This is a genomic window from Pseudomonas sp. AC532 (assembly GCF_979258965.1).
This window is the reverse complement of record NZ_OZ409888.1, coordinates 4121483-4177533: the sequence shown is the minus strand read 5'-3', so window position 1 is coordinate 4177533 and position 56051 is coordinate 4121483. Positions and strand designations below refer to the sequence as shown.

General features: G+C 63.7%; 51 protein-coding genes and 2 pseudogenes (2 of these 53 running past the window's edge). 27 read left to right on the top strand and 26 right to left on the bottom strand.

Translation table 11 applies throughout. The annotated features are described in order from the left end of the window. The 13 genes from lpxA to rpsB form a co-directional block, all read right to left on the bottom strand. A protein-coding gene (gene lpxA, locus ACZ0AV_RS19405) for an acyl-ACP--UDP-N-acetylglucosamine O-acyltransferase (RefSeq protein WP_070882237.1) crosses the window boundary here: on the bottom strand, positions 1-429 show its 5' portion. 348 nt of this gene lie to the left of the window's left edge; only the first 429 of its 777 coding nucleotides appear in the window; it begins with the start codon at positions 427-429; its stop codon lies off the left edge, out of view. Then, a complete protein-coding gene (fabZ, locus tag ACZ0AV_RS19400; RefSeq protein ID WP_042555181.1) occupies positions 426-866 on the bottom strand; it encodes a 3-hydroxyacyl-ACP dehydratase FabZ in 441 nt (146 codons plus the stop codon). The genes lpxA and fabZ overlap by 4 nt, the downstream gene beginning before the upstream one ends. Before the next feature lie 49 nt (positions 867-915). After that, complete coding sequence (lpxD, locus tag ACZ0AV_RS19395) at positions 916-1977, bottom strand: UDP-3-O-(3-hydroxymyristoyl)glucosamine N-acyltransferase (protein ID WP_499152539.1); 1062 nt, start codon at positions 1975-1977, stop codon at positions 916-918. Continuing rightward, positions 1977-2480, bottom strand: a complete 504-nt coding sequence (locus ACZ0AV_RS19390; RefSeq protein WP_499152538.1) for an OmpH/Skp family outer membrane protein — start codon at positions 2478-2480, stop codon at positions 1977-1979. The genes lpxD and ACZ0AV_RS19390 overlap by 1 nt, the downstream gene beginning before the upstream one ends. A gap of 48 nt (positions 2481-2528) precedes the next feature. Continuing rightward, positions 2529-4889: an outer membrane protein assembly factor BamA gene (bamA, locus tag ACZ0AV_RS19385; RefSeq protein ID WP_499152537.1), complete on the bottom strand. Its 2361-nt coding sequence runs from the start codon at positions 4887-4889 to the stop codon at positions 2529-2531. Positions 4890-4962: 73 nt separating this feature from the next. Beyond that, positions 4963-6315: an RIP metalloprotease RseP gene (gene rseP, locus ACZ0AV_RS19380; protein WP_499152536.1), complete on the bottom strand. Its 1353-nt coding sequence runs from the start codon at positions 6313-6315 to the stop codon at positions 4963-4965. Continuing rightward, positions 6312-7505, bottom strand: coding sequence for a 1-deoxy-D-xylulose-5-phosphate reductoisomerase (ispC, locus tag ACZ0AV_RS19375; protein WP_499152535.1), 1194 nt, complete (start codon positions 7503-7505; stop codon positions 6312-6314). The genes rseP and ispC overlap by 4 nt, the downstream gene beginning before the upstream one ends. Then, on the bottom strand, positions 7502-8317 hold the full coding sequence (locus ACZ0AV_RS19370) for a phosphatidate cytidylyltransferase (protein ID WP_499152534.1): 816 nt from the start codon (positions 8315-8317) through the stop codon (positions 7502-7504). The genes ispC and ACZ0AV_RS19370 overlap by 4 nt, the downstream gene beginning before the upstream one ends. Beyond that, a complete protein-coding gene (uppS, locus tag ACZ0AV_RS19365; RefSeq protein ID WP_499152533.1) occupies positions 8317-9081 on the bottom strand; it encodes a polyprenyl diphosphate synthase in 765 nt (254 codons plus the stop codon). Before uppS ends, ACZ0AV_RS19370 begins: the two co-directional genes overlap by 1 nt. 16 nt (positions 9082-9097) lie before the next feature. After that, the gene (gene frr, locus ACZ0AV_RS19360) at positions 9098-9655 is read right to left on the bottom strand and encodes a ribosome recycling factor (RefSeq protein ID WP_499152532.1); all 558 of its coding nucleotides are present in this window, start codon (positions 9653-9655) and stop codon (positions 9098-9100) included. Then, positions 9652-10395 carry a UMP kinase gene (pyrH, locus tag ACZ0AV_RS19355; RefSeq protein WP_042555172.1) on the bottom strand — a complete coding sequence of 248 codons (744 nt, stop codon included), beginning with the start codon at positions 10393-10395 and terminating at the stop codon, positions 9652-9654. Before pyrH ends, frr begins: the two co-directional genes overlap by 4 nt. A 190-nt stretch (positions 10396-10585) precedes the next feature. Continuing rightward, the gene (tsf, locus tag ACZ0AV_RS19350; RefSeq protein ID WP_499152531.1) at positions 10586-11449 is read right to left on the bottom strand and encodes a translation elongation factor Ts; all 864 of its coding nucleotides are present in this window, start codon (positions 11447-11449) and stop codon (positions 10586-10588) included. A 129-nt stretch (positions 11450-11578) separates the two neighbouring features. Further along, positions 11579-12322 carry a 30S ribosomal protein S2 gene (rpsB, locus tag ACZ0AV_RS19345; protein ID WP_499152530.1) on the bottom strand — a complete coding sequence of 248 codons (744 nt, stop codon included), beginning with the start codon at positions 12320-12322 and terminating at the stop codon, positions 11579-11581. A 261-nt stretch (positions 12323-12583) separates the two neighbouring features. On the opposite strand from rpsB, the gene map reads away from it, so the two are divergent. Both map and ACZ0AV_RS19335 read left to right on the top strand, forming a co-directional pair. Further along, positions 12584-13384 (top strand): type I methionyl aminopeptidase, encoded by an 801-nt coding sequence (map, locus tag ACZ0AV_RS19340; protein ID WP_499152529.1) that lies wholly within the window; start codon positions 12584-12586, stop codon positions 13382-13384. A 37-nt stretch (positions 13385-13421) separates the two neighbouring features. Continuing rightward, entirely contained in the window at positions 13422-16118 is a 2697-nt protein-coding gene (locus tag ACZ0AV_RS19335) for a [protein-PII] uridylyltransferase (RefSeq protein WP_499152528.1), read from the top strand. An 887-nt stretch (positions 16119-17005) separates the two neighbouring features. Here the strand turns inward: ACZ0AV_RS19335 and ACZ0AV_RS19330 are convergent. Both ACZ0AV_RS19330 and ACZ0AV_RS19325 read right to left on the bottom strand, forming a co-directional pair. Further along, positions 17006-17770, bottom strand: a complete 765-nt coding sequence (locus tag ACZ0AV_RS19330; protein WP_499153405.1) for a methyl-accepting chemotaxis protein — start codon at positions 17768-17770, stop codon at positions 17006-17008. Positions 17771-17860: 90 nt separating this feature from the next. Further along, positions 17861-18868: pseudogene (locus ACZ0AV_RS19325) on the bottom strand (HAMP domain-containing protein); the annotation flags it as partial. A gap of 234 nt (positions 18869-19102) precedes the next feature. Here ACZ0AV_RS19325 and dapC point away from each other — a divergent pair. After that, a complete protein-coding gene (gene dapC / locus ACZ0AV_RS19320) occupies positions 19103-20299 on the top strand; it encodes a succinyldiaminopimelate transaminase (RefSeq protein ID WP_499152527.1) in 1197 nt (398 codons plus the stop codon). A gap of 50 nt (positions 20300-20349) precedes the next feature. On the opposite strand, the gene ACZ0AV_RS19315 is transcribed toward dapC, so the two are convergent. From ACZ0AV_RS19315 to ACZ0AV_RS19305, 3 genes are all read right to left on the bottom strand, one after another. Next, entirely contained in the window at positions 20350-21312 is a 963-nt protein-coding gene (locus ACZ0AV_RS19315) for a methyltransferase (RefSeq protein ID WP_499152526.1), read from the bottom strand. Positions 21313-21326: 14 nt separating this feature from the next. Then, positions 21327-22703: an iron-containing redox enzyme family protein gene (locus ACZ0AV_RS19310; RefSeq protein ID WP_499152525.1), complete on the bottom strand. Its 1377-nt coding sequence runs from the start codon at positions 22701-22703 to the stop codon at positions 21327-21329. A gap of 326 nt (positions 22704-23029) precedes the next feature. Beyond that, a complete protein-coding gene (locus tag ACZ0AV_RS19305; RefSeq protein ID WP_499152524.1) occupies positions 23030-23911 on the bottom strand; it encodes a manganese catalase family protein in 882 nt (293 codons plus the stop codon). Positions 23912-24163: 252 nt separating this feature from the next. On the opposite strand from ACZ0AV_RS19305, the gene ACZ0AV_RS19300 reads away from it, so the two are divergent. Further along, complete coding sequence (locus tag ACZ0AV_RS19300) at positions 24164-24673, top strand: ferritin-like domain-containing protein (RefSeq protein WP_499152523.1); 510 nt, start codon at positions 24164-24166, stop codon at positions 24671-24673. 44 nt (positions 24674-24717) lie between these two features. Here ACZ0AV_RS19300 and ACZ0AV_RS19295 read toward each other — a convergent pair whose 3' ends face one another. Continuing rightward, on the bottom strand, positions 24718-24930 hold the full coding sequence (locus ACZ0AV_RS19295; RefSeq protein ID WP_499152522.1) for a hypothetical protein: 213 nt from the start codon (positions 24928-24930) through the stop codon (positions 24718-24720). A 415-nt stretch (positions 24931-25345) separates the two neighbouring features. Here ACZ0AV_RS19295 and ACZ0AV_RS19290 point away from each other — a divergent pair. From ACZ0AV_RS19290 to ACZ0AV_RS19275, 4 genes and pseudogenes are all read left to right on the top strand, one after another. Then, positions 25346-25504 (top strand): annotated as a pseudogene (locus ACZ0AV_RS19290) (con-10 family general stress protein); the annotation flags it as partial. Between the two features lie 301 nt (positions 25505-25805). Continuing rightward, positions 25806-26321, top strand: a complete 516-nt coding sequence (locus ACZ0AV_RS19285; RefSeq protein ID WP_499152521.1) for a DUF4142 domain-containing protein — start codon at positions 25806-25808, stop codon at positions 26319-26321. Positions 26322-26396: 75 nt separating this feature from the next. Beyond that, positions 26397-27128, top strand: coding sequence for an OBAP family protein (locus ACZ0AV_RS19280; RefSeq protein ID WP_499153404.1), 732 nt, complete (start codon positions 26397-26399; stop codon positions 27126-27128). Positions 27129-27195: 67 nt separating this feature from the next. Continuing rightward, positions 27196-28014, top strand: coding sequence for an MBL fold metallo-hydrolase (locus ACZ0AV_RS19275; protein ID WP_499153403.1), 819 nt, complete (start codon positions 27196-27198; stop codon positions 28012-28014). Between the two features lie 7 nt (positions 28015-28021). Here the strand turns inward: ACZ0AV_RS19275 and ACZ0AV_RS19270 are convergent, their stop codons facing one another. After that, positions 28022-30433, bottom strand: coding sequence for a hybrid sensor histidine kinase/response regulator (locus ACZ0AV_RS19270; protein ID WP_499152520.1), 2412 nt, complete (start codon positions 30431-30433; stop codon positions 28022-28024). Positions 30434-30586: 153 nt separating this feature from the next. Beyond that, a complete protein-coding gene (locus ACZ0AV_RS19265) occupies positions 30587-31450 on the bottom strand; it encodes an ABC transporter substrate-binding protein (RefSeq protein ID WP_499152519.1) in 864 nt (287 codons plus the stop codon). 487 nt (positions 31451-31937) lie between these two features. Here ACZ0AV_RS19265 and ACZ0AV_RS19260 point away from each other — a divergent pair, with 487 nt between their 5' ends. The 4 genes from ACZ0AV_RS19260 to ACZ0AV_RS19245 all read left to right on the top strand — a co-directional run bounded on the left by ACZ0AV_RS19260 (position 31938) and on the right by ACZ0AV_RS19245 (position 35483). Further along, positions 31938-32771 (top strand): hydroxymethylpyrimidine/phosphomethylpyrimidine kinase, encoded by an 834-nt coding sequence (locus ACZ0AV_RS19260; RefSeq protein WP_499152518.1) that lies wholly within the window; start codon positions 31938-31940, stop codon positions 32769-32771. Then, positions 32771-33412, top strand: coding sequence for a thiamine phosphate synthase (thiE, locus tag ACZ0AV_RS19255; protein WP_499152517.1), 642 nt, complete (start codon positions 32771-32773; stop codon positions 33410-33412). The genes ACZ0AV_RS19260 and thiE overlap by 1 nt, the downstream gene beginning before the upstream one ends. A 27-nt stretch (positions 33413-33439) precedes the next feature. Beyond that, positions 33440-34729, top strand: coding sequence for a glutamate-1-semialdehyde 2,1-aminomutase (gene hemL / locus ACZ0AV_RS19250; protein WP_499152516.1), 1290 nt, complete (start codon positions 33440-33442; stop codon positions 34727-34729). 205 nt (positions 34730-34934) lie between these two features. Continuing rightward, complete coding sequence (locus tag ACZ0AV_RS19245) at positions 34935-35483, top strand: tetratricopeptide repeat protein (RefSeq protein WP_499152515.1); 549 nt, start codon at positions 34935-34937, stop codon at positions 35481-35483. Between the two features lie 59 nt (positions 35484-35542). On the opposite strand, the gene ACZ0AV_RS19240 is transcribed toward ACZ0AV_RS19245, so the two are convergent. Further along, on the bottom strand, positions 35543-35866 hold the full coding sequence (locus ACZ0AV_RS19240; protein WP_070882209.1) for a DUF1820 family protein: 324 nt from the start codon (positions 35864-35866) through the stop codon (positions 35543-35545). 223 nt (positions 35867-36089) lie between these two features. On the opposite strand from ACZ0AV_RS19240, the gene miaB reads away from it, so the two are divergent. The 5 genes from miaB (at position 36090) to lnt (ending at position 41467) form a co-directional block, all read left to right on the top strand. After that, the gene (gene miaB, locus ACZ0AV_RS19235; protein ID WP_499152514.1) at positions 36090-37424 is read left to right on the top strand and encodes a tRNA (N6-isopentenyl adenosine(37)-C2)-methylthiotransferase MiaB; all 1335 of its coding nucleotides are present in this window, start codon (positions 36090-36092) and stop codon (positions 37422-37424) included. Between the two features lie 130 nt (positions 37425-37554). Beyond that, complete coding sequence (locus ACZ0AV_RS19230; RefSeq protein ID WP_499152513.1) at positions 37555-38574, top strand: PhoH family protein; 1020 nt, start codon at positions 37555-37557, stop codon at positions 38572-38574. Beyond that, positions 38571-39029, top strand: coding sequence for an rRNA maturation RNase YbeY (gene ybeY, locus ACZ0AV_RS19225; protein WP_499152512.1), 459 nt, complete (start codon positions 38571-38573; stop codon positions 39027-39029). Before ACZ0AV_RS19230 ends, ybeY begins: the two co-directional genes overlap by 4 nt. A gap of 25 nt (positions 39030-39054) precedes the next feature. Further along, the gene (locus ACZ0AV_RS19220; RefSeq protein ID WP_499152511.1) at positions 39055-39891 is read left to right on the top strand and encodes a CorC family transporter; all 837 of its coding nucleotides are present in this window, start codon (positions 39055-39057) and stop codon (positions 39889-39891) included. Between the two features lie 58 nt (positions 39892-39949). Then, complete coding sequence (gene lnt / locus ACZ0AV_RS19215; RefSeq protein WP_499152510.1) at positions 39950-41467, top strand: apolipoprotein N-acyltransferase; 1518 nt, start codon at positions 39950-39952, stop codon at positions 41465-41467. Between the two features lie 116 nt (positions 41468-41583). On the opposite strand, the gene ACZ0AV_RS19210 is transcribed toward lnt, so the two are convergent. Beyond that, positions 41584-42348 (bottom strand): YdcF family protein, encoded by a 765-nt coding sequence (locus tag ACZ0AV_RS19210; RefSeq protein ID WP_499152509.1) that lies wholly within the window; start codon positions 42346-42348, stop codon positions 41584-41586. 65 nt (positions 42349-42413) lie between these two features. Further along, positions 42414-42707, bottom strand: a complete 294-nt coding sequence (locus tag ACZ0AV_RS19205; protein WP_499152508.1) for a hypothetical protein — start codon at positions 42705-42707, stop codon at positions 42414-42416. A 167-nt stretch (positions 42708-42874) separates the two neighbouring features. Here ACZ0AV_RS19205 and leuS point away from each other — a divergent pair, with 167 nt between their 5' ends. The 6 genes from leuS (at position 42875) to ACZ0AV_RS19175 (ending at position 50442) form a co-directional block, all read left to right on the top strand. Then, the gene (gene leuS, locus ACZ0AV_RS19200; protein ID WP_499152507.1) at positions 42875-45481 is read left to right on the top strand and encodes a leucine--tRNA ligase; all 2607 of its coding nucleotides are present in this window, start codon (positions 42875-42877) and stop codon (positions 45479-45481) included. A gap of 114 nt (positions 45482-45595) precedes the next feature. After that, positions 45596-46201 (top strand): LPS-assembly lipoprotein LptE, encoded by a 606-nt coding sequence (locus ACZ0AV_RS19195; RefSeq protein ID WP_499152506.1) that lies wholly within the window; start codon positions 45596-45598, stop codon positions 46199-46201. 273 nt (positions 46202-46474) lie between these two features. Further along, positions 46475-47509, top strand: coding sequence for a DNA polymerase III subunit delta (gene holA, locus ACZ0AV_RS19190; protein WP_499152505.1), 1035 nt, complete (start codon positions 46475-46477; stop codon positions 47507-47509). 86 nt (positions 47510-47595) lie between these two features. Continuing rightward, positions 47596-47763, top strand: a complete 168-nt coding sequence (gene arfA / locus ACZ0AV_RS19185; protein WP_499152504.1) for an alternative ribosome rescue factor ArfA — start codon at positions 47596-47598, stop codon at positions 47761-47763. 70 nt (positions 47764-47833) lie between these two features. Continuing rightward, positions 47834-49126, top strand: coding sequence for a lytic murein transglycosylase (locus ACZ0AV_RS19180; RefSeq protein ID WP_499153402.1), 1293 nt, complete (start codon positions 47834-47836; stop codon positions 49124-49126). A gap of 164 nt (positions 49127-49290) precedes the next feature. After that, positions 49291-50442 carry an acyl-CoA dehydrogenase family protein gene (locus ACZ0AV_RS19175; RefSeq protein ID WP_499152503.1) on the top strand — a complete coding sequence of 384 codons (1152 nt, stop codon included), beginning with the start codon at positions 49291-49293 and terminating at the stop codon, positions 50440-50442. Here the strand turns inward: ACZ0AV_RS19175 and ACZ0AV_RS19170 are convergent. Continuing rightward, entirely contained in the window at positions 50439-52079 is a 1641-nt protein-coding gene (locus tag ACZ0AV_RS19170; RefSeq protein WP_499152502.1) for a Na+/H+ antiporter, read from the bottom strand. The two genes, ACZ0AV_RS19175 and ACZ0AV_RS19170, sit on opposite strands and share 4 nt — an antisense overlap. 196 nt (positions 52080-52275) lie before the next feature. Between ACZ0AV_RS19170 and ACZ0AV_RS19165 the strand changes: the two genes are divergently transcribed. The 4 genes from ACZ0AV_RS19165 (at position 52276) to ACZ0AV_RS19150 (ending at position 55399) form a co-directional block, all read left to right on the top strand. Further along, entirely contained in the window at positions 52276-52623 is a 348-nt protein-coding gene (locus ACZ0AV_RS19165) for an ArsC family reductase (protein ID WP_499152501.1), read from the top strand. A gap of 42 nt (positions 52624-52665) precedes the next feature. Continuing rightward, positions 52666-53700, top strand: a complete 1035-nt coding sequence (gene dapD / locus ACZ0AV_RS19160) for a 2,3,4,5-tetrahydropyridine-2,6-dicarboxylate N-succinyltransferase (RefSeq protein WP_499152500.1) — start codon at positions 52666-52668, stop codon at positions 53698-53700. Positions 53701-53792: 92 nt separating this feature from the next. Beyond that, the gene (locus ACZ0AV_RS19155; protein ID WP_499152499.1) at positions 53793-54998 is read left to right on the top strand and encodes an aminotransferase class V-fold PLP-dependent enzyme; all 1206 of its coding nucleotides are present in this window, start codon (positions 53793-53795) and stop codon (positions 54996-54998) included. After that, positions 54995-55399: a SufE family protein gene (locus ACZ0AV_RS19150; protein ID WP_499152498.1), complete on the top strand. Its 405-nt coding sequence runs from the start codon at positions 54995-54997 to the stop codon at positions 55397-55399. Before ACZ0AV_RS19155 ends, ACZ0AV_RS19150 begins: the two co-directional genes overlap by 4 nt. Here ACZ0AV_RS19150 and tcdA read toward each other — a convergent pair. After that, positions 55396-56051: the 3' portion of a tRNA cyclic N6-threonylcarbamoyladenosine(37) synthase TcdA gene (gene tcdA, locus ACZ0AV_RS19145; RefSeq protein ID WP_499152497.1), read on the bottom strand. The gene runs 157 nt beyond the window's last position; 656 of the gene's 813 nt are visible here — the last part of the coding sequence; the start codon falls outside the window, past its right edge — the gene reads right to left on this strand; it ends in the stop codon at positions 55396-55398. The two genes, ACZ0AV_RS19150 and tcdA, sit on opposite strands and share 4 nt — an antisense overlap.

Genomic DNA, 56051 nt, shown 5'->3' with positions numbered 1-56051 from the left:
GATATGCACATGCCCGGCCAGCGCAACGTTGTTGACCAGAATGCAGTGGTTACCCACCACACTGTCGTGACCAATATGCGCGTAGGCCATGATCAGGTTGTGGTCACCAATGGTGGTTTCGTCACGATCCTGAACGGTGCCGCGGTGCATGGTCACGCCTTCACGGATGATGTTGTGATCACCGATGACCAGGCGCGTAGGTTCGCCCTTGTACTTGCGATCGGGGGTGTCTTCACCCAGGGAGGCGAACTGATAGATCTTGTTGTGCTTCCCGATGCGGGTTGGACCCTTGAGGATCACGTTGGGACCCAGCACGGTGCCCTCGCCTATTTCTACGTCGGGCCCAATAATCGACCAAGGGCCGACGACGACGTCGTCTGCCAGCTTGGCGCTGGGATCGATGATGGCGCGAGGGTCAATCAAACTCATAACTTGCGTTCCGCACAGATGATTTCGGCCGAGCATACTTCTTTGCCATCGACCGTGGCCTTGCATTCGAATTTCCAGATGCTGCGCTTGCTGCTGAGGAACTTGGCCTCGAGGATCAGCTGGTCGCCCGGCACCACCGGTTGACGAAAGCGTAGCTTATCGGAGCCGACAAAATAGTAGAGTGTGCCGTCGGCAGGCTTCACGTCCATCATCTTGAAGCCCAGAATACCGGCAGCTTGTGCCATGGCCTCGATGATCAAGACGCCAGGCATGATCGGGTGCTCGGGAAAGTGGCCGTTGAAGAATGGCTCGTTGACGCTGACATTCTTATAGGCACGCACGCTCTTGCCTTCAAGATCCAGATCCGTTACCCGGTCCACCAGCAGGAACGGGTAGCGGTGCGGCAAGTATTCGCGAATTTCGTTGATGTCCATCATTTCCAGAGAAGCCCGTAATAAAAAGAAGAGAGCACGGCATCAGCCGCGCTCAGGCATCAGATGAGGCATTCCCGCTCGAGGTCACGGCGCTCAGCTGTTTTTCCAACTGCTTCACACGCCGCGCCATGTCGTCCAGCTGGCGAATACGCGCCACGCTTTTCTTCCACTCGGCTGCAGGTTGCATAGCGGTACCCGAGGAATAGGCACCCGGTTCGGTGATCGAGCGGGTGACCATGGTCATGCCGGTCACGAATACGCCGTCACACACATCGATGTGTCCAACCATGCCGACGCCACCGGCGATCATGCAGTTCCTGCCGATCGAGGTGCTGCCGGAAATCCCCACGCAGGCGGCCATGGCCGTGTTGTCACCGACCTGCACGTTGTGCGCGATCATGATCTGGTTATCCAGTTTCACGCCATTGCCGATACGCGTGTCGGACAACGCGCCACGGTCCAGGGTGGTGTTGGCACCGATCTCGACATCGTCACCGATGCTTACCCCACCAATCTGGGCGATCTTCTGCCACACGCCTTTCTCGTTGGCGAAGCCGAAGCCTTCACCGCCGATGACCGCGCCGGACTGGATGACCACACGCTTGCCGATACGCACGTCGTGATAAAGCGTGACACGCGGTGCCAGCCAGCCGTCCTCACCGATCTCGGAACGCGCACCGACTACGCAGTGGGCGCCCAGTGACACACCGGCGCCGATCTTCGCGCCACTCTCGACCACCACATAGGGGCCGATGGCTGCGCTCGGATCGACCTGGGCATCCTCAGCCACCAGCGCGGTCGGGTGGACGCCCGCAGCCGCCCTGGGCTTGCGATCGAACAGGTGCGACAGCGAGGCGTAGGCCAGGTACGGATTGCCGACCACCAGTGCATTACCGGCAAACCCTTCGGCATCTGCCGCGGTCAACAGCACTGCAGCCGCTTTGCAGCTGCCAAGGTGCTTGCGGTACTGCGCATTGGCCAGGAACGTCAGCTGAGACGGGCCGGCATCCTGCAAGGTTGCCAGCCCGTCGACCGTCTGATCGGCAGCGCCACGCAAGGTGGCGCCCACCCGCTCAGCCATCTGACCGAGCGTGAAGACAGGTGTGGACATCATCAACGCATCTGATTCATGCGCTCGATGACCTGGCGAGTGATGTCGAACTGAGGTTTGACATCGATCACTGCGCCACGCTCGAGCACCAGGTCGAAGTTGCCGTTCTTGATGACGTCTTCAACCGCCTTGTCCAGGTTCGGCTTGAGCTTCTTGAGCATCTCGCGATCAGCGACGGCCTTGGATTCGTTCAGCTCCTTGGACTGGAACTGGAAGTCACGGGCCTTTTGCTTGAAGTCGAGCTCGAGACGCTCGCGCTCGGCGGTCTGCATCTTGTCGCCGTCCTTGACGATACGATCCTGAATGCGCTTGGCGTCGCTTTCCAGGGTCTTGAGCTTGTTCAGTTGCGGGCCGAACTTCTTCTCCGCATCCACCGCGTAGCGCTTGGCGGCGTCGGATTCGAGCAGGGCCATCTGATAATTGAGTACCGCGATCTTCATTTCCGCGAATGCCGGGGTCGCCAGCAGAGCAGCGCTTAACAGAACCAGTTGAGTCAACTTACGCACGGTGCAACTCCTGCAGAAAAACTGTCTTCGTGATTCATGAACAGACGCTTAGAACGTCTGACCGAGGGAGAACTGGAATACCTGGGTGTCGGCGTCGTCCGGCTTCTTGACCGGCATCGCCAGGCTGAAGCTGAGCGGGCCGAGGGCGGTGATCCAGGTCACGCCAACGCCGACCGAGCTGGCCAGATTACCGAAATCGATGTCGCAGCTGTCGCCACGGTTCTTCTGGCCGGAGCTGCAGTCGGTATCGAACACGTTACCCACGTCCCAGAACAGTGCGGTGCGCAGCGAACGCTGGTCCTTGACGAACGGCAGCGGGAACAGCAATTCAGCACCGCCCTGGATCAGCACGTTACCACCGAACGGCAGCGGGTCCTGGTCCGGATCGGCCAGCGTGCCTTCGTTACGCCCGGTACTCGGTGTACTGCGCGGGCCCAGGCTGCTGTCTTCGAAACCACGTACCGAGTTGAAGCCGCCGGCGTAGTAGTTCTCGTAGAACGGCAGCTTGCTGGTGGAGCCGAACGCCCCGCCGTAGCCCAGCTGGGTGTGGAAGCGCATGGTGTAGGTGTCGGTCAGCGGTTTGAATACCTGGCCGCGATAGTCGAGCTTGTAGAACGACAGGTCACTGCCCGGCACGGTGGTTTCGAACACCAGGCTCTGCGAGTGGCCACGGTTGGCCAGCACGCCGCGGTTCAGCGTCGACTCGGACCAACCGACCGAAGCCTTGAAGTTGACGTATTTCTCGCCTTCCTGACGGGTGAAGTCGAAGATCTCGTCGACGGTGTAGCGGCCGGTGTTGATCTCGTCCTGCTGCACGGTCAGGCCGTAGGTCAGGCGAGCGGTCTCGCTGATCGGGTAACCGATATTGACACCGGCGCCCAGGCTGTCGACCGAGTAGCTGGATACGTCGACATCGAGTTCGTCGTAGTCGGTGGTGCGGTAGAAGGCGTTGTAACCCAGGCTCACGCCATCTTCGGTCCAGTACGGATCGGTGAAGGAGAAGTTGTAGCGGCTCTGGTATTCGCTGCGGGTCAGGCCGAGGCTGACACGGTTACCACTACCCAGGAAGTTGTTCTGGGTGATCGAGCCACCAAGGATCAGGCCGGCGTTCTGGGCGAAACCCACGCTCGCCGTGATCGAACCCGAGGCCTGTTCTTCGACGCTGTAATTGACGTCGACCTGGTCATCGGTACCCGGCACCTGCGGGGTCTCGACGTTGACTTCCTTGAAGAAGCCGAGACGTTCCAGACGCGTCTTCGACTGGTCGATCAGGTAGGTCGATGCCCAGCCGCCTTCCATCTGGCGCATCTCGCGGCGCAGCACTTCGTCTTCGGTCTTGGTGTTGCCACGGAAGTTGACGCGGTTGACGTAGGCGCGCTTGCCCGGGTCGACGACAAAGGTGATCGACACCGAGTTGTCGTCATCATGCGGCTCGGGCACGCCGTTGACGTTGGCGAAGGTATAGCCCTCGTTACCCAGGCGACGGGTGATCAGCTCGCTGGTGGTCGTCATCACCTTGCGCGAGAACACCTGCCCTTCCTTGACCAGCAACAGGGCACGGACTTCTTCTTCCGGCACCTTGAGGTCGCCGGACAGTTTCACGTCACGGACGGTGTACTTCTCGCCTTCGTCGATGTTGACAGTGATGTAGACGTGCTTCTTGTCCGGGGTGATGGACACCTGGGTAGAGGTGATGTCCATGTTGATGTAGCCACGGTCCAGGTAATAGGAACGCAGGCGTTCCAGGTCACCGGAGAGCTTCTCACGGGCGTACTTGTCGTCGTTGCGGAAGAACGACAGCCAGTTGGTGGTCTTCAGCTCGAACAGGTCGCCCAGGTCTTCGTCGGAGAAGACGTTGTTGCCCACCACGTTGATGTGCTGGATGGCCGCAACGGTGCCTTCGTTGATGTTGATCTTCAGCGCCACGCGGTTACGCGGCTGGGGAATCACTTCGGCATCGATTTCCGCGGAGTAACGACCCTGGGCCACGTATTGGCGCTGCAGCTCGTTACGCACCCCCTCAAGGGTGGCGCGCTGGAAAATCTCGCCTTCGGCAAGGCCGGACTGGTTCAGCCCCTTCAACAGGTCATCGCTGCTGATGGCCTTGTTGCCTTCGATTTCGATGCTGGAGATGGACGGGCGTTCGACCACGGTGATCACCAGCACGTTGCCATCGCGGCCGAGCTGGATGTCCTGGAAGAAGCCGGTCTTGAACAGCTCGCGGGTCGCCTCGACCAGCGTGCGGTCGTCGGCCGCCTCGCCCACGTTCAGGGGCAGCGCACCGAACAGGCTGCCGGCGGAGACGCGCTGGAGGCCGTTGACGCGGATATCGGAGATGGTGAAGGACTCAGCGTGAACTTCGGCGATCATCAATGCGGCAAGCACCGCAGGTAGCAGCAGACGTTTCATGAAGTCCTTTCTTATTCCAACTAACGATAAGAAATCAGTCGTTCGAGACGAAAGATATGTAATACAGCAGAGGTCACAGGCGCCCCAGGTCGTTGACCAGAGCCAGCAGCATCACCCCGATCACCAGGCTGATGCCGATTTGCATCCCCCAACCCTGCACCCGTTCGGAGAGCGGACGACCGCGCACCCATTCGACCAGGTAATAAAGCAGATGCCCCCCATCCAGAACCGGAATCGGCAGCAAATTGAGAACGCCCAGACTGATGCTCAGGTAGGCGAGGAAATTCAAAAAATCCCCGAGGCCCGACTCGGCCGAAGCGCCCGCCACTTTAGCAATGGTTATCGGCCCGCTCAAGTTTTTTACCGAGAGCTCGCCGAAGAGCATTTTCTTCAGCGAATCCAAGGTCAGAACGCTCATCGTCCAAGTGCGTGATGCCGCTTCGCCTACGGCCTCGAGCGGGCCGTAGCTGACCTCGCGAAGCATGTTCGCCGGCCACTGCGCGGAGGCGACACCAGCCCCCAGGTAACCGCTGAGCGCTTCACCTTCCCCGCGACTGGCCAGGGTGACGGGCACGTCCAGGCGCTGGCCGTCACGTTCCACGGCAAGCGATACCGCCTGGCCCGGCAGGCCGCGAACGCGGTCGACCAGGTCCTGCCAATCAACCAGTGGCTGCTCGTTCAGCGCCAGCAGACGGTCACCCAGACGCAGGCCAGCGGCTTGCGCCGGGCCTTCAGGGTCGAACTCGGCCAGCACTGGCGCCAGGCTCGGCCGCCAGGGGCGGATACCCAGCGAGGCAATCGGATCCGGCTCGTTGGCGCCGCGCAACCAGTTGTCGAGCTGGACGCGATGAAGCGTATCGGCGCCACCATCGGTGTGACGCGTGGCGATCATCAGTTCGCCGCTCTCGCCAAGACGCCGCACCAGTTGCAGGTTCACCGCAGACCAGCCAGAGGTCGCCTTGCCGTTGATCGAGACGATCTCCTCACCAGGCTGCAGGCCGGCGACCTGTGCCAGGCTGCCGGACTCCACCGCACCGATCACCGGGCGCACCTGCTGGCTACCAAGCATGGCCACCAGCCAGAAAAACACCAGCGCCAGGGCGAAGTTGGCGGCCGGTCCCGCTGCCACGATGGCAATGCGCTGGCCGACGGTCTTGCGGTTGAACGATTGCTCGGCCAGGGAAGCAGGAACATCGCCTTCGCGCTCGTCGAGCATCTTCACATAGCCGCCAAGCGGAATGGCGGCGATCACGAATTCGGTACCCTGGCGGTCATGCCAGCGCACCAGTGGTGTGCCGAAGCCCACCGAAAAGCGCAGCACCTTGACGCCACAGCGCCGGGCTACCCAGAAATGACCGTACTCATGAAAGGTCACCAGCACCCCGAGCGCCACCAGGGTACCGACGATCATATACAGTGCGCTCATGCCACCTCTCCACGTTTCAACCACTGCCCGGCGAGCTCCCGCGCACGGCGGTCAGCGTCGAGCACGGCGTCGAGACACTCCACCGCAACGGTTGGCTCGGCCTCGAGAACGCCGCCAATGATACGCGCGATATCGGTGAAGCGAATCCGCCGTTCGAGAAAGGCCGCCACGGCCACCTCGTTCGCCGCGTTGAGCATGGCCGGCGCACTGCCGCCCGCCGCCGCCGCCTCACGCGCCAGCCGCAGACAGGGAAAGCGCACGTCATCAGGCGCCTGGAAATCCAGGCGCGCGATGCCAAGCAGGTCCAGCGGGGCAACACCGGAATCGATGCGTTGCGGCCAGGCCAGGGCATGGGCGATGGGCGTGCGCATGTCGGGATTGCCGAGTTGGGCGAGTACCGAGCCGTCGATATAATCGACCAGGGAATGAATCACGCTTTGCGGGTGGATCACCACCTCGACCTGATCCGCGCGCGCATCGAACAACCAGCAGGCCTCGATCAGCTCCAGGCCCTTGTTCATCATGCTGGCCGAGTCCACGGAAATCTTGCGCCCCATCGACCAGTTGGGGTGGGCACAGGCCTGCTCGGGGGTGACCGCATGCAACGCTTCAGGTGCGGTCTCGCGGAACGGGCCGCCGGACGCCGTCAGCAGGATGCGCCGCACGCCGACCGGCGCCAGGCCGCGGGCGTAATCATGGGGCAGGCACTGAAAAATCGCGTTGTGCTCGCTGTCGATCGGCAACAGCACGGCGCCGCTCTGGCGCACCGCGCGCATGAACAGCGCGCCCGACATCACCAGCGCTTCCTTGTTGGCGAGCAGAACTTTTTTGCCGGCCTCGACTGCCGCCAGCGTCGGCTTGAGGCCTGCGGCACCGACGATGGCTGCCATCACCGCGTCCACCTCGGCATGTGCCGAGACTTCACACAGCCCCGCCTCGCCGAACAGAACGCGGGTATCGAGCCCGGCAAGGCGCAGGCGCGCCTGCAGATCATTCGCCGCCTGCACGTCCGCGACCACGGCAAAGCTCGGTCGATGCGCGACGCACAGCGCCTCGAGTTCGGCCACCCGGCTGAACGCGGTCAGGGCAAACACCTGATAGCGGTCAGGGTGACGGGCGATGACGTCGAGGGTGCTGAGGCCGATGGAGCCAGTGGCGCCAAGCACGGTGATGCGTTGAATCTGACTCACAATGTGCCCCAGCCTGCCAGCAACAGCAGCACCGCAAATACCGGTACGGCCGCCGTCAGGCTATCGATTCGATCGAGTACGCCGCCATGCCCAGGCAGCAGGTTGCTGCTGTCCTTGATGCCCGACTGGCGCTTGAACATGCTTTCGGTCAGGTCGCCGACCACGGAAATCAGCACCACCAACGCGGCAGCCGGAAGCGCCAGCAGGAACTCGCCAGGGGTCCAGCCACGGTAGAGGCCGACGATCACGGTCAGCAGCAGGCTGAGCAGCAGACCACCGATCAGGCCTTCCCAACTCTTGCCGGGACTGACACGCGGCGCCAGCTTGCGCTTGCCGAAACGCTTGCCGGAGAAATAAGCGCCGACATCCGCCACCCAGACCAGCGCCATGACGGCCAGGATCAGCCAGTTGGCCAACGGCCACTGCTTGACCATCACCAACCCTTGCCAGGCCGGCACGAGAATCAACAGGCCGATCAGCAGGCAGCCTGGCAGGCCACCCCAGTAACGGCTGCTGTGCGGATAATTGAGCACCAGAAAGGTGGCGAATGCCCACCACACGAAGCCCATACCCAGAACCCAGGGCGCCAGCGCTGGCAGGCCGTGCAGCAGATACAGCAGCAACGCCACCAGCGTCGCGTAGGCGATGCGCAGCGGCTGGCTGGCGAAACCGGCCAGCCGCGCCCACTCCCAGGCCCCCAGCACGACCACCACAGCGATGAACAGAGCGAACGCGCCGCCGTCGAGGTAAAAGAACCCGGCAAGGGCGATCGGCAACAGGATCAGCGCCGTAATGATTCGTTGTTTGAGCATCAGGCGCGGGCCTCGGCTTCTATTTGTTCACTGGTTTTACCAAAACGCCGCTGCCGCTTGGCAAAGTCCAGCAGCGCCGCGCGCATGGCGTCGTGCTTGAAATCCGGCCACAGCAGGTCGGAGAAATACAGCTCGCTGTATGCCATCTGCCAGAGCAGGAAATTGCTCACCCGGTGTTCGCCGCCGGTGCGGATGCACAGGTCCGGCAGCGGCAGTTCGCCGGTGACCAGACAACCCTGCAGCAAGCGCGGCGTGATGTCCTCGGGCTGCAGGTGGCCGCCCTGAACTTCTCGCGCAAGCCGCTGAGCCGCCTGGGCGATGTCCCACTGGCCACCGTAGTTCGCTGCGATCTGCAGGATGAAGCGCTTTTCACCGGTGCCACCCGAGGTCCTGGCTTCGGCCTCACGCATGGCCGCCTGCAGCTCAGGATGGAAGCGCGAACGGTCACCGATGATGCGCAGGCTGATGCCGTTCTCGTCGAGCTTGCGGGTTTCCCGACGCAAGGCACTGAGAAACAGCTCCATCAGCGCGCCGACTTCTTCGGCAGGCCGTTGCCAGTTCTCGCTGGAGAACGCAAACAGGGTCAACACCTCGACACCCGATTCGGCGCACACCTCGATGACCGCGCGCACCGCATCGACACCCGCTTTGTGCCCGGCCACGCCGGGCAGCAGGCGCTTGCGCGCCCAGCGGTTATTACCGTCCATAATGATCGCCACGTGCCGTGGAACGGCCATCACGGCACTGACTTTGGGATTGTCCATGGCGACTTCCTGGCCGTCAGACGGCCATCAGGTCCGCTTCTTTCTGCTTCACGGCAGCGTCGATCTCGGCCACGAACTTGTCAGTCAGCTTCTGGATGTCGTCAGCGGCGCGGCGCTCTTCGTCTTCGCTGATTTCCTTTTCCTTGACCAGATCCTTGAACTGGCTCAGCGCATCGCGACGGATGTTGCGCACGGCAACGCGGGCGTCTTCGGCAGCGTCACGCGCCTGCTTGGTGAAGCCCTTGCGGGTTTCCTCGGTCAGGGCCGGCATGGAGATCAGCAGCAGTTCACCCAGGTTGGTCGGATTGAAACCGAGGCCGGAGCTCTGGATGGCCTTGTCCACGGCCGAGAGCATGTTGCGCTCGAAGGCCACGACCTGCAGGGTGCGCGCGTCCTTCACGGTCACGTTGGCGACCTGGTTCAGCGGCGTGTCCGCGCCGTAGTAAGGCACCATCACGCCACCAAGGATGCTCGGGTGAGCCTGACCAGTGCGAATGCGGCTGAATGCGTGGGCCAGCGATTCCAGGCTCTTCTGCATGCGAACCTGGGCGTCCTTCTTGATTTCGTTGATCATTCTTTACTTTCCTCGACCAGAGTACCTTCGGCGCCGCCCACCACGACATTGAGCAGGGCACCCGGCTTGTTCATATTGAAAACGCGCAGCGGCATATTGTGATCACGGCACAGGCAAATAGCCGTCAGGTCCATCACGCCCAGCTTGCGATCGAGCACTTCATCATAGGTGAGGCGGTCGAATTTCTCCGCATGCGGGTCCTTGAATGGATCGGCAGTGTACACACCATCCACCTTGGTTGCCTTCAACACCACGTCGGCGTCGATCTCGATGCCACGCAGGCAGGCAGCCGAATCGGTGGTGAAGAAGGGATTGCCAGTGCCAGCGGCGAAAATCACCACCTCACCGGTTTTCAGGTGGCGCATGGCCTTGCGACGGTCGTAATGGTCGGTAACGCCGACCATGGAGATCGCCGACATGACCAGCGCCGGGATGTTCGAACGTTCCAGCGCGTCGCGCATGGCCAGGGCGTTCATTACCGTGGCCAGCATGCCCATGTGGTCACCGGTGACGCGGTCCATGCCAGCGGCGCTTAGGGCGGCACCACGGAACAGGTTGCCACCGCCGATCACCACGCCGACCTGCACGCCGATGCCGACCAGTTGGCCGACTTCCAGCGCCATGCGATCCAGTACCTTGGGGTCGATACCGAAATCTTCCGACCCCATCAGGGCCTCGCCGCTGAGTTTGAGCAGAATGCGCTTGTAGCGCGGTTGACGACCACTCACCTGCTGAGCCATTACCAATCTCTCCTGCGGCGTAAGAAAGCGCGCGAGCCCGATGGCTCGCCCATATCGAGCGCTTCGACAGCACTCAAGACCGTTCGTGCCGTGGGCACCAACCGCCGTTCTGAAAAAAAACCCATTTGAAAAAGAGGCCGCGCGCGTGAGCGGGCAGCCTCTTCTGGGGCACTAGCTGAGCGGCATGCCGTTACTGCTTGCTGGCAGCAACCTGGGCAGCGACTTCGGCAGCGAAGTCGGTCTCGGCCTTCTCGATGCCCTCGCCCACTTCGTAGCGCACGAAGGAAACGATTTCAGCACCGGCTTTCTTGACCAGGTCACCGACTTTGACTTCCGGGTCCATGATGAACGCCTGCTCAACCAGACTGGCTTCGGCCAGGAACTTGTTGATGCGGCCCTTGATCATGTTTTCAACGATGTTTTCCGGCTTGCCGGCGATCTTGTCGGCATTGAGCTGCAGGAAGATTTCCTTTTCCTTGGCAACCAGCTCTTCGGAAACCTGGTCCGGGGAGACAACGGCCGGATTGGAGGCAGCGACGTGCATGGCCACGTGCTTGGCCAGTTCGTCGTTACCGCCTTTCAGGACAACCAGAACACCGATGCGGTGGCCGTGCAGGTAAGCACCAACGGTTTCGCCAGCGACTGCGGTCAGGCGACGAATGTTGACGTTCTCGCCGCACTTGGCAACCAGCGCCTCGCGAGCGGATTCGCGGGAAGCGATCAGCGGCGCGACGTCGGTCAGGTTCTGTGCGAAGGCTTCATCCAGGCTGTCTTTCACGAAGCCCTTGAAGTCGTCCTGCAGAGCCAGGAAGTCGGTCTGCGAGTTGACTTCGATGATCAGCCCGCGGCCACCTTCGACGCGCGCAGCGATAGCGCCTTCAGCGGCGATGTTGCCCGCTTTCTTGGCGGCCTTGATGGCGCCCGAAGCACGCATGTCATCAATGGCTTTCTCGATGTCGCCACCGGCGGCAACCAGGGCCTTCTTGCATTCCATCATGCCTTGGCCGGTACGCTCGCGCAGTTCTTTAACCAGGGCTGCAGTGATCTCTGCCATTTTGAAAATCCTCTGTGGTAGGTCTTCAACCATCGCCCGTCATGCAGGCGACCAAATCTGTGAGTGGCAAAAAGGGGGCCTAGCCCCCTTTTTGCGCAGCGCATAACACTAGATGCTCTGCGTTACCGCTTAGCCTTCGGCAGCTTCGGCAGCCGGTGCTTCTTCGACGAACTGCTCGGTGGCACCGCCAACGTTGCTGCGACCACGGACCACGGCGTCGGCCATGGCGCCCATGTACAGCTGGATGGCGCGAATGGCGTCGTCGTTGCCCGGGATGATGTAGTCAACGCCTTCCGGGCTGCTGTTGGTATCGACGATGCCGATGACCGGGATGCCCAGCTTGTTGGCTTCGGTGATCGCGATGCGCTCGTGATCAACGTCGATGACGAACAGAGCGTCCGGCAGACCGCCCATGTCCTTGATACCGCCCAGGCTGCGATCCAGTTTTTCCAGATCACGGGTGCGCATCAGCGCTTCTTTCTTGGTCAGCTTGGCGAAGGTGCCGTCCTGGGACTGCACTTCCAGATCACGCAGACGCTTGATCGAGGCACGGATGGTCTTGAAGTTGGTGAGCATGCCGCCCAACCAGCGGTGATCGACGAACGGCGAGCCGCAACGGGCAGCTTCTTCGCGGACGATCTTGCCAGCGGAACGCTTGGTGCCGACGAACAGGATCTTGTTCTTGCCAGCAGCCAGCTTTTCAACGAACGACAGGGCGTCGTTGAACATCGGCAGGGTTTTTTCGAGGTTGATGATGTGAATCTTGTTGCGCGCGCCGAAAATGTACTTGCCCATTTTCGGGTTCCAGTAACGGGTCTGGTGGCCGAAGTGCACACCGGCCTTCAGCATATCGCGCATGTTGACTTGGGACATGATAGTTCCTTGATAAGTCGGGTTAGGCCTCCACGCGTCCCAATTTCCAACCCTTGCGGGCACCCAGGAAACCGTGTCGACACGTGTGTGGGGTTAAGCTTTCGGGGTCTGCCCCGTAAAGCGGCGCGTTTTATACCACAGAAAGTTACTGCAAGCTATACGCCAACGCCTACCGTGGCCAAGCCAGTGTAGCCCTGGCGCTTCAAGCTTCCAGTCGCAAACTGTTACCATGGCGCACTTTATAGAGATACCGAGATCACCATGACCGTCACCCTCAAGACGCCCGATGAAATCGAGAAGATGCGCATCGCCGGCCGCCTGGCCGCCGAAGTGCTGGAGATGATCGCCGAGCATGTCAAACCTGGCGTCACCACCGATGAACTGAACACCCTCTGCCACGACCATATCGTCAACGTGCAGAAGGCTATCCCCGCGCCGCTCAACTACGGCGCCGCGCCGGGTCGTCCGGGGTTCCCGAAGTCCATCTGCACCTCGCTCAACCATGTGGTATGCCACGGCATTCCCAATGACAAGCCGCTCAAGGAAGGTGATGTGATGAACATCGACATCACCGTGATCAAGGACGGCTACTACGGCGACACCAGCCGCATGTTCCACGTCGGCCAGGTTCCCGAGTGGGCCGAGCGCCTGTCGCGGGTCACCCAGGAATGCCTCTACAAGGGCATCGAGGTGGTACGCCCTGGCGCGCGCCTCGGCGATATCGGCGAAGTGATCCAGAAGCATGCCGAGAAGCACGGCTTCTCGGTGGTGCGCGAGTTCTGCGGGCATGGCATCGGTTCGGTATTTCATGAGGAACCGCAGGTGCTGCACTACGGCCGCGCCGGCACCGGCATGGAGCTCAAGGAAGGCATGACCTTCACCATCGAGCCGATGATCAACCAGGGCCGCCCGGAAACCCGTGTGCTGGGCGACGGCTGGACCGCGATCACCAAGGACCGCAAATTGTCCGCGCAGTGGGAACACACCCTGCTGGTCACCGCCGACGGTTACGAGATCTTCACCCTGCGTGGCGACGACACCATCGCACGGGTGTCTGGCTGATCACCACGCTCGCCAAATACAGAAGGAAAGCCGCCGCATGCCGCAGGTAGATCCCGAGTTGTTCGATCGCGGCCAGTTCCAGGCGGAACTGGCGCTCAAGTCCAGCCCCATCGGCGCCTTCAAGAAAGCCATTCGCCGCGCACACGACGTGCTCGACGCGCGCTTTCGCGGCAGCCGCGATGTGCGCAGGCTGGTCGAGGATCGCGCCTGGTTCACCGACCAGATCCTGCTGGAAGCCTGGAATCGCTTCTCCTGGAGCGAGGATGCCGAGATCGCCCTGCTGGCGGTGGGCGGCTACGGCCGTGGCGAACTGCATCCGTATTCCGATATCGACCTGCTGATCCTGCTCGGCAGCGACGACCAGGAAACCTTTCGCGAGTCCATCGAAGGCTTCCTCACCCTGCTCTGGGACATCGGCCTGGAAGTTGGGCAAAGCGTGCGCTCGGTGGCCGAGTGCGCTGACGAGGCGCGCGCCGACCTGACGGTCATCACCAACCTGATGGAAAGCCGCACCATTGCCGGTCCGGAGCACTTGCGCGTGCGCATGCAGGAAGTCACCGCCAGCGCACACATGTGGCCCAGCCAGGCGTTCTTCCTGGCCAAGCGCGAAGAACAGAAAAACCGCCACGCCAAGTACAACGACACCGAATACAACCTCGAGCCCAACGTCAAGGGTTCGCCCGGCGGGCTGCGCGACATCCAGACCATCCTGTGGATCGCGCGCCGCCACTTCGCCACCCTCAACCTGCACGCCATGGTCGGCCAGGGCTTTCTGCTGGAAAGCGAATACACCCTGCTGGCCTCCTCCCAGGAGTTTCTCTGGAAGGTGCGCTATGCGCTGCACATGCTTGCCGGACGCGCTGAAGACCGGCTGCTGTTCGACCACCAGAGCAAGGTCGCCGTACTGCTCGGCTACGACGAAGGCGATACCAAGCGCACCATCGAGCGCTTCATGCAGAAGTACTACCGGGTGGTGATGGCGATCGCCGAGCTGAGCGACCTGATCATCCAGCACTTCGAGGAAGAAATCCTCAGGGCGGGCGAGAGCGGCGCGGCCACGCCGCTCAACAGTCGCTTCCAGGTACGCGACGGCTATATCGAGGTCACCCACCCGAACGTGTTCAAGCGCACGCCGTTCGCGATCATCGAGATCTTCGTGCTGATGGCCCAGCATCCGGACCTCAATGGCGTGTGCGCCGATACCATCCGCCTGCTGCGCGACCACCGGCACCTGATCGACGACGATTTTCGCAAGGACATCCGCAACACCAGCCTGTTCATCGAGCTGTTCAAATGCGAGCAGGGCATCCACCGCAACCTGCGACGCATGAACCGATACGGCATCCTCGGCCGCTACCTGCCGGAGTTCGGCCATATCGTCGGGCAGATGCAGCACGACCTGTTCCACATTTACACCGTCGATGCCCACACGCTCAACCTGATCAAGCACCTGCGCAAATTCAAATGGCCGGAGCTGGCCGAGAAATTCCCCCTCGCCAGCGAGTTGATCGACAAACTGCCCAAGCCCGAGCTGATCTATCTGGCGGGCCTGTACCACGATATCGGCAAGGGCCGTGGCGGCGATCACTCCGAACTGGGCGCCATCGATGCCGAAGCCTTCGGCCAGCGCCACCACCTGCCGGCGTGGGACACCGGGCTGATCGTGTGGCTGGTGCAGAACCACCTGGCGATGTCGACCACCGCGCAGCGCAAGGATTTATCCGACCCGCAGGTGATCCACGACTTCGCCGCGTTCGTCGGCGACCAGACCCACCTGGATTACCTCTATGTGCTCACCGTGGCCGACATCAACGCCACCAATCCGAGCCTGTGGAATTCCTGGCGGGCCAGCCTGATGCGCCAGCTGTATACGGAAACCAAGCGAGCCCTGCGCCGCGGCCTGGAAAACCCGGTGGAGCGTGAAGAGCAGATTCGCCTGACGCAGAACGCGGCCCTGGAAATCCTCGTGCGCAATGGCACCGACTCCGACGAGGTCGAACAGCTCTGGTCGCAACTGGGCGACGACTACTTCCTGCGTCACAGCGCCGATGACGTCGCCTGGCACACCGACGCGATCCTTCAGCACCCGAGCGACGGCGACCCGCTGGTGCTGATGAAGGAAACGACCCAGCGCGAATTCGAGGGCGGCACGCAGATCTTCATCTACGCGCCGGACCAGCATGACTTCTTCGCCGTGACGGTGGCGGCCATGGCGCAGCTGAACCTGAACATCCACGATGCACGGATTCTCACCTCGACCAGCCAGTTCACCCTCGATACCTACATCGTGCTCGAGGCGGAGGGCGGTTCTATCGGCGACAACCCGCAGCGCATCAAACAGATCCGCCAGAGCCTGGTCGACACGCTCAAGCACCCGGACGAGTACCCGAGCATCATCCAGCGCCGGGTACCGCGCCAGCTCAAGCATTTCGCCTTCGCACCGCAGGTGACCATCCACAACGATGCGCAGCGGCCGGTGACCGTGCTGGAGCTGACCGCGCCGGATCGCCCCGGCCTGCTGGCCAAGGTCGGGCGGATCTTCCTGGACTTCGACCTGTCGCTGCAGAACGCCAAGATCGCCACCCTGGGCGAGCGCGTCGAGGACGTATTCTTCGTCACCGACGCCAACAATCAGCCGCTGTCCGACCCCGAGCTGTGCGCCCGCCTGCAGCAGACCATCATCACCAAGCTGTCGGCGGCCAGCAGCCCTACCCCCTTGCAGATCAGCATCTGACGAACGCCTTGCAGGAGCACCCCGCCGCCGCGAAAAGGCGGCGGCCGTTCAGCAGGATCGGCGGCATGGCCACCATTCGCCGCGGGGCGCGACGCCTACGCGAGCGTGCCGCACCCTGGAAACATCGCCCGACATGGGATCGGCAGCCCGTAGCGTCGCCCTCGGCGCGAATCGAGGGCGGCCGTTCGACAGGATCGGCGGCATGGCCATCATTCGCCGCGGGGACGCGACGCCTACGCGAGCGTGCCGCACCCTGGAAACATCGCCCGACATGGGATCGGCAGCCCCGTGGGAGCGTCGCCCTCGGCGCGAATCGATGGCGGCCGTTCAGCAGGATTGGCGGCATGGCCACCATTCGCCGCGGGGGCGCGACACCTACGCGAGCGTGCAGCGCCCTGGAAACATCGACCGACATGGGATCGGCAGCCCCGTAGGAGTGTCGCCCTCGGCGCGAATCGATGGCGGCCGTTCAGCAGGATTGGCGGCATGGCCACCATTCGCCGCGGGGCGCGACGCCTACGCGAGCGTGCCGCACCCTGGAAACATCGCCCGACATGGGATCGGCAGCCCCGTGGGAGCGTCGCCCTCGGCGCGAATCGATGGCGGCCGTTCGACAGGACCGTCGGCATGGCCACCATTCGCCGCGGGGCGCGGCGCCTACGCGAGCGTGCAGCGCCCTGGAAACATCGCCCGAAATGGGATCGGCAGCCCCGTAGGAGCGTCGCCCTCGGCGCGAATCGATGGCGGCCGTTCAGCAGGATCGGCGGCATGGCCACCATTCGCCGCGGGGGCGCGACGCCTACGCGAGCGTGCAGCGCCCTGGAAACATCGCTCCACGAGAGTCCCTGTAGGAGCGTTGGCGCCTGCGCGAGCCCGGCGCCGTCGGATCAGATCCTGAAGCTGTCGACCAGTTGCTTGAGGCGCCCGACCTGCTGATCCAGTTCGGTACAGGCGCTGAGGCTGGACTGCAGGTTGCGCACGCCGTCCTGGTTGAGCGTGTTGATCTCGGTGATGTCCATGTTGAGGCTTTCGATCACCGACGTCTGCTCCTCGGTGGCGGTGGCCACGGACTGGTTCATGCCGTCGATTTCGCCGATGCGGCGGGTCACGCCACGCAGGTTTTCGCCCGCCTGCCCGCCGATGCGCACGCTGTCGTCGCTGAACCGACGGCTTTCGCTCATGGTGGTCACTGCGTCCCGGGCACCGGTCTGCAGCTGCTCGATCATCTGCTGGATTTCCTGTGCCGAGGTCTGCGTGCGCTGTGCCAGGTTACGCACCTCATCGGCGACCACCGCGAAACCGCGGCCGGCCTCACCGGCCCGCGCAGCTTCGATGGCCGCGTTGAGCGCCAGCAGGTTGGTCTGCTCGGAAATGCCCTTGATCACGTCAAGAATCTGCCCGATGTCGTTGCTCTTCTCACTCAGCAATTCGATGTGATTGCCCGAGGCCTGGATCTTGTCCGACAGATCGCCCATAGAGCCCAGCGTGCGTTCGACCATACCCTGCCCTTCCTCGGCATCGCGACGTGCTTCGCTGGCCTGAATGGACGCATCGGCGGCGTTGCGGGCGATTTCCTGGGCGGCAGCGCCAAGTTCGTTGATGGCCGCCGCAACGCTGTCGGTACGTGCGGCCTGTTCGCTGGAGTTGCCCATCGAGGCATTGGAGGCTTCCACCACCATACTCACTCGGGCATGCACTTCGCGGGTTGCCGAGGCCACTTCGCGAATCGACTCGTGGATACGCTCGACGAAACGGTTGAAGGCACCCGCGAGTTCGCCGAACTCGTCGCCGGAGTCGATCTTCAGACGCTGGGTCAGGTCGCCCTCGCCTTCGGCGATGCCGCCCATCGCGTGGCTCATCACGTGCAGCGGGCGCAGCAGGATGCGAATCAGCGCACCGAGCAGCAGCAAGATGGCCACCACGCCGATGATCGTCGACATCAGCGCGGAAAGGCGGAACTCACGCAACGCAGCGAAGGCCTTGCCCTCATCGACCGACAGGCCGACATACCAACGTACGCCGGCAAGGCCCTGCACCGGCAGGAAGGTGACGATGCGGGCGCTGCCATCGACCGCCGAGACATCCTGCAGGCCGCCCTCCAGGCGAGGCGCTCCGCTGGGGAACAGATCTGCCAGTTTCTTCAGCACCAGGCTCTTGTCCGGGTGGACCAATACCGTGCCCTTGTCGTCGACCAGGAAGGCGTAGCCCATGCCGCCCAGGTCGAAGGAGTTGAGAATGTCATCGATGGTCTGCAGCTTGAGGTCGCCGCCTACCACGCCCTGCAGGGTACCGCCGGCATTTACCGGCCGGGTGATGGTGATCAGCAGGCCATCGCGCGGATCGGCCGCCAGGTAGGGTTCGGTCAGGCCAGGCCCGTTGCTGGTGGCCGCGCTCTTGTACCAGGGTCGCTGGCGCGGGTCGTAGCCGGCGGGCAATTCGCTGGCTGGAAACTGCGTGTAGGTGCCATCGTTCTGGCCGTAATACGCGTACAGGAAAGCCGAGGCGATGCTGCGGTGCTGCAGGTTCCTGGCCAGCGGCGCAGGCGAAACGTCGTCCTGGACAGACTCGGCGAGGTTGTCCAGCAACTGCATGCGCCCGGAGAGCCAGTGCTGAATGTTGCCGGTGGACACCTGGCCCACATCGTTCAGGTAGTTCGCCAGATTGTCGCGAATCGAATTGCGTTGCAGGTAGTCGTTGTACAACGCGAAGGACGCGAAGGCCGCAATGACCACCAGGGACGCCGCCAACATGATCTTGTGGCTGAACTTGAGGGTGCGCATGAAAGAGGTCTCGCTGTAAAGAAGGACTGAGAAACGGCTTGCGCTCGATCTATCGGCCCGAAACGGTGCCTCTTTAGCGGCCGGCTATCGGCAGTGCGACCTGCACTGACGAATATCGGACAGATAAGCAATTTTCCTGAGACCGCCTCGCGTGCTAGTGTCCCCAGCTTTGTCGCCGCCCTACAAAGGACCCGTCGGATCGCCATGAACCACGCCCTCGCCCAGTTGCAGCCCTACCCGTTCGAGAAACTCCGCGCCCTGCTCGCCGGCGTGCAGCCTGCCGCCGACCGCTCGCCCATCGCCCTGTCGATCGGTGAACCCAAGCACCGTTCACCCGCGTTCGTCGCCCAGGCGCTGGCCGACAACCTCGACCAGATGGCGGTCTATCCGACCACGCTGGGTATCGCGGCGCTGCGCGAAGCCATCGCCCACTGGTGCGAGCGGCGCTTCACGGTACCGGCCGGCTGGCTGGATGCCGCACGCCACGTGCTGCCGGTCAACGGCACCCGCGAGGCGCTGTTCGCGTTCACCCAGACCGTCGCCCAGCGCGATGCAGGCGGCCTGGTGGTCAGCCCCAACCCGTTCTATCAGATCTACGAAGGCGCCGCGCTGTTGGCCGGCACCCAGCCGCACTACCTGCCGTGCCTGGAAGAGCACGGCTTCAACCCGGACTTCGATGCGGTCACGGCGGATGTCTGGCAACGCTGCCAGATCCTTTTCCTGTGTTCGCCAGGCAACCCGACCGGTGCGCTGATTCCGCTGGAAACCTTGAAGAAGCTGATCGCCCTGGCCGACCAATACGATTTCGTCATCGCCGCGGACGAATGCTACAGCGAGCTGTACTTCGACGAGCAGAACCCGCCCGCCGGCCTGCTTACCGCCTGCGCCGAATTGGGCCGCAACGACTTCAAACGCTGCGTGGTGTTCCACAGCCTGTCCAAGCGTTCCAACCTGCCTGGCCTGCGCTCCGGCTTCGTCGCCGGCGACGCCGATATCCTCAAGGCCTTCCTGCTGTACCGCACCTACCACGGTTGCGCCATGCCGGTACAAACCCAGCTGGCCAGCATCGCGGCCTGGCAGGACGAAGACCACGTGCGCGCCAACCGCGATCTGTACCGTGAGAAATTCGCTGCCGTGCTGGAGATCCTGCACGGCGTACTCGACGTGCAACGCCCGGACGGCGGCTTCTATCTATGGGCGAAAACTCCGGGCGATGACGCCGAATTCACCCGCGCGCTGTTCGCCAGGGAACATGTCACGGTGGTGCCGGGTTCATACCTGTCGCGCGAGGTGGACGGCTTCAACCCGGGCGCCGGGCGGGTACGCATGGCGCTGGTCGCACCACTGGCCGAGTGCGTGGAAGCGGCCCGGCGGATCCGCCACTTCGTCGAAAACGCCTGATCGCGGCGGGCATGCCGGACGCCCGGCGATTGCCGGCGTCCGGCGCCATGTCAACCCGCGCTGCGGGTGACGGTCAGTACCACCGCGGCGATGCGTTCCACCGCTTCGTAGCCTGGCTTGAGCAATTCCTCGCCAAACACGTCCGGGTCCATTTCCTCGTAACGCCAGGCCAGTGCCGATTCGCCCAGCGTAGTGCGCAGGTAGGCGAGGAACGGGTCACCCTCGGCGACCATTGCCACGCCGGTGTAAAGCAGCAGCGTTCCGCCAGGCGCCAGCCGCGCGACCGAGGCTTCGACAATCGCCCTGGACAGGCCCGTGCCGAGCTCCCCGCCGCCGTCGCGGTAGGCGCGACTTTCGCCGTCGAGCATGTAGGGCGGGTTGGCCACGATCAGGTCGAACTCGCCCTCGACACCCTTCAACAGGTCGCTGTGCCGGGCACTGATGTTGCCCGCGCCTGCCAGCGCCGCGTTGATACGGGTGAACTCGAGCGCTCGAGGATTGATATCCACAGCCAGCACCTCGGCCTGCGGGCGCGCCAGGGCGATGCTCAGTGCGCCCGGGCCGGACCCGCAACAGATATCCACCGCGCGCCCGATCGCCAGGGATGACGGCGCAGTGAGAAAGGCATCGATGGCGCGCACGAAGCGGTAGGTGTCCGGGCCGAAGAATACCGAGTCGGCCTGCAACGTCGGGTAGCGCGAATGCACGAACAGTTGATCGCCGAGGCTGGAGAAGCGCACGGCGCTGCGCAGGCACCCCGACTCTTCCTCGATGAGCACATGGGCCGCGCGCATCAGCTCCAGTAGCTCGGCATCCAGTAGCCCCTCATCAAAGGGCCGGCTCCAGCCAAACACACCGGCCAGGTCCATTGCCTGTGCATTGCCGGCGCGACCGTTGACCCGTTCGTGGGTGAGCGGCGTGGCCGTTGTGAAGCGATATCCACGCCTGTGCAGCGCGTGCCCCAGGCTCAGCAATGCCCAGTGTTGGTCGGTCTCTAACAGCTCTGTATGCATCGGTGCCCCGAGGACTAGTGGAGGTAGGTGTTGAACAGGCGAGTCGCCAGCAGCCCGGCCGGGGTGAAGTGATTGGCCGGTGACATCAGCTCGATCAGCTTCGCCAGCTGTTGCTGTGCTGGGAGCCCGCGCAGCGTCGCATGCAGCGCCTGAGCCTCGTCGTCGATCCCGGCAACCTGATCGGCGCCGGCAGCAGCCGGCCGCCGACGATGACGACCACGGCTACGCGGCGCAACCCAGTCCCCGCTGATCCAGTCGTGGAGCAATTGCTGTTCATAGGCGTTGAACACCCCGAACATGGCGGCGCGCTCGCCTTGCACCAGTTGCCAGAACCGGCTGTTCTGTGGATCTTCGTGGCGGCGTATCCAGCCCCGCTTCTCCAACGCGTCGAGAAAGGCGCGTACCTGCCCCGGCTGGCTCAGCCATTCATTCACGGTACGACCTTCGATGCGGCAGTAGTCGGAGTGCACCTGGGTGGCGACCTCACGCTTGCGTTCGAGCATGCCGCAGACTTCCTCTTCGAGGTCGAATGCGGCGATCACCGCGGTGGAACCCAGGCCGATATCATTGAGGCGGTAGCCACGAATCACGCGGCGATAGAACGCCTCGCGATCACCCACCACCGGCAGGTTTTCCAGTACCGCCTGCACGGCTTTCTGGGCGTGCCCGGTGCTGGCGTTGTCGATGGTCACGTGCAACTGGAAATAATAGGGGTCGATATCCAGTTCGGTCAGTTCGTAGCTGCTGATCAGCAGGTGCAGCGGCAGTTGCTCGTAGCCAAGGTTGTAGCCGATCACCTCGGGCAGGTAGTCGTCGGCCAGGTGCCCCAGGGCGAGTTGCTGTGCGCCTGGCAGAAAATGCGCATCGTCGAGTTCGGTGAGCTCATCGCAGCCATGCTGACTCAGCAGTTGCTTGTACAGCACTACATGATTCATCGCTGGCACACCATCACCCAGTTCCTCCAGGTAGGTGCGCACCAGCGGGCGCAGGCGCAGTTCCTGCCAGTGGCGCAACAGGCCATACAGCCAGGCGCCGTCCACCAACTTGGTCGGGGCGACGTGACGCAGGAAGTACAGGGCATGCGCGCGGTTGCCGAAATATCGCCTCGGTGCACCCTGACGACGTTCCTCCAGGTACTGGGCGTAGGCCTGCGTGGTGCGCTGCGCGGCTTCTCTCATCCAGTCCATCAGCGCTTCGGGTTGCGCCGGCATGTCGCAAGGCAACCGTTCGGCTGCCTCCAGCTGCGCATCGAGAAAGCTGCGAGCCTGCTGCAGGTCGTCATGGCCGAGTCGAGGCTGTAGGAGCTGCTCGTAAAGCGCGCGCGCCGGGCCTGGCTGGAGAAAGGAGCAACTTTCGCGGGGCGTGGTGAAAATCGGCATCAATGTGGTCATGGTCGAAGCCTTGCGTGGGCAGTTCAAGGCGCCATCGAGACGATTGGCTCGAACGCAGCGCTGGATTGTTCTCGGGAGGAGCCGCGGTATCGACATGCTGTAATCGACGTCAGCGCGGTCCTGGCCTCATGGAATTGGGAGAAGCGCTGGCCGTGAAAGATTCAATCTGAAAGATCGGCGGTAAGCAGCCGACAATCTGCCGCTGCGCGCCGCCTGGGCGCCTGCGCACAGCGGCTTGGGGCGGGCATAAAAAAACCAGGCGATCTGCTGATCGCCTGGCGGATGAAAACTCGCCCCGATGCCCGCTGGGCAACGGAGCGGCTGTCTCACTGCGGCTTCCTGGCCGCCCCGGAACCGAGATCGGCACCCGTGATCGAGTCCAGGGTTGGATCGGAAGCGGTGCGCTTGGCCATCTGCATCAGCACCTCCGCCTGCTTGGGCGGCAGCATCACCTCGGCCGTGCCGTCGCCGCCGTCGACCGCCGGCTGCGGATTGGCCACGAACTCCCACTGATCGCCTTCGTTCCATGGCCCTCGGCGGTCTTCCTCGCCCTGGGACATGTTGAAGTACACACTGGTGAACTCCGGCACGCCCGGCAGTTTGCCCTGCGGGAAGTTCGGCTGAATGGAATGCAGCGCCTTCTCGAAGGACTTCTGGTGAGCCAGCTCGCGGGTCATCAGGAACGCCAGGGCATCCTTCACGCCCGGGTCGTCGGTAACGTTGATCAGGCGCTCGTAGATGATCTTGGCGCGCGCTTCCGCGGCAATATTGGAGCGCAGGTCCGCGGTCGGCTCACCGATGGTGTCGATGTAGGCTGCCGTCCACGGCACACCAGCGGAGTTGGTGAGCGCCGGGCCACCGCCGTAAAGCAGCGAGGTAATGTGGGAGTCGTTACCGCCTTCCGTCAGGGAACGATACAGCGCCGCTTCCTCCTCGACCGCTTCGGCCAGATCACCCTTGGCACCCTTGTTCAGCATGCCGACGATCGAACCAATGATCTCCAGGTGGCTGAGCTCCTCGGTGGCGATATCCAGCAGCAGATCCTTGCGGCCCGCATCGTCTTCGGCCAGGCCCTGGGTGAAGTAACGCATGGCGGCGGCCAGTTCACCTTGCGGGCCGCCAAACTGTTCCAGGAGCAGATTCGCCAAGCCCGGATTCGGCCCGGCGACCCTGACGGTATATTGCAGTCGCTTGTTATGTACGAACATTAACGTGTTCTCCTCATCGGTTTGTTTCCCTGTACGCCTTACTCCTTGCCCGTGCGGGTCTTGTAAGTAACGAATAGCAAAAGCGCGATCCAGTTCAAACAATAATTAATGGTTTCATACAAGCGAAACGCTAACGCGCCGCAACTTCCTTGGTTGTGACGTTTCGCTTGCATACCGTTGACGAAAAACACGGAACCGGCGCAGCGGCCACTGGCTCGGAAAGCTGTCCCCTATATAAACGAGGCTGTCATCATGACCGACAAGAGCGAAAATCTGTTGAGCTGGCTGCGCGACGCGCACGCCATGGAACAGCAGGCCGAACAGATGCTGAGTGCACAAAAAGAGCGCCTGCAGAATTACCCGAAGTTACGCACTCGCATTGAAAAACACATCGAAGAAACCGTGGGTCAGCGCGAGCTGCTCGAACAGGCACTGGCGCGCCTGGGCAGCGAACCTTCCAGTCTGAAAGACATGAGCGGCAAGTTGATGGCGTTCGGTCAGGCGATGGGCGGCATGCTGATGAGCGACGAGGTGGTGAAGGGCGCCATGTCTGGCTATGTGTTCGAAACCCTCGAGATCGCCACCTACACGGTGTTGATCGCCGCAGCCAAGGCAGTTGGCGATGCGCAGACCCAGGCCGACTGTGAACGCATTCTCGAGCAGGAGATCGCCATGGCCGACTGGCTCCGTGACCACCTGCCGGAACTCAGCCAGGCGTTCCTCGATCGCTCGGCGACGCCCGGCCTGGAAGCCAAGCGCTAAGCGCTCTGCACGGGTGGATGTTATCCGCCCGTGCCCTGCAAGCATCAGGGCTGCTTGTAGTGACCCGGCGTCGTGCCGGGTTCATGGGTGCGGGTGATCTTGCTGACCTGCACATCGGTGATCCTTCCCTTCGCCCCCTGCTCCTCGACATGGGCCTGCGCCTGTTCGACGGTCATGGTGTCGGCATCGGACGGCACTTCCAAGTGCATGGGCTGGTTGTCGCAAATGTAGTTGATCAAGAAAATCTGTCCGCTCATGGTAATTCCTCATTTCATCATTTGAATAATTACGTGACCGCGGGCGCCCAGCTGTCGCTGCGCAACGATCACAACCTGATGACCGCACCGCGAAAAGTCCTGTTCACTCCGTTGACAAGGGCGCCGACAAGTGGACGCACGCATCGCTTTGCGACCCCGCGCATCATGCGAAGCGCAACGCCCGCGACTCATTACTTGGCAATAAAGTAAGCCGGCGTAACGTGACACTGTCATCACGTTACTATCAAAAACTTGTACACCTATTGAACACACTGATTGCACCCTGGTATCAAGTTACCGTTTATCGGCCGTCGTTAATTTTTAGTCGAACATTTATCACCGCCATCTTTCGAAAAATTTACCTGCCACTAACGGCAGGCACAACGTAAAGAGGATTAGAGAAATGGCTAATACCGGAAACAACAACCCAGGTAACTTCGCCAACGATCGTGAGAAAGCCAGCGAAGCAGGCAAGAAAGGCGGCCATAACTCGGGCGGCAACTTTGCCAATGACCGTGAGAAGGCCTCCGAAGCCGGCCGTAAAGGTGGTTCCAACAGCCATGGCGGACGTTAAGCCGCATGAACGGGAGGGGATTCACCCCTCCCTTCTTTATATAAAACGGAACGGCGAGTACGGCATCGCCGTTCCGTATGAAAGGGGTTCGTTTTGAACCCCTTTCAATGACGTGAACACCCGCGAACAGAACGACACGACAGTACTGCGCCGGTTCACGACAGCCACAGCTGTCAATGTCGATTCATCGCCAGCTCCGCAAGCCGATTCACGCGCTCTCTCATCGCCGGAGGCGATGCATTGAGGCACATGGATCCTGGCGCTTGCCGCCCTCTTCTTTGACAACCATGAGGTCTCCAACATGAAACGTTCAGGTGTATTGATCAGCGCCACGGCAGCTCTGCTATTCGGATTGGCGAGCCTTGCGCAGGCAGCCGAATCCGTCAGCGCCGCAGACTTCGCCGAGGAAGCGTCGGCCAAGGGCATCGCGGAAATCGAAACCGGCAAGCTGGCCCTGGAAAAAGGCACCCACGCCGAGGTGAAGAAATTCGCCCAGGCGATGATCGATGACCACACCCGGGCCAACGATGAACTCAAGGCGCTGGCCGAGAAAAAGAACCTGCCCGTCTCCGATGATGCCGAGTTACTGAACAAGGCCAAGGCGATGATCCTGCAGGTACGCGACGGCGAGAATTTCGACGAAGCCTATGCGAACAATCAGGTGGTCGCTCACGAGCAGACCATCGAGCTCTATCGCAAGGCAGCGGCCTCCGACGATGCCGAGGTAAGCGCCTGGGTGAAGGAAACCCTGCCCAAGCTGGAGCATCACCTGGAAATGGCCAAGGACCTGCAGGCCCAGACCCAGAAACGCCAATAACCGTAGCCCCGAGTCAGGCACTCGCCGGGCTCGGGCATGACCGGGAGGATCGAGATGATTGCGCGAACGGGCCTGATGTTGCTGCCCCTGCTTGCCACGCTGCAGATCAGCGGTTGTGTCGCCGCTGAAAGTGGGTCCAATGTCGGCGTGGAGGGCGCCCCGAAGAAAGCCGACACCCGGTTGCTCGATGCAGGCGCCGCCGCCCTGCAATCGCAGCCGCCGATCAGTGCGCTGAACGCCTACCTCGACGGGTTTCACTTCTATAACGGCCGGCAGCACGCACAGATGGAGGCCCACCATTACTGCTCGATCCTCAGCGAGGAGTTGATCCAGTGCGTGATCTACGACGGCAATGTGAAGGACGCGAAGCTGATGGGTGTCGAGTACATCATCAGTGAGCAGCTGTTCACCACCCTGCCCGAGGACGAAAAACCGCTGTGGCACAGCCACGTGCACGAGGTGAAATCGGGCCAGTTGGTAGCGCCCGGCATTCCTCAGGCCGCTGAGAACGCACTGATGCGCAAGCTGGTGCGCACCTACGGCAAGACCTGGCACACCTGGCACACGGATCAGAAGAAAAGCCTGCCGCTGGGTGTGCCGCAGTTGATGATGGGCTTTACCGCCGATGGCCAGGCTGACCCACGAATGGTCGAGGAGCGCGATCAACGGCTGGGCATAGACAGTGCGCAAAAGCGCCGCGCCCGCGAAGACATCGAAACGCCCACGGTTCAACCGGGCGCCGATGCCTGGCAGAAGGGCAAGGTGTTCCAGATCGAAGACCCGACCGGCGCCCACGTCCATCACTGACGGCCATGACGACTGGAGCGCAGGCTGACAGGTACGCGCTGCGGGCCGTCAAGCGGAGCACGCAATGATCAGAATCCATCACCTCGATTGTGGCTGCATGTGCCCGTTCGGTGGCGCGCTGTTCGACGGGTTCAGCAAAGGCCTCACCGCTCATCTGTGCTGCCATTGCCTGTTGATCGAAACCGAGCGCGACGGCCTGGTACTGGTCGACACCGGTTTCGGCGAACAGGACGTGCAGAACCCACGGCGCCTCAGCCGGATGTTCCGGCTGCTCAACAACATCCAGTTCGATCCCGCCCTCACAGCGGTCGGCCAGGTCCGTCGCCTGGGTTTTCAGCCCGCCGACGTGCGCCATATTCTGCTCACCCACCTCGATTTCGACCATGCAGGTGGGCTGGCCGATTTTCCTGAAGCCACCGTGCACCTCCTGCAGGACGAGCACGCCGCAGTTCAGCAGCTGCGCGGTTTCCTGCCACGTCGGCGCTTCGTGCCCGCGCAGTGGCGCAATGTGCGCCACTGGCAGTTCTACCGTGAGGACGGTGAGGAGTGGCTGGGCTTGCAGTCGATTCGCTGCGTACTCGACGACATTCTGCTCATTCCCCTGCGCGGCCACACGGCCGGGCACACCGGTGTGGCCATCCAGGGCGAGAACGGCTGGGTGCTGCACGCCGGGGATGCCTACTTCTTTCGCGGCGAGATCGGCCAGCCGTCTCGCCGCTGCACACCCGGGCTGCGCCTCTACCAGCGCCTGATGGACACCGACCACGACAGGCGCGTGCTCAATCAGCGCCGGCTGCAGGCACTGTCCCTGGCGCACCCGCAGATGCAGATCTTCTGCAGCCACGACGCCCGCGAGCTGGCGCGCTACCTGCCCGGCCCTCGTTAACCATCGATCACCGCGTGCGGCACAGTACCCAATCGTGCAACAACACCCGCAACTCGTCGAACTTGACCGGCTTGGCCAGGTAGTCGCTCATCCCCGCAGCCAGACAGCGCTCACGGTCGCCAGATTGGCTGTGAGCGGTCACCGCCAGCACCGGCAACTCGGCGCAGCCCGGCAGCAGGCGTAACGCCCGGCAGGTAGCGAAACCATCCATCACCGGCATCTGGCAATCGAGCAGCAAGGCATCGACCGACTCGCGTTGCAGGCATTCCAGCGCTTCGCTGCCGTTATCTGCAGTGCGCACCCGGTAGCCGAGTTTGAGCAGCATGCCGCGGATCACCAGCTGGTTGATGGCGTTGTCTTCGACCACCAGCACGGTGCATTGGTCCGGCGTGCGCAGCGGGCGACCACTGGCGCGGCGCACCGCCGGCTGGCTGCCGGCCACCTGCACCGGCAACGCCAGCGTCAGGCTGATACGGAAGATGCTGCCGCCGGCGCCGGCGCGGTTGGGCTCGTAGGCCAGCCGTCCGTCCAGCAGGTCGACCAGTTTTCGGCAGATACTCAGCCCGATGCCCAGCCCGCCATACTGGCGCGTCATCGAGGTATCGAGCTGATGAAAGCGACGATACAGGTCGGCCTCACGCATGTTCGCCAGGCCGATACCGGCATCGATCACCTCGAAGCTCAGCGGCAGCGCCTCGTGCGTCGGCTCGCCGTCAGCCAGCACGCGCAGGCTCACCTTGCCTGCAGCCGTGAACTTGACGGCGTTGTCGAGCAGATAACCGAGGCTCTGCGCCAGCTTGACCGCATCACCTTCCACGGTATCGGGCAGGCGCTCGTCCAGGTCCAGGGAAAAGGCCAGGCCCTTCTCGCGAGCACGGGTTTCGTATGGCGCACAGGCGCCATCGAGCAAGCCGCGCAGGCTGAAGGTCTGGCGCCGCGGATAGAGCCGGCCGGATTGCAGCTCGGTAAGCGTGAGAATGTCGTTGACCATCTGCATCATGTCGCGCGCCGAGCGCGTTGCGGTCTTCTGGTACTGCTCGACTTCCGGTTCCAGCTTGAGGGTCTGCATCAGCTCCAGGGAGCCGATCACGCCATTCATAGGGGTGCGCAATTCATGGGTCACGGTGGCCAGAAAATCGTCCTTGAGGCGGTTGCTGTCGGCCAGTTCTTGGTTGAGCGCCTCCAGCTTCGCGGAAGCATTCTGCAGGATGCGCGCCCGCTCCTCCTTCATGCCGTTGATCCGGTCGGCCAGCGCCAGTGACAACAGGGCGACCTCGATGGCACTGCCTATCTGGCTGGCGTACATGGTCAGGAACACGTTGGGCAGGTAGCCCAGGACCATCAGCGTGTTGACCACGCCACCCAGCAGAAAAGCAGCCCAGGCGATGATGAAATAGCGCGCCACCCGCATGCCACGCAGCCAGGCCAACACCCCGGCGAGCGAAATCACCAGGGTGAACACCAGCGCCAGCACAGTGGCCAGGCGCAGCGAGACGGCATAGCTGGCAGTCAATGCCAGCACCATCACCAGAGCGCCCCAGAGCATCAGCGCCAAAAGGCTGCGGTCGACCCAGGGGCTGTGCTCCGCGGTCTGCAGGAAACTGCGCGCGAACTGGCAACCGAACAGCGCCGTCGCGCCAATCAGGAACGGCGTGGCGACGTTCGCCCACCAGGGGTTGTCCGGCCAGAAGAACTCGATGCCGGCACCGTTCACCGACACCTGATAGAGGCCGAACGAAGCGATGTAGAGGATGTAGTAGAGGTAGCTGGTATCGCGCACGCTGAGGAAGATGAACAGGTTGTAGATCAGCATTACCAGCAGCACGCCGTAGATGATCCCCAACACATAGATGCGGGCCGGCTGCTCTTCCAGGTAGGCGCTAGGTGACCAGAGCGTCAGCGGCGCCTGGATCGACCCCTGGCTTTCCAGGCGCAGGTAGACGCGACGCACCTGATCGGGCTGCAAGTCGAGGGAAAACAGGTAATTGTTCTGGCGAATCTCGCGGCTGGAGAACGGCAGCGAATCGCCGGTACGCTGAACCAGGCGAAAGCGCCCATCCTCGCCGGCGTCATAGAGTTCGAGACGGTCCAGCGGCGGGTAGGCCAGTTCCAATAGCCACTGCTGATGCTCACGCGCACGGGCCGCAGAGCCGCGCGGCTGGTAGTGCAGGTCGACCCGTATCCAGAATGCCGAGCGCGAGTACCCGGCGTTCAGTACCGATTTGTCGTGTTCGCGAAAACTGCCTTGCAGCGCACTGGAGGTGACATCGTCGATGGTCTTGTCGCCGCGAACGTCCTCGAACACCGACATCCGCTGGCCGAGCGACAGGGCCCGGGTATGCTCGTCGAACACCGCCGGCCCGGCAGCACTTGCCCACAGCGGGCAGATAGCGAGAAGAACAATCAGGAAAAAACGCATGCAGCCCCGCAAATGGCCGAATCGAGCAGCATCGGCAGGCCCCACGCCCACCCTGTTGATACTGGCTCGCACGACTCGAAATAGGAATGCGGCAACTCTAGGTGCTGTCCGCGCCTCATCGCAAGCGCTACGGCGCCTAAATCGCCACGCCGATCAGCGCGCGGGCAGGCTTAGCAGCGCCTCGGTAATCGCCTCGGCCAGGTACTCGATGGAAAACACCCCGCCATACGTCCAGGTCGAACGCATGGCGCCGAAGCGGCCCTCGCGCACGAACGGCATGCCCTGCCAAGCCGGCGTATTGAACAACTGGTCCTGCTGGGCAAAGGGCTCGATGTGCAGGATTACCCCTTCATCGATGCGCCCCAGCGTGGTCACGGGCACCTGCACCACGCCCAGCGAGCTGCGTGGCAGCGGGTAGGCTGGCTGCAGGTCCAGCAACTGCATGGCATGCTCGGCCATGGAGTTGGCCCCATTGATAGACACCACGGTGGGCGAGGAAAAGCGGACCACGGCGACCTTGGGCAAACGCCCGCGGAAATGCTCGACCAGTTGCCGATGCAGCTCATCGACCCGCGCCTGCATGCCTGCCAGCTCCCGCAGCGCCTGCTCCTCACGGCCGAAGCGCTGGGCCAGCGCCAGGTAGTTGTCGCGGGCGCTCAGGTAATTGTCATGCTGCTGGTTGAAGCTGCTGTAGACGGCCACGGGGGCGATGCGCGCGAGCCTGTCGCGCAGGCCTTCGAGCAACGGCGGGATGACGATCAACTCCGGTTTCAACTGCGCCAGCACCTGCAGATTCGGCGCGGTACGTGAGCCGGCATCCGGCACCTCGTCCGGCAGGCCGGGCCGCACCACCCAGGTACGGTATTCGGCCGCATCGGCCACGGCGACAGGGGTAATGTCCAGCTTCAGCAGGTGCTCGGCCGCCTCCCAGCCCAGCGCCACCACCCGCGGCTGAGCCTGGGCCAGGCCGGCAATCAGGCCGAGCAACAACAGCGCACCGCGCAACAGATCCTTCATGCCAGGCGCCCTTTTGAGCAACGGGTAAACGAGAATGGCCGCCCCACCGCGGCAACCGGCAACTGCAGCGCAACGGGGAGATCGTCGCGGTGGCCAGGCGCCCTGTCGACGTCCCGGCGCCAGCCGCTGCACGCTCAGAATCGCAGCCCCTTGCCGTGTCGGCAAGCCCGCAAAGCGGCTTTGTAGCGAGTGATCACTGCTCCCCCACGCCCTTCAGCGCCGAGGATCAATGGCGCCAGCCCGCCCAGGCTGTCGCCCGACCCGGTAAAGCGTCGGGCATGCCAGGCCCCGCCGATGACCCGGCCTCATCATTGCGGATAAAATGTTAAGCTCGCGCCCCACGAAAATGCCGCCGGCCACCCGCTGGTGCGAGCCCCGATCAACAGGGCACGACGACTGTCGCCGCGCCCCAACAGGCTGTTGAAGAGCCCACCCGCCTCGCCGCCGGGCTTTCTCACGACCTGCCAAACCGGAACTCTCGACACAGATGATCGACTTCGGCCTTCCCGACTACGAGCGCAGTACCGCACGCCTCGCCCCTTCGCGCCCGGTGGTGCTGTGCCTGTCCGGCCATGACCCGAGTGGCGGCGCAGGCCTGCAGGCCGATATCGAGGCGCTCCTCGCCCAGGGCTGCCACGCGGCTCCGGTGGTGACCGCGTTGACCGTGCAGGACACCGTCGACGTCAGCGATTTCCGCGTGCTCGACCGCGCCTGGGTGCTTGCCCAGGCCCACGCGGTGATCGCCGACATGCCCATCGCCGCCGTCAAACTGGGCATGCTCGGCTCGGTGGAGATGGTCGAAACGGTGTTGATGATCATGGAGCAGCTACCCGGCGTGCCGCTGGTCTGCGATCCGGTACTGCGCGCCGGCGGCGGCGGCACGCTGGGCAAGGACGAAGTGGGCTTCGCGATGCGCGAGCGCCTGTTCGCGGCCTCCTCGATCGCCACGCCGAACCTGCCGGAAGCCCGAATCCTTGCCGAGCTGCCCGATGGCACGCCCGACGAGTGCGCCGAGAAACTGCTGCCACACATCCGCCACCTGCTGATCACCGGCGGCCACGGCGACGAGCGCGACGTGCACAACCGCCTCTACCTGCGCGACGGGCGCCAGCACACCTTCACCTGTGCACGCCTGCCGGGCAGTTATCACGGCTCGGGCTGCACCCTGGCCAGCACCCTCGCCGGGCGCCTGGCACTGGGCCAGGACCTGGTCGGTGCCGTCGAGAGCGCGCTGGACTACACCTGGCGCACCCTGCGCGATGCCGAGCAACCTGGCCGCGGGCAATTCGTGCCACGCCGCCTGCCGCTGGACCTCAGCTGATGGCCGCCGGCGACAAGCTCCGCGGCCTCTATGCCATCACCGACAGCCAGCTACTCGCCGGCGGCAAGCTGCTGCCCTACGTCGAAGCGGCCCTGGCTGGTGGCGCGCGCCTGCTGCAATACCGCGACAAATCCGCCGACGACGCGCGCCGCCTGCGCGACGCCGAAGCGCTGCGCAGCCTGTGCCAACGCTACGGTGCCACGCTGATCATCAACGATGACGCCGAACTGGCCGCCCGCCTGGGCGTCGGTCTGCACCTGGGCCAGGAAGATGGTTCGCTGGCCGCTGCCCGTGCCCTGCTCGGCCACCAGGCGATCATCGGCGGCACCTGCCATGCGCGCCTGGAACTCGCCGAGCAGGCGGCCCGGGAAGGGGCCAGCTATGTCGCCTTCGGCCGTTTTTTCACATCCCACACCAAACCCGGCGCACCATCTGCCAGCGCCGACCTGCTGGCCACCGCCAGGGCGCGCATGGCGCTGCCGATCGTCGCCATTGGTGGCATCGACCTGGACAACGCCGCCCCCTTGATCGAGAGGGGCGCCAGCATGGTCGCCGTGATCCATGCCCTGTTCGCCGCCGATTCCACTGCCGAAGTCGAACGCCGCGCGCGTGCCTTCAGCGCCCTGTTCGCATCGGCTTGACCCGCATCTTTTTTGAGAGAGTTCATCATGTCCCGCTCCGAAACCCTCTTCGCCAATGCCCAGAAACACATTCCCGGTGGTGTCAACTCGCCGGTTCGCGCCTTCAAGAGCGTCGGCGGCACGCCCTTGTTCTTCAAGCACGCCGAGGGCGCTTACGTGACCGATGAAGACGACAAGCGCTATGTCGACTATGTCGGCTCCTGGGGCCCGATGATCCTTGGCCACAGCCATCCGCAGGTGCTCGACGCGGTACGTCGCCAGCTCGACCACGGCTTGTCCTATGGCGCGCCTACGGCGATGGAAACCGAGATGGCCGATCTGGTCTGCTCGCTGGTGCCGTCGATGGAAATGGTCCGCATGGTCAGCTCCGGTACCGAGGCGACCATGAGCGCCATCCGCCTGGCCCGCGGCTTCACCGGCCGCGACAGCATCATCAAGTTCGAAGGCTGCTACCACGGCCACTCCGACAGTTTGCTGGTCAAGGCCGGCTCAGGCGCCCTGACCCAAGGTGTACCGAACTCCGCAGGCGTACCGGCGGCCTTCGCCAAGCACACCCTGACCCTGCCGTTCAACGACATCGAAGCGGTCGCCGAAATGCTCGGCAAGGTCGGCAGCGAGGTCGCCTGCATCATCGTCGAACCGGTGGCCGGCAACATGAATTGCGTACCACCGGCGCCGGGTTTCCTGGAGGGGCTGCGCAGCCTTTGCGATCAGCACGGCGTGGTACTGATCTTCGACGAAGTGATGACCGGCTTTCGCGTTGCCCTCGGCGGCGCCCAGGCGTATTACGGCGTGACGCCGGACCTGTCGACCTTCGGCAAGATCATCGGCGGCGGGATGCCGGTCGGCTGCTTTGGCGGCAAGCGCACGATCATGCAACACATTGCGCCACTGGGCCCGGTTTACCAGGCCGGCACGCTGTCGGGCAATCCGCTGGCCATGGCGGCCGGCCTGACCACCCTGAAGCTGATCAGCCGCCCAGGCTTCCACACGGAGCTGAGCGACTACACCAGCAAACTGTTGCAAGGGCTGCAGGATCGTGCCGATGCAGCGGGCATTCCGTTCGTCACGACCCAGGCCGGTGGCATGTTCGGGCTGTATTTCAGTGGCGCCGACGACATCGTCACCTTCGACGACGTGATGGCCAGCGATGCCGAGCGCTTCAAGCGCTTCTTCCACCTGATGCTCGACGGCGGCGTGTACCTCGCGCCCAGTGCCTTCGAGGCGGGCTTCACCTCCATCGCCCACGGAGAAGCCGAGCTGAAACTCACCCTCGATGCCGCGGAACGTGCGTTTGCCGCCCTCAAACAGGTATAAGCAAGGTACCCTGTCGCCTTTGCGTGATGAAAGCCGCATCGTTGAGCCGTCGCCGCGCCTGCCGGGCAGATGCCGGCACGGCGACGCGGCAGAAAAGCCGGCAAACACTTTGTAAGAACGGCGCGGCTTATTTCATAATGCGATGGTGGACGCACCTGCTCCGCCCGCCACCCACCTGTCAACACCTCGAGGTATTCGGATCGCCATGAAGCGCACCGGCCGCACCCTGTCCCTGGGCTGCCTGTTGCTCCTGCTGCCATTGCTTGCACTGGCGGACGGAAACTCATTGCTGATCCCGGCGACCGGCAGCTGTTCGCTGAACGTCGCCCCCGAAGACCTGCCCGGCGCCCTGCTGGCCTGCCAGCAGGGCGCCGAAGGCGGCGATCCCCAGGCGCAGTACGAACTGGGCGAGTTCTATTACCAGGGCCGCGGCACCGAGCGTGACCTCTCCCAGGCTCTGAGCTGGTTCGAGCGCGCCTCGTTGCAGGGCCATGCGCAGGCGCAATATCACCTGGGCATGATGTTCTTTCGTGGCGAGGGCGTGGCCGCGAACAACGTGCAGGCCTATATCGTGCTGAAGATGGCAGCCGTCAACGGCTCGGATGAAGCCATGGACAGCGCGGACGAAGTGTCGCTGCAGATGCCACGGGCCGAACTGGAAGTGGCCACCCAGGTGTTGGGGCAGATCTTCCGCAACTACCTGCAGGAACTGCAGGCCGCCGACGGCCTGTCGCCGTTCGCCCCTCTGAAGTAACCCAGCGGACCTGACGCCGTCGTCGCCATCATCCTGCCGGATGAACCTGCGGCGGCTGCCTACTTGTCGGGCATCGGCATGGGGAACGGCATGATGTTGCCACCGCCCTTGGCCTCGCTGATCTTGGGTGTGCCCAGACGCTCCACTTCATCGATGCGCACGATCGAGTGCATTGGCACGAAGCTGCGTACCACACCATCGAACTGCGCCTTGAGCTTTTCTTCACTGGGATCGACCACCACCTGGGTGCGCTCGCCAAAGACGAATTCCTCGATCTCCAGAAAGCCCCACAAATCGCTCTGGAAGATCTGCTTGGCATACATCTCGTACACCTGGCCCTGGTTGAGGAAAATCACCTTGTAGATCGGTTCACGCTTGCTCATGGGTAACGATTGGCTGGCAGTCAATGAAAGGGCGCGAATCTTAGCACGCCTGCCGGGCGCAACGTCGCCCCCTCTTGTCCATCGCTTGTGGCCTCGCCCGACCAAGCCCCCTATAATGCGCGGTCATTTTTCATGACCGGCTATCGGCAGGCGCCCTCTGCAGCCCGCGCCGATGCGAGCCGACGTTTTCCTGAAAAACCTTTCACTCATTCCAGGCAGTGCCATGACCAAGAAGCTCTATATCGAAACCCACGGTTGCCAGATGAACGAGTACGACAGCTCGCGCATGGTCGACCTGCTGGGCGAGCATCAGGCGCTGGAAGTGACCGACCGCCCGGAAGACGCCGACGTCATCCTGCTCAATACCTGCTCGATCCGCGAGAAGGCGCAGGACAAGGTGTTTTCCCAACTTGGCCGCTGGCGCGAGCTGAAACTGGAGAACCCGGACCTGGTGATCGGCGTCGGCGGCTGCGTGGCCAGCCAGGAAGGCGCGGCGATTCGTGACCGCGCACCTTACGTCGACGTGGTGTTCGGCCCGCAGACCCTGCACCGCCTGCCGGAAATGATCGACGCCGCGCGCAGCACCAAGGTCGCCCAGGTGGACATTTCCTTCCCCGAGATCGAGAAGTTCGACCGCCTGCCCGAACCACGGGTCGACGGCCCCAGCGCTTTCGTCTCGGTAATGGAAGGCTGCAGCAAATACTGCACCTTCTGCGTGGTGCCCTACACCCGCGGCGAGGAAGTCAGCCGCCCGCTCGACGACGTGCTGGCAGAGATCATCCACCTCGCCGAAAACGGCGTGCGTGAAGTCACCCTGCTCGGCCAGAACGTCAACGGCTACCGTGGTGCGACCCGTGAGGGCGGCATCGCCGATTTCGCCGAGCTGCTGTACCTGGTAGCAGCCGTCGACGGTATCGACCGCATTCGTTACATCACCAGCCACCCGCTGGAGTTTTCCGACGCGTTGATCAAGGCCCACGCCGAGATTCCCGAGCTGGTGAAATTCCTCCACCTGCCCGTGCAATCGGGCTCCGACCGCATTCTGGCGGCGATGAAGCGCAATCACACCGCACTGGAATACAAGTCGCGCATCCGCAAGCTGCGGGCTGCGGTGCCGGATATCGTCATCAGCTCGGACTTCATCATCGGCTTCCCAGGGGAAACCGAGAAGGATTTCCAGCAGACAATGAAGCTGGTGGAGGATGTCGGTTTCGACTTCTCCTACTCCTTCATGTACAGCTCGCGCCCCGGCACGCCGGCCGCAGACCTTACCGATGACACCCCCGAAGAAGTGAAGAAAGAACGCTTGCAGATGCTGCAGCACCGCCTCAATCAACAAGGCTTCGAAAATAGCCGGCGCATGGTCGGCAGCGTGCAGCGGATTCTGGTCAGCGACTTCTCGAAAAAGGACCCGGGCAAGCTGCAGGGCAAGACCGAGAACAACCGCTTCGTCAATTTCCCGTGCGACAACCCACACCTGATTGGCCAGTTCGTCGACGTGCATATCGACGAAGCGATGCCGCATTCCCTGCGCGGCACCCTGATCGAACGCCACTGAAGCGCTGCGCGGCAGACGAAACGCGCACCCAGCCACAAGCGCAGCGCGGTCGTCGGCCGCGCTTTCCCCCAGCGTCGGCTAGCGCTATTCTCTGCCTTCCACTTAGCCAACTGGCGGCCAAAAAACGACCTTGAATACTTCCCTAGCACCTCATCGCTTCACCCTCGAGCCCTTCGAAGCCAAGCGCTTCGCCAACCTCAGCGGCCAATTCGACGAGCACCTGCGCCTGATCGAATCGCGCCTGGGCATCGAAATTCGCAACCGCGGCAATCAGTTCGAGCTGCTTGGCGACCCGGGGCAGACCACCTCCGCCGAAAACCTGCTGCGCCGCCTGTACCGCGAAACCGACAGCACCGAGCTGTCGCCGGACATGGTGCACCTGTTCCTGCAGGAATCGGGTATCGAGGAACTGAACGCCCCCAGCGGCCACGCCAATATCGCCTTGCGCACGCGCAAGGGCATGATCCGCCCGCGCGGCGCCAACCAGCAGTTGTACGTCAAGGCGATTCTCGACCACGACATCAACTTCGGCATTGGCCCGGCCGGTACCGGCAAGACCTACCTGGCGGTCGCCGCGGCCGTGGACGCCCTGGAGCGCGAGCAAATCCGCCGCATCCTGCTGGTGCGCCCAGCGGTCGAAGCCGGTGAAAAGCTCGGTTTCCTGCCCGGCGACCTGTCGCAGAAGATCGACCCGTACCTGCGCCCGCTGTACGACGCGCTCTACGAGATGCTCGGTTTCGAACAGGTGGCCAAGCTGATCGAGAAACAGGTGATCGAGGTCGCGCCACTGGCCTACATGCGCGGCCGCACGCTGAACAACAGCTTCATCATTCTCGACGAAAGCCAGAACACCACGATGGAACAGATGAAGATGTTCCTGACCCGCATCGGCTTTGGCTCCACCGCGGTGATCACCGGTGACATCACCCAGGTCGACCTGCCACGCGGTACCAAGAGCGGCCTGACCCACGTGATCGACGTGCTCAAGGGCGTGCCGGGCATCAGCTTCACCCACTTCAAGCCCAAGGACGTGGTGCGCCATCCGCTGGTGCAGCGCATCGTCGAAGCCTATGAGCGCTTCGATGCCGAACGTCAGCCGTTCGACCGCCGCCCGGCGGACAACGATCCGGGAGCGCGCTCCGAGCCATGATCGAACTGGACCTGCAGGTCGCCAGCACGGCTGAGCACCTGCCCACCGAGGCCGACTTCCAGGCATGGTGCGCGGCCGGTCTGCGCCAGCGCAGCGCCGACTCGGAGCTGACCATTCGCCTGGTGGACGAAGAAGAGGGCCGCGAACTCAACCACACATGGCGCCACAAGGATTACGCGACCAACGTATTGTCCTTCCCCGCCGATGTGCCTGATGATTTGCTGGATATTCCGCTGCTTGGTGACCTGGTGATCTGCGTCCCGGTGGTCGAGCGTGAAGCTGTCGAACAAGGCAAGGCACTGGAGGCGCACTGGGCGCATCTGGTGATACACGGCTGTCTGCACCTGCTCGGCTACGACCACATCGATGATGAGGAAGCCGAGGAGATGGAAGCGCTGGAACGATTATTGCTCGCCGAGCTGGGTCATCCCGACCCGTATGCCGGCGACGAATAGAGCAAAGGATCCCGAGTAAAACCCCATGAGCGAAGACCGATCGAGCAACGAGCAAAAGTCCTGGCTGAACAAGCTGACCCAGGCTTTTGCTCATGAGCCGAAGAACCGCCAGGAACTGCTGGAAGTTCTGCGCGATGCGCACCAGAACAAACTGCTCGACAGCGAGGCCCTGGCCATCGTCGAAGGCGCCATCCAGGTCGCCGACCTGCAGGTTCGCGACATCATGGTGCCGCGTTCCCAGGTGGTGACCATCAAGGCCAACCAGTCTCCCAAGGAATTCCTCCCGGTGATCATCGAGGCCGCGCACTCGCGCTACCCGGTGATTGGCGAAACCCTCGACGACGTGCTCGGCATCCTGCTCGCCAAGGATCTGCTGCCGCTGCTGCTGGCCGACCAGCCCGACTTCAATATCCGCGACATGCTGCGCCCAGCCACGTTCGTGCCCGAGTCAAAGCGCCTCAACGTGCTGCTGCGCGAGTTCCGCGCCAACCACAACCACATGGCGGTGGTGATCGACGAGTACGGCGGCGTGGCCGGCCTGGTGACCATCGAGGACGTACTCGAGCAGATCGTCGGCGATATCGAGGACGAGCACGACGTCGAGGAAGACAGCTACGTCAAGCCACTGCCCAGCGGCGACTTCCTGGTCAAGGCGCTGACGCCCATCGATCACTTCAACGAAGCCTTCACCACCGATTTCTCGGACGATGAGTTCGATACGGTTGGCGGCCTGGTGATGAGTTCTTTCGGCCATTTGCCCAAGCGCAACGAAGTGACGGTGATTGGCGAATTCCGCTTTCGCGTGCTGAACGCCGACAGCCGACGCGTGCACCTGCTGCGCCTGACGCCGCTGGCCCGCTGACCTGCCGTAGCGCCCCGCCTGCGGGCGCGCCTGCCCACCTCATTTCCCGAGCATCGTGATGAATCGTCTGTTCTGCCCCGGCTGGCCCGGCCACCTGATCGCCCTGCTGGCAGGCGCGCTGACCACCCTGGCGCTGGCGCCGTACGGCATCTGGCCGCTACTGCTGCTGTCGATCGCCCTGCTCTACCGCGGCCTGCGCGAGCTGACCCCGCGCCAGGCAGCCTGGCGCGGGTGGTGGTATGGCTTTGGCCTGTTCGCCTCCGGCACCAGCTGGGTATACGTGAGCATCCACGATTACGGCGCCGCCTCCCCACCCCTGGCCGCCTTGCTGACCCTGGGCTTCGTCGCCGGGCTGGGCCTGTTCTTCGCCCTGGCGGCCTGGCTGTGGGCCCTGTGCTTGCGCCGTAACGCAGCGCCGGTCAGCGATGCGCTGGCATTCGCGGCCTTGTGGGTGGCCCAGGAAGCATTTCGCGGCTGGTTTCTCACCGGGTTTCCCTGGCTGTACGCAGGCTACAGCCAGCTGGACGGCCCCATGGCCGGCCTGGCGCCCGTCGGCGGCGTATGGCTGCTGTCGTTCGCCCTGGCATTGAGCGCCGCGCTACTGGTCAACCTGCCACGCCTGTACCGGCACAAGCCGCAACTGGCGGGCGCGCTGGTACTGCTGATCGCGCCCTGGCTACTCGGCGCCCTGCTCAAGGGCCACGCCTGGACCGCACCGGCCGGCGAGCCGCTGAGCGTCGCCGCAATCCAGGGCAACGTGGAGCAGAACCTCAAGTGGGACCCGGCGCAGCTCAACGCGCAACTGGCGCTGTACCGCGACATGAGCTTCAGCAGCAAACCGGCCGACTTGCTGATCTGGCCGGAAACCGCAGTGCCGGTGCTCAAGGAGCAGGCCATCGGCTACCTCGCCATGATGGACCGCTTCGCCAGTGACCGTCAGAGTGCGCTGATCACCGGTGTGCCGATTCGCCAGCCCAACGAGCACGGCGAGCAGCGCTACTACAATGCCGTCAGCGTGCTGGGCCAGGGCAGCGGCGATTACCTCAAGCAGCGCCTGGTACCGTTCGGCGAATACGTGCCGCTACAAGAGGTGCTGCGCGGCCTGATCGCGTTCTTCGACCTGCCGATGTCCGACTTCGCCCGTGGTGGCCACGACCAGCCGCTGCTGGAAGCCAAGGGGCATCGCATCGCCACCTTCATCTGCTACGAAGTGGTGTACCCGGAATTCGCCGCTGAAATGGCCGCGCGCAGCGATCTGCTGCTGACGGTGAGCAACGATACCTGGTTCGGCACCTCGATCGGTCCGCTGCAACACCTGCAGATGGCGCAGATGCGCGCCCTGGAAGCCGGTCGCTGGATGATCCGCGCCACCAACAACGGCGTGACGGTGCTGATCGACCCGTTCGGCCAGATCACCGAGCGCCTGCCGCAATTCCAGCAAGGCACGCTCTATGGCGAAGTGCAGCCCATGCAGCACCTGACGCCCTACCTGCAATGGCGCTCCTGGCCGCTGATTGCGGTGTGCAGCCTGCTGGCGGCCTGGGCGCTGATTCGCCGTCGCCGGGAGGCGGCGTGACGCCAAGGGCTGAATGCGTGGGCAGCAACGCTGGGAGGCCAGCGCGGCGATTCGCCTGAGCAACCCGTCAACGCCCATGGGCCAGTGCAAGAATGGGCTTGAGCCCACCAACGAGGCTAACGGCCGTAGGCCAGCGGGTAGGCCAGCGAGCCGATCAGTTCGTTGAGCAACTGGGTGCTCTGCCAGAAGGACTTGCCTTCCGGCAGCCAGCCGCCCAGCGGACGGTCGTTGGGCACGCCGATGAAGCCAACCGGCGCCGTCGTCACCTCGAACCCCGCCTGTTCGAAACTCCAGCGCGAGCGCGGCATGTGCCAGGCCTGGGTCACCAGCAGCACGCGGCGGATGCCTTCGGGCTGCAGCATGGCGGCGCTTTCCACGGCATTTTCCCAGGTGGTGCGGCTGCGTTCCTCCAGCCAGCGTACCGGCACGCCAAAGTCCTCTTGCATCACCTGCGCGGCCAGCGCCGCCTCACTCGGCGGCCGCCCGAAATGCAGGCCACCGGTAGCCAGTACCGGCAGCCCCGAAGCCTTTGCCAGGCGCGCCGCATAGCGAATGCGCTCCATTGCCAGGGCGCTGGGCTGATCGCCGCCCCAGGCCGGCTCGGCGGTTTCACGACCGGCGCCCAGCACCACGATGGCATCGGCGCGCTGCGCCAGCTGCGTCCACTGCTGATGTGCCAGCGCTGGCTCGCGCTCGATCTGCCGCGCCGCCCATTCCACCGTCACCGGCAGGCTCATCAGCCACAAGCCGCCGACGCCGACGGCGAAACAACCAGCGGCCAGGCGCGGAAAGCGCCGCCGCAGAAACCAGGCGAGCACCAGCAACAGCAGCAGGATGCCGGGCGGCATGAAGATTTGCTTGAGCAGATAACGAAGCGGCATCGAGCACCTCCGGGAAAGGGTCGAAGCCTAGGGGCAGTGGCACCGCGGCACAAGCGCGGCGCGCTTCATTCAGAGCGTCGCGGCGTCTGTGCAGCAGTGCCGATGATAACGCCGCGATGATGGGCGAATGGCGGTGCCCTGCCGTCGGCCGGCCCGCCGCTGGGGCAGCTCCGTTGGCTGGCCAGGTACGCCGTGATCAGCGCCAGGTCGGCGGCAGACAGGCCGCGCACTTCCATATCCACCGATGGCTGGTCGGCGAGCCGGGCCAGGCTGTCGGCCTCATGGAGGGCCGACACCAGCCGTTGCAGCAGCCGCCCGTAGGGGTCGGTCCGCGAATCGATACTTGCTGAAGAGCCCATCACACACCTCCCGGCCGCTCGCCCTCACCTGAGCTTAGCGCCCACCCCGAGGCCGGCCGGGTACCGCGACCAACGGCCAGGCGGAGCAATCAGCGTTTCCTCCGTCAAGGGGGGTCATGTATGCTACGGCGTTTCCTGAAAGCCCCTTTCCCTAGCGCAAAGTAGCCATGCACGAACAGTATCAGCCACGCGAAATCGAAGCCGCCGCGCAATCCCACTGGGATTCGCAGAACTCCTTTGTAGTCAGCGAACAGCCCGGCAAGGAGACGTTCTACTGCCTGTCGATGTTCCCCTACCCGAGCGGCAAGCTGCACATGGGGCACGTGCGCAACTACACCATTGGTGACGTGATTTCCCGTTACCAGCGCATGCTGGGCAAGAACGTGCTGCAGCCACTGGGCTGGGACGCTTTCGGCATGCCGGCGGAAAACGCGGCCATCGACAACAATGTCGCACCGGCCAAGTGGACCTACGAAAACATCGCTTACATGAAGACCCAGCTCAAGAGCCTGGGCCTGGCCATCGATTGGTCACGCGAAGTCACCACCTGCAAGCCGGACTACTATCGCTGGGAACAGTGGCTGTTCACTCGCCTGTTCGAAAAGGGTGTGATCTACCGCAAGAACGGTACCGTCAACTGGGACCCCATCGACCAGACCGTACTGGCCAACGAGCAGGTCATCGATGGCCGCGGCTGGCGTTCCGGCGCGGTGATCGAGAAGCGCGAAATCCCCATGTACTACTTCAAGATCACCGCCTACGCGGATGAACTCTTGAGCAGCCTGGACGAGCTAGATGGCTGGCCGGAACAGGTCAAGACCATGCAGCGCAACTGGATCGGCAAATCACGCGGCATGGAAGTGCAATTCCCCTACGACGTCGCGTCGATTGGCGAAGCCGGTACCCTCAAGGTATTCACCACACGTCCCGACACCCTGATGGGCGCGACCTATGTCGCCGTGGCCGCCGAGCACCCGCTGGCCGCCCTCGCTGCGCAGGGCAACCCAGAGCTGCGGGCTTTCATCGAAGAATGCAAAGGCGGCAGCGTCGCCGAAGCCGACGTCGCTACCCAGGAAAAGAAAGGGCTGCCGACCTCGTTGTTCGTCGAGCACCCGCTGACCGGCGAGAAGCTGCCGGTGTGGGTCGCCAACTACGTGCTCATGCACTATGGCGACGGCGCTGTCATGGCCGTGCCCGCTCACGACGAGCGTGATTTCGAATTTGCCCGCAAATATGGGCTGCCGATCAAAGCCGTTGTGCGCACCAGCGCCGGTGATGAGGTCGGCAGCGAATGGCAACCCGCGTACAACGAACATGGCCAACTGATTAACTCCGGTACGTTCGACGGCCTGGATTTCGAAGGTGCATTCGACGCCATTGAAGTGGCCCTGCTGGAGAAGAAGCTCGGTGCCTCGCGCACCCAGTTCCGCCTGCGCGACTGGGGCATCAGCCGCCAGCGCTACTGGGGCTGCCCGATTCCGATCATCCACTGCGAAACCTGCGGTGACGTGCCGGTGCCCGAAGACCAGTTGCCGGTCGTGTTGCCCGAAGACGTGGTGCCCGACGGTGCCGGCTCGCCCCTGGCGCGCATGCCCGAGTTCTACGCATGCAGCTGCCCGAAATGCGGCGCGCCGGCCAAGCGTGAAACCGACACCATGGACACCTTCGTCGAATCGTCCTGGTACTACGCGCGCTACGCCTCGCCGCATTATGAAGGTGGCCTGGTCGAGAAATCCGCGGCTGACCACTGGCTGCCCGTGGACCAGTACATCGGCGGCATCGAACACGCGATCCTGCACCTGCTCTACGCGCGCTTCTTCCACAAGCTGATGCGCGACGAAGGCCTGGTGACGTCCAACGAACCGTTCAAGAACCTGCTGACCCAGGGCATGGTCAACGCCGAAACCTATTTCCGCATGGAAGCCAACGGCAAGAAGACCTGGATCAACCCGGCTGACGTGACCCTCGAGCGCGACGCCAAGGCCAAGGTCATCGCCGCGACGCTGACCAGCGATGGCCTGCCGGTCGAGATCGGTGGCACCGAGAAAATGTCGAAGTCGAAGAAGAACGGCATCGACCCGCAGACCATGATCGACCAGTACGGTGCCGACACCTGCCGCCTGTTCATGATGTTCGCCTCGCCGCCGGACATGAGCCTGGAATGGTCGGACTCCGGCGTCGAAGGCGCCAGCCGCTTCCTGCGCCGCGTCTGGCGCCTGGCCCAGGCCCACGTCAATCAGGGCCTGCCGGGCGTGCTGGATGCCGGCAAGCTGGACGACGCCGGCAAGGACGTACGCCGCGCCATCCACCTGGCGATCAGGCAGGCGACCCAGGATGTTGGCCAGCACCACAAATTCAACACCGCCATCGCTCAGGTGATGACGCTGATGAACGTACTGGAAAAGGCCGCCCAGGACACCGACCAGCAGCGCGCGCTGCTCCAGGAAGGCCTGGAAACCGTCGCGTTGCTGCTTGCGCCGATCACCCCGCACATCTGCCACGAGCTGTGGCAGGAGCTGGGCCATGAGGAAGCGATCATCGACGCGGCCTGGCCGAGCGTCGATGAATCCGCTCTGGTGCAGGACAGCCTGCAGCTGGTGATTCAGGTCAACGGCAAGCTGCGCGGACAGATCGAGGTGCCGGCCGATGCCAGCCGCGAGGCGGTAGAAGCGGCAGCCCGCGACAATGAGAACGTACAACGCTTCACCGAAGGGCTGACGATCCGCAAGGTCATCGTGGTGCCCGGCAAGCTGGTCAATATCGTCGCCAACTGAGGCGACAAGTGAGGTGTCGGCGTACTGCCGACACTGGGTCAACGTATCGGCAACGCAGGCACCCGTGCCTGCCCATGCCGGCCAGCGGAGCCGGCAGGACAAGGGGATAACGAGATGATCAAGCGCAATATGTTGGTAATCGGCCTGGCTGCCCTGCTCGGTGCGTGCGGCTTCCAGCTGCGCGGCACCGGTGACGTGCAATTCGCGCTCAAGGAACTCGAGGTCGGCGCGCGCGACAGCTACGGCGAGACCGTTCGCGACGTTCGTGAGGTGCTGGAGAGCAATGGTGTGCGTGTATTCCCCGGCGCCGCCTACAAGCTTTACCTGGCCAACGAGCAGGAGAAACAGCGTTCCGCCAGCTACACCAGCGCGGCTCGCAGTGCGGAATACGAACGTACCTTGACGCTGAATTACGAGATTCGTGGCGCCAAGAACCTGCTGCTGCTCAGCAACCAGCTGGAAGTGCAGACCTACTACGTGCAGGACTCCAACAACCTGATCGGCAACGATCAGGAGGCCGCTCGCCTACGCACCGAAATGCGTCGCGACCTAGTGCAGCAACTGGCCCAGCGCCTGCAGCAGATCACCCCAGACCAGCTCGACGCCCTGCAGCAGACTGCCGAAGCCAAGGCCAAGGCCGAAGCCGATGCCATTGAGGCAGCTCGCCAGCGCGAAGCCGCACAGCCGCAGCAATCGCCCATCGAACTGCCGGTGCAATAAGCACCTGTTTACGATCTGCTGCGCGTCGGCCCTGCTGCGTTAAAAACAGGCTGGATTGCCAGCCCAGTCGGAAAGCCGCTTGCGGCTAACGCACTTTGGTGCGGCCCCGGAGGGGCGAGCGAAGCGAGTTATGCTCATGTACAAAAGTACAGTCGCCCGCGACTCCGACCGTTCCTCGCCTGTTTTTGCCTTGCATGACTCTGGCTCGCGAGATCCTAAATAGGTTCTAAGACGGACGGGGCCCCTTCTTCGGCCTCTCAGGTTTAGATACTCATGAAACTCGCCCCCGCCCAACTCGGTAAACACCTGCAAGGTCCCTTGGCGCCCGTCTACGTGGTGTGCGGCGACGAAGCGCTGCTTTGCCAGGAAGCCAGCGACGCCATCCGCAATGCCAGCCGCGTGCAGGGGTTCACCGAACGTGAAGTGTTCCACGCCGAAGCCAACTTCGATTGGGGCATGCTCTACGAGGCCGGCGCAAGCCTGTCGCTGTTCGCCGAAAAACGTGTCATCGAACTGCGCATCGCCAACGGCAAGCCCGGCGACAAGGGCGCTGCGGCGATCATCGAGTACCTTGGGCGACCGCCGGAGGACACCCTGCTGCTGATCAGCCTGCCCAAGCTCGACGGCAGCGCGCAGAAGACCAAGTGGGCCAAGGCGCTGATCGATGGGCCGCACTGCCAGTTCGTGCAGATTTGGCCGGTGGACGCCAACGGGCTGCCGCAATGGATTCGCCAGCGCCTGGCCCAGGCTGGCATGAACGCCACTGCCGATGCGGTCGATCTGATCGCTGCGCGGGTGGAAGGCAACCTGCTGGCCGCCGCGCAGGAAATCGAAAAGCTCAAGCTGCTCGCCGATGGCCAGCAGATCGACGCCGGCACCGTGCAGGCGGCGGTTGCAGACAGTGCCCGCTATGACGTGTTCGGCCTGATCGACGCCATTCTCAACGGCGAAGCCGCCCATGCCCTGCGCATGCTCGACGGCTTGCGCGGCGAAGGGCAAGAGTCGCTGTTCATCGTCGTCATGCTGGCCCGCGAATTGCGCCAGCTGGCGAACATTTCCTACCAGTTCAGCCAGGGCATGCCGTTGGACAAGGCGTTCGCCTCGGCCCGCCCGCCCGTCTGGGACAAGCGCCGCCCACTGGTCAGCAAAGCTCTGCAGCGCCATTCACCGGCTCGCTGGAACGCCCTGTTGATGGATGCCCAGCAGATCGATGCACAGGTGAAGGGACAGGCGCCCGGCGACCCCTGGGCCAGCCTCTCGCGGCTGGTGCTGATGATGGCCGGCCAGCGCCTCAAACTCGGCGCTTGAGCCTACCCCCAGCATGGACATCGCCCTGCGAGCGGCGCATCATTGGCGTCGCCCGCATTGGCGCGAGCACTGATCGAGGACCTGCCATGAGCAAGAAATCACGGCCGAACAAGGCCAAATCCATCGTCGCCCAGCCGCTGTTCCGCTCTCGTCAGGAACGACCCGGCAAAGGAAAAGGCAGCTACCGCCGCCAGGCCTCCCAGCAAAACTGGGAGGCTTTTTCGTTTATGGGGGCGATGAAAAAAACGGCTTGATCGCTCGCTCAGCCCGCATCCCTGCCCATCCGTGCTAAGGTGGTCGCCTGCAAAACGTGTTGAGATGACCATGCCCAACCTGTTCATTCGCGGCCTGCCTGCCACCGCTGCGGCCAGCTTCCTGCTCCTGCTCACGGCCTGTGCCGATGCTCCGGCTCAACCCCTGGCGGCGCCGAGTACCCCGCAGAGCACTGCCACTCCCAACCCCCTGTTCAGCCAGCCCGTCGAAGAGCAATTGAGCTTCGAACAGTGGCGCGACCTGCTGCGCAGCGACGCCATGGCCGCCGGCATCAGCCCCACCCTGTTCGACCGGGCCTTCGCCGGCGTGGTGCCGAACCCCGATGTGGTCAAGGCCGACAGCAGCCAGCCGGAGTTCAGCCGGCCGGTGTGGGAATACCTGAAAGGCGCCGTGTCTCCCAGCCGTGTCGCCCGTGGCCGCATTCTGCTGACCCAGAACAGCGCCATGCTCAACCAGATCGAACAGCGTTATGGCGTCGACGCGCAAACCCTGGTCGCCATCTGGGGCCTGGAAAGCAATTTCGGCAGCAACATCGGCAGCCACAACGTAGTGCGCTCCCTGGCCACCCTGGCCTATGAAGGTCGCCGTCAGGCCTTCTGGCGCAGCCAGTTGCTGGCCGTGCTGAAGATTCTGCAGCACGGCGATATCGCCCCGGAAAGCCTGGTGGGCTCCTGGGCCGGCGCCATGGGCCAGACCCAGTTCATGCCGACCACCTACAACGAACATGCCGTGGACTTCGACGGCGACGGCAAGCGCGATGTCTGGACCTCCCAGGCCGATGCCCTGGCTTCGGCGGCCCACTACCTGCAAGGCTCCAACTGGCAGTTGCGCCAGCCGTGGGGCTTTGAAGTACAGCTGCCGCAGAGCTTCGACTATGCCCTGGCCGACCCGGAAGTGCGCCGCAGCCTCAGCGAATGGCGCGCCCTCGGCGTCCATCCGATGGGCCAGCCGTTAAACACGCCGCGCGACGACGCCAGCGCCACGCTGTTGTTGCCCGCAGGGCATCGCGGCCCGGCATTCCTGCTGTTCAGCAATTTCCGCAGCATCCTGCGATACAACAATTCCACGTCCTACGCCCTGGCGATCGGCCTGCTGTCCGACGCCCTGCGTGGCGGCAACGGTGTGCAAGGCACCTGGCCGGAAGGCGATCGGCAGCTGGGCCGCAGCGAACGCGTCGAATTGCAGGAGCGCCTGAACGCCCGCGGCTTCGACTCCGGCCACCCAGACGGCATCATCGGTGCCAACACCCGCAAGGCGATTCGCGCCTTCCAGCTGCACTTGGGCTGGCCGGCCGATGGCTACCCGGACAGCAACCTGCTCGACCAGTTGCGCCAACCGAACTGAGTGCTGCCGGCGCGGTGACCACCGTCATCGCGCCCTTCCTTTCCTGCGTTGCGAATCGTCCATTCCTGAGCGACCCTGTAGTCGGGCTGCCACGTGATCCGTGGTAGCCGCACTGCCCCGTCTGCCGTGATCCGGCACGGGCCAACGACAACAGAGAGGTCGCTATGCACGACATCGAACTGGACGACGAACAACGCATGATCCGCGACTGCACCCGGCAGTTCGCTCGCCGCGCCATCGCCCCGCATGCCCAGGCCTGGGAACAGGCCGGCTGGATCGACGATGCGGTGGTGACGCAGATGGGCGAAATGGGCCTGCTAGGCATGATCGTCCCGGACACCTGGGGTGGTAGTTATCTCGACTACGTGGCCTATGCGCTCGCCGTGGAAGAAGTCTCGGCCGCAGATGCGGCGACCGGCACGCTGATGAGCGTACATAACTCGGTAGGCTGCGGCCCGCTGCTCAATTACGGCAGCGACGCGCAGAAGAATGCATGGCTACCGCGCCTGGCCAGCGGCGAAGTGATTGGCTGCTTCTGCCTGACCGAGCCCCAGGCCGGCTCTGAAGCCCATAACCTGCGCACCCGCGCCGAGCTGCGCGGCGAGCACTGGGTGCTCAACGGTTCCAAACAGTTCGTCAGCAACGGCCAGCGCGCCGGCCTGGCCATCGTCTTCGCGGTCACCGACGCCTCACTCGGCAAACAGGGCATCTCAGCCTTTCTGGTGCCGACCGATACCCCCGGCTTTCGCGTCGAGCGGCGCGAGCACAAGATGGGTATTCGCGCCTCGGACACCTGCGCCATCGCCCTCGAAAACTGCAGCGTTCCGCTGCAGAACCTGCTCGGTGAACGTGGCAAGGGCCTGGGTATCGCCTTGTCCAACCTCGAGGGTGGGCGCATTGGCATCGCCGCCCAGGCCGTCGGTATCGCCCGCGCCGCCTTCGAAGCGGCGCTGCTGTACTCGCGCGAACGGGTGCAGTTCGACAAGCCCATCGGCGAGCACCAGAGCATCGCCAACCTGCTCGCCGACATGCACACCCAGATCAATGCCGCCCGCCTGCTCACCCTGCATGCCGCGCGCCTGCGCAGCGCCGGGCAGCCCTGCCTCTCGGAAGCCTCCCAGGCCAAGCTGTTCGCCTCGGAAATGGCCGAACGCGTGTGCTCCAAAGCGCTGCAAGTGCACGGCGGCTACGGCTATCTGGAAGACTTCCCCGTGCAACGCTACTACCGGGATGCGCGCATCACCCAGATCTACGAAGGCGCCAGCGAGATCCAGCGCCTGCTGATCGCCCGCGAGTTGCGGCACTACCAGCCCTAACCCTTGAGCAGACGAGCCTCGGCGTTGTCGAGGTCGCGCAGGATCTGCGCCACCATGTCGTCGTCCAGCTGGTTGTCCTTGCGCATCCGGTACAGCTCCAGCCGTTGGGTGCGCAGCGCATGCAAGCGCATGCGGTACTCCAGCTGGTCGGCCTGGCGCTGATACTCGCGCGACTCTTCCGCGCGGCGGGTTCGGGTTCGTTCGAGCAGGTCACGGTATTCGCTCATCAGCTTGGCGCGGATCTCCGCGGTGGCGATTGCGCCGTCGGTGTCCGCAGCCTTTTCATCGGCGGCCTCCAGGCAGCGAATGGCAGCCTGCAGCAACTGCCCGCGATGGCGATTGAGCTCGGCTTCCTGGCGCGCCACGTTGTCCTGCGGCAGCAAGGGCAGCAGCCTGGGCATTACCACGCTGGCGACCAGCAGCGACACCAGGATCACCCCGGCGGCAATGAGTATCAGCAGATCTCGCTCGGGAAACGCCTCGCCATTGTTGAGCAGCAGCGGTAACGACATCACCCCCGCCAGCGTCACCGCACCGCGCACGCCGCCCAGGGTCAACACCGCGGCCAGGGCCAGGCGCGACTGCCCGGCGAAGCGGGTCGGCTTGCCGCGCCAGCGCCGCACCATTCCCGATGTGCGCCAGTAGCTGTAGACCCAGGCGAAACGCAGCGCCATCAGCACCGCGTACACCGCCAGCACGTAACCCAGAGCGGGCAGCAGCAGGTGCCAGGCATCGGCGTGGTCGCCGATGACCGCCTTGAGGATATCTGGCAACTGCAGGCCCAGCAGCAGGAAGATCAGGCCGTTGAAGGTGAATTCGAGCATGCCCCACACGCCGCGGTTGAGCAGGCGCGTGGTGGTCTGGCGCGGCAGCAGGTCGAGGCGGCTCTGCATCATGCCAGCTGCCACCGCGGAGAGAATCCCCGACAGCCCCAGATGCTCGGCAGCCACATAGGCGGCGAACGGCAGCAACAGCATCAGCAGCACATGGGGCGCCGGCTCTTCCCAGCCTCGGGCGATCATCGCGGCGCGCAGGCGGCCCAGCAGATAACTCAACGCCATGCCGATCAGTAGCCCGCCTGCGGCCACCAGCACGAATTGCAGGCTGGCGTCGGCAAAGGAAAACACCCCGGTGAGGGTGGCCGCCACGGCGAACTTGAACGCCACCAGGCCGGACGCGTCGTTCATCAGCGCCTCCCCCTGCAGCAGGTTGCCCAGGGTGCTGGGCAGGCGCCCATGCGTGATCGCCGATACAGCCACCGCATCGGTCGGCGACAACACCGCAGCCAACGCGAAACACGCCGCCAGCGGCACCTGCGGTAACAACCAGTGAATGAAATATCCGGCGCCGAGAATGGTGAAGAACACCAGGGCGAAGGCGAGCAACAGGATGGGCGTGCGCAACTTGCGAAACTGCCCCTTGGGCATCCGCCAGCCGTCGACGAACAGCAGGGGCGGAATGAACAGCAGGAGAAACAGCTCGGGGTCGAGCCGCACGTGCAGGCCGAGCACCGGAATGGCCAGCAACGCACCGATCAGAATCTGCAGGATCGGCAACGGCAAGGGAATGAACTGGGCGCTGATGCGCGTACCACTGACCACCAGCAACATGATCAGGATGGTGTAGAGAAGCTGCATGACGGGAAAATCCTTGGCAAACATGAACACGCGCTGCGCATGCGCCCAGTCATTCTAACGCGCCCCGTACGGGTCGCGATGCCGCCGATCACCCTAACACCGCGCCGCAAGCAGGGTCGACGTGGCATAATTCACCGCTCGCTATTAACACGGTATGAGGAGGATTCGACGAGTGGAATCCTTCCGAGGAAAATCAATGAGTAATGTCCTCTATGGGATCAAGGCCTGCGACACCATGAAAAAGGCCCGCACCTGGCTCGACGAGCAAGGTGTCGCTTACCAGTTTCACGATTACAAGACCGCTGGCATCGACCGCGGCAACCTGCAGAAATGGTGTGACGAGCACGGCTGGGAAACCATCCTCAATCGCGCCGGCACCACCTTCCGCAAGCTCGACGACGCCCAGAAGAGCGATCTCGACCAGGCCAGGGCCATCGACCTGATGCTGGCCCAACCATCGATGATCAAGCGCCCCGTGCTGGATCTGGGCCCCCGTACGCTGGTCGGGTTCAAGCCCGAGCGCTACGCCGCCGAACTGGCCTGATAACCCGTCACCTTCAATCGAATTCGCTGCAAGGAAAAGCTCATGTCCAACACCCTGTTCAGCCTGGCCTTCGGGGTCGGCACCCAAAACCGTCAAAGCACCTGGCTGGAAGTCTTCTACGCACAGCCGCTGCTCAACCCGAGCGCCGAACTGGTCGCCAAGGTTACCGAGAAGCTCGGCTACAGCGGCGGCAACCAGGCCATCGCGCTGACCAATCAGCAGGCCGGCGAACTGGCCAGCGCCCTGAAAGGCATCGACGCCGTGCAAGCCGCGCTGCTCACTCGCCTGGCCGAAAGCGCCAAGCCCCTGGTCGTCACGCTGCTGGCTGAAGATGCCGCCCTGACCAGCACGCCCGAGGCCTACCTCAAGCTGCACCTGCTGTCCCATCGCCTGGTCAAGCCCCATGGCCTGAACCTGACCGGCATCTTCCCGTTGCTGCCCAACGTGGCCTGGACCAGCCAGGGTGCGGTCGACCTGGCCGAGCTGACCGAACGTCAGCTCGAAGCCCGCCTGAAAGGCGACCTGCTGGAAGTCTTCTCGGTGGACAAGTTCCCGAAGATGACCGACTACGTGGTACCGACCGGCGTGCGTATCGCTGACAGCGCGCGTATCCGCCTGGGCGCCTACATTGGTGAAGGCACTACGGTGATGCACGAAGGTTTCGTCAACTTCAACGCCGGCACCGCGGGCCCGGGCATGATCGAAGGCCGCGTTTCCGCGGGTGTGTTCGTCGGCAAGGGTTCGGACCTGGGCGGCGGCTGCTCGACCATGGGCACCCTGTCCGGTGGCGGCAACATCGTCATCTCCGTGGGCGAAGGCTGCCTGATCGGTGCCAACGCCGGCATCGGCATTCCGCTGGGCGACCGCAACATCGTCGAAGCGGGCCTCTACGTGACCGCTGGTACCAAGATCGCCCTGCTCGACGACCAGAACAACCTGGTCAAGGTGGTCAAGGGTCGTGACCTGGCTGGCCAGGCCGACCTGCTGTTCCGTCGCAACTCGCAAACGGGCGCGGTGGAGTGCAAGACCAACAAGTCGGCCATCGAGCTGAACGAAGCCCTGCACGCCCACAACTGAGCCCAGGCTTCGCCCGAACGGGCTGCGCGCGCGATAGACTGACGTCTTCGTGGGCACAGCCCGTTTTCACATTCAAGCGTTACGAGATCCGGATGACCCTGATTTCCCCCTGGCGCGCCGATTTCCCCGGCCTGCTGGCCCTCGACAAAGACGGCCAGACCTACCTCGACAGCGCCGCCACGGCGCAGAAACCGCAGGCGGTACTCGATGCTCTGCTGGCCTATTACGCCGGCGGCGCCGCCAATGTGCACCGCGCCCAGCATATGCCCGGCGAGCGCGCCACGCGCGCCTTCGAAAGCACCCGTGAAAAGGCCGCCCGCTGGCTGAATGCCCTCAACGCCGAAGAAATCGTCTTCACCCGCGGTGCAACGGAATCCCTCAACCTGCTCGCCTATGGTCTGGAGCACCTGTTCAGCGCGGGTGATGAAATCGTCATCAGCGCCGCCGAACACCACGCCAACCTCCTGCCCTGGCAGCAACTGGCTGCACGCAGGGCGTTGACGCTGATCGTGCTGCCGCTCACGCCCGCGGGTGATATCGATCCGCAGCAGGCTGCCACGCTGATTGGCCCGCGCACGCGGCTCGTCGCGGTCAGCCAGTTGTCCAACGTGCTGGGCCGCTGGCAGCCCGTGCAGGCGCTGATTCAGCAAGCCCGTGATCAGGGCGCGCTGACCGTCGTCGATGGCGCCCAGGCCATTGTCCACGCACGCCAGGACATGCAGGCGCTGGGTTGTGACTTCTACGTCTGCTCCAGCCACAAGCTGTATGGCCCGGATGGCGTCGGCCTGCTGTACGGCCGCCGCGACGCGCTGCAGCGGCTGAACCACTGGCAGTTCGGCGGCGAGATGGTGCAGCAGGCGGATTACCACACCTCGACCTTTCGCCAGGCGCCGCTCGGCCTGGAAGCCGGCACGCCGCCCGTGGCCGGGGTGATTGCCCTCGGTGCAGCACTGGATTATCTCAATGGCCTCGACGCGAGCGCCGCCAGCCGCCACGAAGCAGCGCTGCACCAGAAGCTGCTGGACGGGCTGCGCCGCCATGACGGCATGCGCCTGCTCGGCGATCCGCAAGCGGCGCTGGCCTGCTTTACCGTGGAGGGGGTGCACAGCGGCGACCTCGCTCATCTGCTCAGCGAGCAGGGCATCGCCGTGCGGGTCGGCCATCACTGCGCGATGCCGTTGCTCAAGCGGCTCGGGGTGAACGGGGCGATTCGAGTCTCGCTGGGCCTCTACAACGACGAAAACGACCTGCAGCGCTTCTTCGCCGCGCTGGACAAAGCCCTGGAGCTGCTGCGATGAGCCTGCCGGACCAGGCCCGGGAAGCCCTCGATGCGTTCAGCGCCTGCCCCGGCTGGGAACAGCGCGCGCGCCTGCTGATGCACTGGGGCGAGCGCCTCGAGCCGCTGAATGAGCGCAATGAAACGAATCGCGTGCACGGCTGCGAAAGCCAGGTGTGGTTGATCGGTGATCGACGTGAGGGGCAGTGGCACTTTCGCGCCGCCAGCGACGCCAGGCTGATCCGTGGCCTGCTGGCCGTGCTGCTGGCGCGGGTCAATGGCCTGGGCGCCGCCGAGCTGGCCGCACTGGATATCGCTGCCTGGTTCGAGCGGCTCGGCCTGTCCCGGCAACTGTCGCCCTCGCGCGCCAGCGGCATGAACGCCGTGGTGCAGCAGATGCGGCGCTTGGTCGAAGAGGGTTAAACCGACGGTGCAAGCCGCTCCGAGGGGCGACGGGCACCGGCCACCAGCTTGTCGACGATACGCGCTGCCGCCACCATGCCGAAGGTCGCGGTGACCATCATCACCGCGCCAAAACCACCGGCGCAGTCGAGCTTCACACCCTCGCCGACGAATGCCTTGCTCAAACAAATGCCACCATCGGCGCTCGGATAGCGCAGCTGCTCGGTGGAAAACACGCAGGGCACGCTGTAGTTGCGCCCGGGCGTGCGCGAGAAGCCGTAATCGCGGCGCAGCGTGGAACGCACCTTGGCCGCCAGTGGATCGTTGAAGGTCTTGTTCAGATCACCCACCTGCACCTGCGCCGGATCGATCTGCCCGCCCGCACCGCCGGTAGTGATGATGGCGATCTTGCGACGCTTGCACCAGGCGATCAGCGCCGCCTTGGCGGCGACGCTGTCGATGCAATCGACCACCGCGTCGAGCTCGACGGTGATGTGCTCGGCCATGGTGTCGCGGGTCACGAAGTCAGCCACCTCATGCACCACACAGGCCGGGTTGATGGCACGCAAGCGCTCGCCCATCACCTCGACCTTGGCGCGGCCGACCTGGCCTTGCAGCGCGTGGGCCTGGCGGTTGGTGTTGCTGACGCAGACGTCGTCGAGGTCGAACAGGG

What these genes read in the sequence shown, in the direction of transcription:
- tsf (WP_499152531.1), bottom strand. Translation starts at nt 11,449, where the DNA reads ATGGCAGAGATCACTGCAGCCCTGGTTAAAGAACTGCGCGAGCGTACC.
- ACZ0AV_RS19170 (WP_499152502.1), bottom strand. Translation starts at nt 52,079, where the DNA reads ATGCAGCTTCTCTACACCATCCTGATCATGTTGCTGGTGGTCAGTGGT.
- lpxD (WP_499152539.1), bottom strand. Translation starts at nt 1,977, where the DNA reads ATGATGTCCACACCTGTCTTCACGCTCGGTCAGATGGCTGAGCGGGTG.
- miaB (WP_499152514.1), top strand. Translation starts at nt 36,090, where the DNA reads ATGACCAAGAAGCTCTATATCGAAACCCACGGTTGCCAGATGAACGAG.
- ACZ0AV_RS19205 (WP_499152508.1), bottom strand. Translation starts at nt 42,707, where the DNA reads ATGGGCTCTTCAGCAAGTATCGATTCGCGGACCGACCCCTACGGGCGG.
- ACZ0AV_RS19180 (WP_499153402.1), top strand. Translation starts at nt 47,834, where the DNA reads ATGCCCAACCTGTTCATTCGCGGCCTGCCTGCCACCGCTGCGGCCAGC.
- pyrH (WP_042555172.1), bottom strand. Translation starts at nt 10,395, where the DNA reads ATGGCTCAGCAGGTGAGTGGTCGTCAACCGCGCTACAAGCGCATTCTG.
- ACZ0AV_RS19240 (WP_070882209.1), bottom strand. Translation starts at nt 35,866, where the DNA reads ATGAGCAAGCGTGAACCGATCTACAAGGTGATTTTCCTCAACCAGGGC.
- ACZ0AV_RS19150 (WP_499152498.1), top strand. Translation starts at nt 54,995, where the DNA reads ATGAGCCTGCCGGACCAGGCCCGGGAAGCCCTCGATGCGTTCAGCGCC.
- ACZ0AV_RS19175 (WP_499152503.1), top strand. Translation starts at nt 49,291, where the DNA reads ATGCACGACATCGAACTGGACGACGAACAACGCATGATCCGCGACTGC.
- ACZ0AV_RS19300 (WP_499152523.1), top strand. Translation starts at nt 24,164, where the DNA reads ATGACCGACAAGAGCGAAAATCTGTTGAGCTGGCTGCGCGACGCGCAC.
- lnt (WP_499152510.1), top strand. Translation starts at nt 39,950, where the DNA reads ATGAATCGTCTGTTCTGCCCCGGCTGGCCCGGCCACCTGATCGCCCTG.
- ACZ0AV_RS19335 (WP_499152528.1), top strand. Translation starts at nt 13,422, where the DNA reads ATGCCGCAGGTAGATCCCGAGTTGTTCGATCGCGGCCAGTTCCAGGCG.
- ybeY (WP_499152512.1), top strand. Translation starts at nt 38,571, where the DNA reads ATGATCGAACTGGACCTGCAGGTCGCCAGCACGGCTGAGCACCTGCCC.
- ACZ0AV_RS19210 (WP_499152509.1), bottom strand. Translation starts at nt 42,348, where the DNA reads ATGCCGCTTCGTTATCTGCTCAAGCAAATCTTCATGCCGCCCGGCATC.
- ACZ0AV_RS19245 (WP_499152515.1), top strand. Translation starts at nt 34,935, where the DNA reads ATGAAGCGCACCGGCCGCACCCTGTCCCTGGGCTGCCTGTTGCTCCTG.
- ACZ0AV_RS19295 (WP_499152522.1), bottom strand. Translation starts at nt 24,930, where the DNA reads ATGAGCGGACAGATTTTCTTGATCAACTACATTTGCGACAACCAGCCC.
- leuS (WP_499152507.1), top strand. Translation starts at nt 42,875, where the DNA reads ATGCACGAACAGTATCAGCCACGCGAAATCGAAGCCGCCGCGCAATCC.
- frr (WP_499152532.1), bottom strand. Translation starts at nt 9,655, where the DNA reads ATGATCAACGAAATCAAGAAGGACGCCCAGGTTCGCATGCAGAAGAGC.
- arfA (WP_499152504.1), top strand. Translation starts at nt 47,596, where the DNA reads ATGAGCAAGAAATCACGGCCGAACAAGGCCAAATCCATCGTCGCCCAG.
- uppS (WP_499152533.1), bottom strand. Translation starts at nt 9,081, where the DNA reads ATGGACAATCCCAAAGTCAGTGCCGTGATGGCCGTTCCACGGCACGTG.
- thiE (WP_499152517.1), top strand. Translation starts at nt 32,771, where the DNA reads ATGGCCGCCGGCGACAAGCTCCGCGGCCTCTATGCCATCACCGACAGC.
- holA (WP_499152505.1), top strand. Translation starts at nt 46,475, where the DNA reads ATGAAACTCGCCCCCGCCCAACTCGGTAAACACCTGCAAGGTCCCTTG.
- dapD (WP_499152500.1), top strand. Translation starts at nt 52,666, where the DNA reads ATGTCCAACACCCTGTTCAGCCTGGCCTTCGGGGTCGGCACCCAAAAC.
- ACZ0AV_RS19315 (WP_499152526.1), bottom strand. Translation starts at nt 21,312, where the DNA reads ATGCATACAGAGCTGTTAGAGACCGACCAACACTGGGCATTGCTGAGC.
- ACZ0AV_RS19195 (WP_499152506.1), top strand. Translation starts at nt 45,596, where the DNA reads ATGATCAAGCGCAATATGTTGGTAATCGGCCTGGCTGCCCTGCTCGGT.
- ACZ0AV_RS19165 (WP_499152501.1), top strand. Translation starts at nt 52,276, where the DNA reads ATGAGTAATGTCCTCTATGGGATCAAGGCCTGCGACACCATGAAAAAG.
- ACZ0AV_RS19265 (WP_499152519.1), bottom strand. Translation starts at nt 31,450, where the DNA reads ATGAAGGATCTGTTGCGCGGTGCGCTGTTGTTGCTCGGCCTGATTGCC.
- rpsB (WP_499152530.1), bottom strand. Translation starts at nt 12,322, where the DNA reads ATGTCCCAAGTCAACATGCGCGATATGCTGAAGGCCGGTGTGCACTTC.
- ACZ0AV_RS19330 (WP_499153405.1), bottom strand. Translation starts at nt 17,770, where the DNA reads ATGGGCAACTCCAGCGAACAGGCCGCACGTACCGACAGCGTTGCGGCG.
- bamA (WP_499152537.1), bottom strand. Translation starts at nt 4,889, where the DNA reads ATGAAACGTCTGCTGCTACCTGCGGTGCTTGCCGCATTGATGATCGCC.
- ACZ0AV_RS19220 (WP_499152511.1), top strand. Translation starts at nt 39,055, where the DNA reads ATGAGCGAAGACCGATCGAGCAACGAGCAAAAGTCCTGGCTGAACAAG.
- hemL (WP_499152516.1), top strand. Translation starts at nt 33,440, where the DNA reads ATGTCCCGCTCCGAAACCCTCTTCGCCAATGCCCAGAAACACATTCCC.
- rseP (WP_499152536.1), bottom strand. Translation starts at nt 6,315, where the DNA reads ATGAGCGCACTGTATATGATCGTCGGTACCCTGGTGGCGCTCGGGGTG.
- ACZ0AV_RS19305 (WP_499152524.1), bottom strand. Translation starts at nt 23,911, where the DNA reads ATGTTCGTACATAACAAGCGACTGCAATATACCGTCAGGGTCGCCGGG.
- ACZ0AV_RS19270 (WP_499152520.1), bottom strand. Translation starts at nt 30,433, where the DNA reads ATGCGTTTTTTCCTGATTGTTCTTCTCGCTATCTGCCCGCTGTGGGCA.
- map (WP_499152529.1), top strand. Translation starts at nt 12,584, where the DNA reads ATGACCGTCACCCTCAAGACGCCCGATGAAATCGAGAAGATGCGCATC.
- ACZ0AV_RS19260 (WP_499152518.1), top strand. Translation starts at nt 31,938, where the DNA reads ATGATCGACTTCGGCCTTCCCGACTACGAGCGCAGTACCGCACGCCTC.
- fabZ (WP_042555181.1), bottom strand. Translation starts at nt 866, where the DNA reads ATGATGGACATCAACGAAATTCGCGAATACTTGCCGCACCGCTACCCG.
- ACZ0AV_RS19310 (WP_499152525.1), bottom strand. Translation starts at nt 22,703, where the DNA reads ATGACCACATTGATGCCGATTTTCACCACGCCCCGCGAAAGTTGCTCC.
- ACZ0AV_RS19285 (WP_499152521.1), top strand. Translation starts at nt 25,806, where the DNA reads ATGAAACGTTCAGGTGTATTGATCAGCGCCACGGCAGCTCTGCTATTC.
- ACZ0AV_RS19155 (WP_499152499.1), top strand. Translation starts at nt 53,793, where the DNA reads ATGACCCTGATTTCCCCCTGGCGCGCCGATTTCCCCGGCCTGCTGGCC.
- ACZ0AV_RS19370 (WP_499152534.1), bottom strand. Translation starts at nt 8,317, where the DNA reads ATGCTCAAACAACGAATCATTACGGCGCTGATCCTGTTGCCGATCGCC.
- dapC (WP_499152527.1), top strand. Translation starts at nt 19,103, where the DNA reads ATGAACCACGCCCTCGCCCAGTTGCAGCCCTACCCGTTCGAGAAACTC.
- ACZ0AV_RS19280 (WP_499153404.1), top strand. Translation starts at nt 26,397, where the DNA reads ATGTTGCTGCCCCTGCTTGCCACGCTGCAGATCAGCGGTTGTGTCGCC.